The organism is Arthrobacter oryzae, from assembly GCF_037911235.1.
Taxonomy (GTDB): domain Bacteria; phylum Actinomycetota; class Actinomycetes; order Actinomycetales; family Micrococcaceae; genus Arthrobacter; species Arthrobacter oryzae_E.
Genome location: NZ_JBBLYW010000048.1, coordinates 1 through 56,422, shown reverse-complemented (window position 1 = coordinate 56,422; position 56,422 = coordinate 1). Strand labels below are relative to the sequence as shown.

Sequence of the window (56,422 nt, the reverse complement as noted above, 5' to 3'; positions counted from 1 at the left end):
GGAGGGACTGGTCGGGAGGCTGGCGAACTCATAGCCTCCACTCTAGCCACTCCGGCCGCTGCCGGTCATACCCGGAGCGGGCTACTTGAAGCTGGCTCCCACGAGCCCGCGGGTGGCCGCTACGAGCTTCATCGGGTCCTTGGACCCGGTCGGCGGGATGTAGACCGCCATGGATTCAGCGAAGTTAAGCACCATGCCGGAGCTCGTTTCCTTGCCGCCGGCCAGCACTGCTGCGTCGTCGCCGATGGCCAGCTTGTCGCCCTCGGCCTTGGGCGTTCCGTCGAAGGCGAAGTTCAGCCGGCCAAGGACCAGCGCGCCGCCGTCTGCGGTGCGGAACACCACGGTGTCCTCGGGGACCACCTTGTGCGTGAAGCTGAAGTTGCCGTTGACGCCGGTCTTGGCCACATCCGCCTGGTAGGCCAGGGTGTCGGCAATGTACGGCGAGGACTGGCCCTCCACGAGCTTGTCCTTGAACGTCGAATCAGCCTTGGTCAGGCGGTCGCCCAGCCCGGCCAGGGCTTCCTGTCCGCTGTAGAGCAGGCCCGACTTGTCGTCGGCGGCCAGGGTCTCAGTGCCGGCGCGTCCGATGGCCGGGAACGTGGTGCCCGGCTGCAGCGGCGTGGTTTCCACGAGCTTGTAGTTCTCGCGCGGGGATTTCTGCACCAGGGTCAGGAGCTGGGGCACAACATTGCCTTCACCCTGGGTGACGGCAAGCACCGAGCGGGGCCAGGCGCGCTTGCTGGTCACGACGGTGGTCAGCAGCTTGGTGGCGCGGACGGGCATGCGTGCCTCGTAGGCGCCCACCTGGGAGCGGATCTTGTAGTTCTGCGTGCGGACCTCGAGTTCGGTGCGGTCCACGCGGGACTTGAGCTTCGCAGCGTCCTTGGCGGCGTCGCCGGCGTCCACCGTGCTGGACACCTGTTCCAGGATGCGGCGGAACTGGGCATCGAGGAGCACCGGGGAATCGGCAGCGGTGTCTGCCGCGGCAGTTTCGCCGGAGGACGGCGACGGCGCCGGAGTCGTGGTTGCCTGGGCTGCCACGCCGGTTCCTGCCACGAGGGTGGCTGCGAGCGCAGCCATGGCAAGGCCCGTCCGCCCCGCGCCGAAGGCGGCAGGGGAATTGGTGGAGCCGGGGTGCTTTTCGACCGGCGACGGAGCGGCGGGTGCCGGCTTGTCGCCAGGGGCCGGCTTGTCGGCCGGACGTATTGCGCGGGCACGGCGGACAAGCTTGTCTTTCATGGATTCGCCGGTCTCGTCCCCGCCAACTCCGGCAGGCTTGCCGCCCTTTGGCTTGAGTACGAGCAGTGCCAGTCCGGCCAGTATCAGCAGGCCGCCAAGGACCATCAACGGCACAGCCCACGGAGTGGACGTGTCATTGGGGAACGTCATGGAAATGGACGACGGCGCCGGCTTGGTGCCGTCCGAGGCCAGCAGCAGCGACCACTCGCCGTCAGCCGGGGCACTCCACGTGTAGTTCAGTTCACCGCTGGCGTTCTCGGTGGTGACCCACAGATCGGAACCGGCGGGCGATGGTGCGGCTGCTTCACCGTCAGTATGGGTCAGCTGAAGGGCCTTGTTGTCCTCGGATACTCCGGAGACGGTGTTGTGGGCGGTCTTGCCAACCCAGGCGTCAACGTCATCCGGGCGGCCGGCGGCCAGCATGAAGCTGCCTTCGCCCTTGACGTTGATCTTGACCGTACCCCCGTGAAGGGTCCGCAACTTTTCGTCAATAACGGTCAGCGGAGCGGCGGTGCCGTCGGCAGGCGCCGTGGCCGTAACGGTCTCGGCCGGGGCCCAGAAGGTCTTCTGTCCTACGCCGGCCAGCAGTGTCATGAGGCCGAGCAGCACTAGTGCAACTGCAGTCTTGAAACGCAAAGGGATACCTATCATCAGCGGGGGTTTACTTTCAATAGTAACCATTTTGTTACCAATGAGTCAGATCGGGGCTTGGTTCCCAGCCTAGGGCAACTGGCCGCGCCGCAAGGAAAACAGTGCGCTGACGGGCCTGCTGATAGTGTTTGCGATGATCATCACACGGCCCTGCAACAGCGGCGCCACGGACGGAAAAGGGCCCCAGAACGCAGTGACTGAACACACGGATTCGTCCAACCCGGGACAGGAAACAATGCCCGGATCCGGTGCCCCGGAAAATGCGACGGCGGGTGCGCAGCACCCGCGCAAACCGTTCCTGCCGGGCCTGGCCGCTGCGGTGGTGCGCAGGCTGCGGACACCCATTCCCGGCGCGCAGCCCAGGCTCCGCTTCGAAATGCCGCCGGAGTTTGCCGAGGACTCCACCGCGCCTGTTACGGAGACCAGCACCCGCTTTGGGCACCCGGGACCGCGCATGTCGTCCCAGCATCCCTTATATATGGGTTTTATGGGCACCGTGGGCGTCGGCCTGGCCCTCCTCGTCTACTGGATCGGGTCCAACACCACGCAGCTCCTGCTCTGGATTGTGACTGCGCTCTTTATCGCCCTGGGTTTGGATCCTGTGGTGCGCTGGCTGGAGGAACGCAAACTGCCGCGGCCCATCGGCATCCTGGTGTCGGTGACAGTCCTGGTCTCCGCCGTTGCCGGATTCTTTGCCACTTTGATCCCCACCATCGTCCAGCAGGTGACCCAGGTTGTTCAGGAGGCGCCCCGCTGGATCACGGACTTCATCAACTCGGATTTCTTCCGCAGTGTGGACGACCAGTTCGGCGTGCGGGAGCGCATTACGCAGGAGCTGGAAAAATTCGTTAACGATCCGGATGCCATGGGCGGCATCTTCGGAGGGGTGGTCGGTTTCGGTTCCACAGTGGCCAACGGTCTTTTCGGAACCCTCATTGTCCTCGTCCTCAGCCTGTACTTCCTGGCGGCCCTTCCCGCAATGAAAAAGTGGGGCTACAGGCTGGCGCCGCGCTCCCGCCGGCAGCGGGTGGAAGCGCTGTCGGAAGAGATCACCGGCTCCGTCGGCAACTACGTCATCGGCCAGGCCTGCGTGGCCCTGCTTAACGCGACCTTCGCGTTCATCGTGATGTCCATCGCCGGCGTCCCTTTTGCCGTACTGCTGGCGTTCGTGGTGGCCCTTCTGGCGTTCATCCCCCTGGTCGGCGGAATGATCGCGGGCGTCCTCGTAACGCTGATCGCCCTGACCGCCGGCTGGCAGACGGCTGTTGTCTACGCCATCTGCTACTTTGCCTACCTGCAGTTCGAGGCCTACTTCATCTCGCCCCGCATCATGCAGAAGGCAGTGGCCGTGCCCGGCGCCGTGGCCGTGATCTCCGTGATAGCCGGCGGCAGCCTCCTGGGTGTCCTCGGCGCGCTCATCGCCATTCCCACCGCTGCAGCGGTCATGCTGCTTGTCAAGGAAATCTTCATCGTCCGCCAGGACAAGCACTAGCCAAGGACCGAAGCGGCCCGGGGCAAAACGCCCTGCCGGGCCAATGCGTCTAGGGGGCGGCCGCGGCCACGGGTCCGTTCCATTCCTGCGGCAGGCCCCCGGGACCCGCGCCACGTTCCGTGACCTCGTCAACGATCTCGTTCAGCACGCGGGCCGCATACTTCTCCCCCACCCAAAGGTGCTTGGCGCCGTCGACCCCCACAACCTCGGCCTGCGGCACCAGGCTGAAGCGCTCCGCGGCGGCGGCCGGCTGGAGGTAGTCGTCGTGTTCGGGAACCAGCACTTTCAGGGGTTTGCCCGCGGCTGCCCACTCCCGCAGGTGCTCATTCGTGGCCCGGTGCAGCGGGGGTGACAGCAGGACGGCGCCTTCCACCTGGGAGGCCACTGGCTCCGTCGCCCCGTACATCAGTGCAAGTTCCGTTCCGAACGACCAGCCCACCAGCCAGCGGTTGGGCAGGTTCCGGGACGCTGCGAACCGGACTGCTGCCTCGACGTCGAGCCGTTCGCCGATGCCCTCTTCGAACCGGCCGCCGCTGGTGCCGCGGGGAGAACTGGTCCCCCTGGTGTTGAACCTGAGGACGGCCACGCCGGCGAGGGCGGGCAGCCGGTAGGAAGCCTTGCGGTAAACGTGCGAATCCATGAAACCCCCGTGCGTGGGCAGCGGGTGGAGCGTGATCAGCGTGGCGGCGATGTCCCCCGACTCCGGAAGGGCGAGCTCGCCGACGAGGACGTGGCCGTCCTCAGTCTGCAATTCCACATTCTCCCGGCGGGCCGGAAGGACTGTCGAAGCCCGGATGGCAGTTGTTTCGGAAGGCTGGCTGAATACGAACGACGCCGGGTCAAAAGTCATGACTAACAGCTTAGCGATAGCGGTACGTGCGTGACGCCCAGCAGTTGGAGTGCCAGTGGCGCCGCTCCGAAAGGCCCGCGGCCGCGCCAAACAGGTGGTCCTCCGCCCAGACCACCAGGTGCTCCACGCCTGGCAGGACCGCTGTTGAGCAACCCGGGCAAATGTAGGCCTTTTCAGCCCGCTTGGCCGTCATGGTGCGGACCATCCACTCGCCGTCGGGGGCGCTTTCCCGCCGGGCGATCCCGGACCGGGCGCGCTCGAGGTCCAGCTCCGGCACGGGACCGGTGGCGTGCTTGCGGCTGGCCTGTCCCAGTTTTCCGGAGGCGGCACGGCGGGGGCGGTTGGAACGGGGCATGCCTCCATTCTGCCCCAGGCTCTGACCCCGTGCTGTCCCTGCCATGGGCCCAGACGGTAGTGTTGACCGGGTGCGTTTAGTCATAGCCCGTTGTTCTGTTGATTATGTTGGCCGGCTCAAGGCCCATCTCCCCCTTGCCACCAGGCTCCTGCTGGTGAAGGCGGACGGGTCCGTCCTGGTGCACTCCGACGGCGGCTCCTATAAGCCGCTGAACTGGATGAGTCCTCCGGCCAGCCTGCGGGTCTCCACGCCCGACGAGGTGGACCTGGAGCTCGGCGTCACCGAGCAGTGGACCGTACAGTCCGCTAAGACGGACGACCGGCTCATCATCAACATCCACGAGCAGCTGCACGATACGTCCCATGAGCTGGGCCAGGACCCCGGGCTTATCAAGGACGGGGTGGAAGCTGACCTGCAGCGGCTACTGGCCGACCAAATCGAGCGGCTCGGCACCGGGTTCTCCCTCATCCGGCGCGAGTACTTCACCGCCATCGGCCCGGTGGACATCCTGGCCAGGGATGCGGACGGTGCCACGGTAGCCATCGAGCTCAAAAGACGCGGTGATATCGACGGCGTCGAACAGCTGACCCGATATCTGGAACTGCTCAACCGGGACCCGCTGCTGGCGCCCGTCCGCGGCATCTTCGCTGCCCAGCAGATCAAGCCGCAGGCAAAGGTCCTGGCCAATGACCGGGGCATCGACTGCGTCACCCTGGACTACGACGCCATGCGCGGCGTTGACGACAGCGAATCGCGCCTCTTCTAATCGGCGACCGGGCAATTGCCCGGGCACGATGTCATAAGGAAGCGGTTCACATGGGCTTTACGCAAAATTTATCGAATTCCCCCTTTTACCCGTTGACCTGACGGACCCCACATGAAATTCTTATCTAAGTCTTTGTGTAGGTGTTTTTCATGCTCGCAAGACATGTTGCGAGCGCGAAGCTTCGTCAGCTAGTGTCCGGTTCCACCGGGCGGTAAGCCAGGATTCTTCTCGCGGAGTGACCAAGTGCGGCACGAAGTGTGCCGGACTTAAGAAAGTTCCACAATGAGGAGATATACATGGCACAGGGAACCGTCAAGTGGTTCAACGCTGAAAAGGGCTTCGGCTTCATTACCCCGGATGACTCCGACGGTGATGTCTTCGTTCACTACTCGGAGATCCAGACCGGTGGGTTCAAGACCCTCGACGAGAACCAGCGCGTTCAGTTCGAGATCGGCCAGGGCGCCAAGGGCCCCCAGGCCACCGGTGTAACTCTGGTCTAGTCCCTCGTCGGAGCGCCGCCTGGCGGCGTCCTGCGAATCGATGATCCTCGGCATTAGTGCCGGGGATCATTTTTTTGCAGGATATCCATTCATGCGCCAATGCATTGTTGGTTGTCATAAATGTTTTCGAAACCTGAAAACAACGTGCGGATAACACTCATCAGGCGTTACGCAATTAGCGGACCAGCGTCCTGAGCAGCCGAGCGCTCTGGCGGACCGAAAGTCCGGGAAGGTAGGCCCGGCTCAGTGCCCGGCCAATGGCGGGCAGTTGCAGGGGGTCCTGGTAGTAGAGGTACAGCGTGCGGTAATCAGGTTTGAACCGGGATTTGAAGGTGGCCAGCGAGCGGAACCCGTACACCGGCTCCAGTGCCCTCCCCACCACATCAAGGATCGCCGTGAGGGCTTCGGGCTCCTGCCCTGCCTGCTGCTCCGACTCCCCCGGTACGCCGGACGCCGCCGCTTCTGCAGGCTCTTTGGCCAACGGCGAGCCGGACAGCGAAATGACTTCCACCGAACTTCTCAGCTCCAGAACGGCGGAGGCGATCAGGAACTCCATGACCCCGGGGAATCCGTCCTCCCGCCGTCGCATAAAATCAAGAGTCCAGCTGACCACGCGTCCTTCCTCAAATACGGGAAGCCAGCTGGTGACGCCGTGCACCAGACCGTCGGCGTCAACCGCGACGCAGCACAGCACGTCGTCGTCCATCAGTTCGTCCATGCCGCCGAGCGTAAAACCCATTTCCGGAACGCTCTTCTGCGCCGCCCACTCCTCGGAGACCTCAAGGAGCTGGGCACGCAGCACCGCCGGAAACCCGCTGTACCGGCCCCAGACGGCTTCGACTCCGGTCTTGCGCGCGCGGTTCAATGCGGTCCGGACGTTCTGCCATTCCTTGCCTTTGAATTCGAGCTCCCGGACCGCCAACCGGGTCTCCTGGGCGACGGCCACCCTGCTGAAGCCGCGGGAGCGGAGCAGTGGCCACAGCCCGTCGGTGCAGGAATAGAAGCAGGGAACCAGCGCATGCTCAGCGCAGTACCGGATGAATCCGGTGGCTGCCTCCTCCCGCAGCGCGGGGTCACCAAACGGACCGCCCAGTGTCAGGGCCACACTGCCATGCTGCTGGTAGGCGACACCGGCGTCAGCGGCGGGGGTGAACCAGTACTTGTTCGGTTCCCACAGCGTCATCCAGGACAGCGAGTCTCCGCCCCGGCGCACCAGTCGGCGGGCCACGTCCCTCGCATCGGCGCCGGCACCGGCACCGTGGTGACGGCCCAGCAGCACCACCCACACGCCCGCCAGGGCGACGGCCCAAAACAGGATGCCGGAATAGGCAAACAGGAACGCCTCGACCGATTGCCGGTCACGGAAGATCCGGTTGTACAGGCTGGGGATGGGCACCGGCAGGTACTGGCGGGCCAGTTCGGACACGAGCCCGGACAGTCCGCCGTCGCGCTCCATTCCGCCGGCTCCCAGCCAGGCAACGGTGTAGGTCCCGGCAAGTGCAGCCCAGGTTCCTGCAAGAACCCGGGTCAGGCTGCGCCGTGCTCCCGCCGGCGCTTCCACGCGGAACTGCCGCCGGTTGATCCATAGCAGGACCACGAGCAGCAATGGAAGTGCCACGAGCGGGAGCACATGGACGAATCCCGAGCCCATAACGGCGGTGTGCGGCCGCGGCGGATAGTGCGGAATCCGGGCAAACAGCGTGAGGTACACGGCTGACAACGCCGTGACTGCCAGCTGGACTCCGATGGTGATCCGCCAGGCAAGCCGGCGTCCGCGCCTCAGCCCGTCCGCGCAGATCAGCAGGAGCAGCACGGGCACGACGGCCTGGGCAAGGCCCAGCGGTCCGGCGAATCCCGTGCGTCCGAGTTCCAGGCAGTTCACGTCCACGGTGCCGCCGCAGTTTTGCTCCAGCTGGCTGAGGGTTGGCAACGGGTTCAGGACGACGTCCCGCAGCAGCGCCAGCGGACCGGTAGGGCTCCTGACCGCGGCCGTCAGGATGGGACCGACAGCGAAAATCCCTACGATCAGGGCCAGGAGGTTCCGCGTCTCACGACCCGTGGAACGGTGCCGGTGGAGGGTTCCGTGGTCGCTCTGGATCCACCACCCGGCGGCAAGCCCGGCCAAGGCACCCAGGAACCCGACCACCGTCTCCGGATGCCCTACGTACAGGACGAGGAGCAGCGACGCGGACATGATGCCCGCGCGAAGGCGCCGTTGCCACAGGGTGGGCACGAGTCCACTGGCCCCAAGCACTGCGGCCAGGACGGCGGCATACGGCCCGATAAGCCCGGCGTCCACCATGAGGCCCATCCAGCCGTCGCCGGCGTAGCGGGCAAGCTGGGTGAACAGCAGGAACAGCGAGACCGCCGCGAACTGGCCCCCGAAGAAGAACGCTGCCGTCCGCAGCGTGCCCAGCCGGCGCTCGGCAAGTCCCAGCAACAGCAGGATCATGAGGGCGGCGGTGAAGTAGGCAGCGGGATTCGTGGCGAAGAAGAGGGAAGTGAACATGGACCACCAGCGTCCGTCCTTCAACGCGGCCACATGTACAGACGCGACGTCCAGGAGCGCTTCCGGCGGCCCGGACAGGAAGCTGTTGGTGGCCGCGCCCGTGCCAAGAAACAAGCCAAGAACAACAAGGGTAAATGGCACCGCCTTGAAATGCTCCCGGATGCGGCGCAGGGCCCGCAGCATCACGTCAGCCCAGGTGACGCTGCCGTCGCCCACGGACCGGTTCCTGCCAATGTCGCGGAGGGCCTCCCGTTGGTTGGTCACGGCTGAATTCCCCAGCGCGCGGCCCAAAAGTCCAGCGCTGCGGGGAGGCCCCGGGAAGCGGCCTCCCAGGAATGGCCTGTGTTGGCTACCGGCTGCGCCTGGACAGAAAAGCCTGCCTTGCGCGCCGCCGCGGACAGTTCGTCCATGTACGCAAGGAATTCCGGGTCCCTGGAGCCGGCGCCGAAAAATACGGCGTGACCCTCGAACCGCGTTCCCCGCATGATGGCCAAGGGGGTCTGTGGATCAAAAGCTCCCACGTCGCCGCCAAACGCCGCGTCAATCGTCTTCTGCCGCTCCTTTGCCAGCGCCGGCTCCCGCTCGCTCGAAAACGCAAGGACCGAGGCGTAGACATCAGGATGGCGGGTCCCCATCTGCAGGGCGCAGGTGGCCCCAAAAGAAAATCCCCCCGCTGCCCACTGCCGGTGGTCCGGGTCAACGTCAAGTGTCTGCCCGATCCACCGGGGCACATCCACCGCAAGAAATGTGTCGGCCCTGGCAATGCGGCTGTCCATGCAGAGCGTGTTGGCCGACGCGGTGCCGTTCGGATCCACCACCACGACAACCGGAGCGACGCCATCGTGATCCTGTGCGAAGCGGTCCATCCGGCTGCGCAGGGCGCCACCGGTGAGCCAGTCCGAGGGACTGCCTGGCTGACCGGCAAAGAGTACAAGGACAGGAAGCGCGGGGCGGGGTGTGGCCTGATAGGCGGGAGGCAGGTAGATGTAGGCCTCACGGCTGCTGAATCCCGAGGCGGTGCCCGGGATGACAGCCTTCCTCAGTACACCGGCCGCGGGCATACCCTCCGGGGCCCGCCAAGAGGCGAGGGCGGCGGGGGAAGCGTCAGCAGGCTGGCGCTGCAGTCCGGCTTCCAGGGGCTGGATCCTGGCCACGGCCGTGCCCATGACGTCACTGACCGTATGGTTGAGGCCGAAGTAAGCGTTGATCTGGACGGCAGCGAGCAGAAGGACTCCCACCATGGCAGCCGTTGCGGCGGTCCTCCCCCGCCACGCAGGCCGTCCCGCCGGAGGAGATCCCGCCGGAGGAGAACCCGGAGTAGAAGATCGCCGGAGTTTCCACAGCCGGAGCACCCACAGGAAGAGGGCGAAGACCACTGCCACAAACCACGCAAGCACTTCGCGCGGGAGACTCTCGGGCAGGGTTGAAAAGGCGTACAGCAGTAGCCAGTGCACGGCGGCCACCGCGCCTGCGGCCAGCAGGAGGGCAGCGGCGGCGATCAGGAGCCAGCGGCGCCCGCGGGCCCACAGCAGCCAGCCGAAGCCAGCAGCGCCTGCGGCCCAGGCAAACCACAGCACGGGTCCATCGGTGAGATGGACATCAGCGAAGAAATCCACCGGCGTTAACGCCAGGTGCCCACACCGATGACCGGCCCGGCTTCCAGCCACGACGACAGTCCGGTGTACGCGTCGAACTTCATGGCCAGCAGGACTTCCTGGCCTTCGTAGTGGAGTTCCACGATGACGGAGTCGGGCTGGACCTTCACGAGTTCCGCTTCGGTGGGCTGGCGGCGCCCCACAAGTTCCAGCGAGCTGCGCCGGAAAGTGTATTTGGGTCGGACACTGAGCGAGAGCAGCTTGAACCACTCAAGGTCGTTGTCCTGATAACGACAAACCCCCATCTGCCAGCTTTTTCCAGCCGTGCAAATGGAGGCGTCCACTGTGCCCAGGGCACGCCGCAGGTTAAAGCGGCGCACCCCGGACAGGCACAGTGCAAAAATCAGCAACGCAAAGACTGTTGCCAATGCGATGAACGGAAAACCAGGATCGTTCATCAAGGTAGTGCTAGCGGATCCCCGCGGTAGCCGCTTCACCCATTTGGGCGTTGTCAGCAACAATGACCACCCTGTTGTTGTCAACGGAGAAGAATCCGCCGTCGACAACTACGGCAATGCGCTCACCGGAAACCGGCTCAATGGCCAGCTCACCTTCGGCCAGAATCGCCAGCAGGGGCGAGTGGCCGGGCAGGATTCCGATTTCACCATCGCTGGTGCGGGCCTTGACCATCTTGGCCGCTCCGGACCACACGAAGTGATCCGCTGCGACAATCTCAACCTCAAGCTCAGCCATATTACTTGGTCTGTTCCTGGATCTTGGCCCACTGGCGCTCAACGTCATCCAGGCCGCCGACGTTGAAGAACGCCTGCTCTGCAACGTGGTCAAGCTCGCCGTCGCAGATGGCCGTGAAGCCTTCAACCGTGTCCTTGATGGAAACGGTGGAGCCTTCGACGCCGGTGAACTGCTTGGCGGTGTAGGTGTTCTGGGAGAGGAACTGCTGGATGCGGCGTGCACGCGACACGACGATCTTGTCCTCTTCAGACAGTTCGTCAACACCGAGGATGGCGATGATGTCCTGGAGTTCCTTGTTCTTCTGCAGGATCTGCTTCACACGGACAGCCGTGTTGTAGTGGTCCTTGCCGATGTACTGGGGGTCCAGGATTCGGGAAGTCGACGTCAGCGGATCCACAGCCGGGTACAGGCCACGTGAAGCGATTTCACGGGAAAGTTCCGTGGTCGCGTCGAGGTGGGCGAAGGTGGTGGCCGGCGCCGGGTCGGTGTAGTCATCTGCGGGAACGTAGATGGCCTGCATCGAGGTGATCGAGTGGCCCTTGGTGGACGTGATGCGCTCCTGGAGGAGGCCCATCTCGTCAGCAAGGTTCGGCTGGTAACCCACGGCGGACGGCATGCGGCCGAGAAGGGTGGAAACCTCGGAACCTGCCTGCGTGAAGCGGAAGATGTTGTCGATGAAGAGCAGCACGTCCTGGTTCTGCACATCGCGGAAGTACTCCGCCATGGTCAGGGCTGACAGTGCAACGCGCAGACGCGTTCCCGGCGGCTCATCCATCTGGCCGAAAACAAGGGCGGTGTCCTTGAGGACGCCTGCCTCTTCCATTTCTACCCAGAGGTCGTTACCTTCACGGGTACGCTCGCCAACGCCGGCGAACACCGAGGTGCCACCAAAGTTGCGGGCAACACGGGTGATCATTTCCTGGATCAGCACGGTCTTGCCCACACCGGCGCCGCCGAACAGGCCGATCTTTCCACCCTTGATGTACGGGGTAAGGAGGTCGATCACCTTGATGCCGGTTTCCAGCATCTCGGTGGAGCCTTCGAGGGTCGCGAAGGCCGGGGCCTTGCGGTGGATGGCCCAGTGGTCCGAAGCCTGGATCTCGGACTCGTCAACGTCAAGCGGCTTGCCGAGGACGTTGAAGATGTGGCCCTTGACGCCGTCGCCGACAGGTACGGTGATGGGCGAGCCGGTGTCCACAACGTTGGTGCCGCGGACGAGTCCGTCGGTGGCCTGCAGGGAGATGGCGCGAATGAGGTTGTCACCCAGGTGGAGGGCAACCTCGAACGTGATGGTCTTGGTCTCACCGTTGAGAGTAATCTCCGTGGTGAGTGCGTTGTAAATCGAGGGGATTGCGTCAGCCGGGAATTCGACGTCGACAACCGGGCCAATAACACGTGCAATACGGCCGGTAGCACCGGACGTTGCGGCTACGTGTTCGGTAGCGGTGGCAGTCATCTCTCTCACTTCACTCAGTAGATGGCGTGGGGGTTAAGTTTATCTTTTGGTGCAGGTACAGCTGGATCCGAACCGTGCTGGCTAGGACGCGTTCAAGGCGTCGGCACCGGCCACGATTTCGGAAAGCTCCTGCGTAATTTCAGCCTGGCGGGCAGTGTTGCGCAGACGCGTGTACTTCTTGATGAGGTCCGTGGCGTTGTCGCCGGCGGACTTCATCGCCCGCTGACGGGCTGCGAGCTCGGAAGCTGCTGCCTGCAACATGGCGGCGAAAATACGTGATTCGATGTAGCGCGGCAGCAGAGCGTCGAGAACCTGCTCCGTTTCCGGCTCGAATTCGTAGAGCGGCAGGAGGTCCGATTCAGACGCAGCCTGCTCTTCGACAACTTCGAGGGGAAGGAGACGGATGACGGTCGGTTCCTGCGTCACCATGGACTTGAAGCGGGTGTAGACGACGTGGATTTCGTCCACGCCTCCCTCTTCGTAGGCGGTGGCAAAATCCTCGAGCAGCGCTGCGCCGATTTCCTGCGCGGTCGCAAACTCCGGTGAATCCGTGTTGCCGGTCCATACCCGTGCGTAGGGACGGTTCCGGAAGTCGAAATACGCCTGGGCCTTACGGCCGACAACGTACGTCTTGACTTCCTTGCCTTCCTCATGGAGCAGCTCGGTGATGCCTTCCGCCTGCTTGAGCACACTTGCCGAGTAGGAACCTGCCAGGCCACGGTCCGAGGTGATAACCAGGACGGCGGCGCGGCGGATCTGCTCGGGCTCGGTGACCAGCGGGTGGTCGATTTCACTCTGGCTTGCGACAGCAGAAACGGCACGCGTGATCGCGTTTGCGTAAGGCAGTGAAGCCGCTACGCGTGCGCGGGCCTTGCCGATGCGCGAGGTAGCGATCAGTTCCATCGCCTTGAAGATCTTGCGCATCGACGTCGTCGAGCTGATCTTCTGGCGGTAGACCCGAATCTGGGCTCCCATACTTATCCTTTCCTAAGATCCCGGTGGCCGGGACTGCCGGAACCCGCGGGGGTCCCGGCAGTCCCTGCCAGCGAAACTAGCGCTTCTGCTTGACGATTTTTTCCTGGTCGACCTGCGCCTCGTCGATGGGGGCGTATTCCTCGTGCCCCGCACCAACCAGGAGGTTGTCGCCCTCGCCGAAGAAGCCCTTCTTGAAGGCCACGATCGAGGTCTTCAGTGCTTCTGCGGTGTCATCGTCCATGACATTGGTCTGAGCCAGCGTCGTCAGGATGGAGGACTTGTGCTTCAGGTGCTCCAGGAACTCGGTCTCGAAGCGGTTGATGTCCTCAACCGGAACGTCGTCCAGGTGGCCGTTGGTACCGGCCCAGATGGACACAACCTGGTTCTCGACCGGGAACGGCGAGTACTGGCCCTGCTTGAGCAGTTCCATCAGGCGTGCACCACGGGTCAGCTGCTGGCGTGATGCGGCGTCGAGGTCCGACGCGAACATTGCGAATGCCTGCATGTCGCGGTACTGGGCCAATTCCAGCTTCAAGGTACCGGAGACCTTCTTCATTGACTTCACCTGCGCTGCGCCACCCACGCGGGAAACGGAGACACCCACGTCGACGGCGGGACGCTGGTTGGCGTTGAAGAGGTCCGACTGCAGGAAGATCTGGCCATCGGTAATGGAGATCACGTTGGTCGGGATGTAGGCGGAGACGTCGTTTGCCTTGGTCTCGATGAGCGGCAGGCCGGTCATCGAGCCTGCGCCCAGCTCGTCGGAGAGCTTGGCACAACGCTCCAGGAGACGGGAGTGCAAGTAGAAGACGTCGCCCGGGTAGGCTTCGCGTCCCGGCGGGCGGCGGAGGAGCAGTGAAACTGCACGGTAGGCCTCAGCCTGCTTGGAGAGGTCATCAAACACGATGAGGACGTGCTTGCCGCCGTACATCCAGTGCTGGCCGATAGCCGAACCGGCGTAAGGAGCCAGGTACTTGAAGCCTGCGGGGTCGGACGCGGGGGAAGCCACGATGGTGGTGTATTCCAGTGCGCCGTTGTCCTCGAGCGTCTGGCGAACAGCCGCGATGGTGGACGCCTTCTGGCCGATTGCCACGTAGATGCAGCGCACCTGCTTGGTGACATCTCCGGAAGCCCAGTTGGCCTTCTGGTTGATGATGGTGTCGATAGCAATTGCCGACTTGCCGGTCTGGCGGTCGCCAATGATCAGCTGACGCTGGCCGCGGCCGATCGGGATCATGGCGTCGATAGCCTTCAGACCGGTCTGCATCGGCTCGTGAACCGACTTGCGCTGGGTCACGCCGGGCGCCTGGAGTTCCAGGGCACGGGTGGTTTCAGCCTTGATTTCGCCGAGGTCGTCGATCGGCTGGCCCAGCGGGTCAACCACGCGGCCGAGGAAGGCGTCGCCGACCGGCACGGACAGAACCTGACCCGTGCGGTGGACTTCCTGGCCTTCTTCGATTCCGGTGAAGTCACCGAGGATGATGACACCGATTTCGCGGACGTCGAGGTTCTGGGCCAGGCCCAGCGTGCCGTCTTCGAAACGAAGCAACTCGTTCGCCATGACCGAGGGAAGGCCCTCAACACGGGCGATGCCGTCACCTGCGGTGGTCACACGGCCGACCTCTACGCGCTCTGCGTTTCCGGGTTCGTAGGACGCCGCGAACTCGTTCAACGCAATACGGACGTCGTCGGCGTTGATGGTCAATTCGGCCATCTGCAGTCCCTGCTCTCCTGTTTTCGTGATCATCGTTGTCACGATGACCGGGGTTTCTATCAGTTAAGTTGTGCTTGTCCGGTTAGCCGGCAAGCTGACGCTGGAGCTGGCCCAGGCGGGTGAGCAGCGAAGCGTCTACCACTTCATCACCAACCTGGATCCGGATTCCACCGATCAGTGCCGGGTCAACGTTCATGTTGATCTTGAGCTCGCGCCCGTACAGGGCGTTCAGCCCTGCCTGCAGCCGGCTGGTCTGCGACTCCGTCAGCGGACGGGTGACGCTGACCGTTGCGATCCAGCGCTGCTGGCGCTTGGCTGCAAGTTCTGCAAACCGACGCACAAGGTTGGTCGCCTTGAGGCCACGGGGATGCGAAACTGCCTGCCCGATAAGGACTTTCGCTTCCTCGCTTGCATTGGGAACGAGCTTTTCGGCGAGGGCAATCTTGGCAGCCGGGCTCGCCTGCGGCTCGGACAGAGCACGCTGTACCTCATGGCTGGAATCAACGGCGTGGTTGAAGGAGAACAGATCGTTCTCCAGCGTTTCCAGTCCGGTGATTCCTGAGGCAGAGACGGCCGACTTGTTCTCAGCAACGGCAATTACCACCGAAGCGGCAAGAGTCTCGAGTGCATCGCCGATATCCCGAGCCGACGCCCAGCGTGAACCGGCCAGTCCGCTCGCAATTTCCGCAGCATCAGTGGAGACTTTTCCACCGAAGAGCTGCTTGACCAGTGCCGACTTTTCGTCGCCGCTGCGGGACGGGTCAGTCAGGGCACGGCGCAAGCCGGCGGAGCTGTCCACTGTTCCCAGGATTCCGAAGAGTTCCTTTGCCAACTGCAGCGAAGCGAAGGGAAGCTTGGCTTCCAACGCAACCAGCGCCGCGGTCAGCGATTCGCTCGATACACCTGCCATTACTTAGCTGCACCTGCGTTCTGGTTCTCCAGATCTGCCAGGAAACGGTCAACCACACGGGCTGCACGTGCATCATCGCTCAGTGACTCGCCGACGATACGGCTTGCCAGGGTGGTGGCCAGCGTGCCGACTTCGGCGCGCAGGGACACAACGGCCGCCTGGCGCTCGGACTCGATCTGCGCGTGGGCGTGGGCGGTGATGCGGGCAGACTCTGCAGCTGCCTTTTCCTTCAGGTCCGCCAGGATCTGAGCGCCTTCTGCACGGGCTTCCTCGCGGATGCGGTTGGCTTCTGCACGGGCGTCGGTGAGCTGCTGCTTGTACTCTTCGAGTGCAGCAGAAGCCTCTGCCTGGGCCTTTTCGGCCTTGGCAATGCCACCTTCAATAGCCTCGGCACGCTCTGCGAACGTCTTCTCGAACATCGGGACAACGAACTTGACCACGATGTAAAAGAGGACAGCAAAGCCGGCCAGGACTACGCCCATTTCCCAAGGGTTGGGAACGAGCGGATTAGTGCCTTCGGTGGCGGCTGAGATGATCGTCTGATTCATATTTCACCCGTCCTTATCTACTCGGTTCTGGATGTTCGCTAGGTTCTAACGATTAGGAGAGAACGAAAGCGAAGACCAGGCCGAGGATGGCGAGTGCTTCAGTCAGCGCGAGGCCGAGGAATGCGATCGGCTGCAGGACGCGCTGGGCTTCCGGCTGACGTGCCACACCATTGATGTAAGCCGCGAACACGAGACCCACACCGATACCACCGCCGATAGCGGAGAGGCCGTAGCCGATGAGGTTGAGGGAGCCGTTGATGGAGCCTTCCATTTTTCTTCCTTTCAAGATGCCACCCGTGTGGCAGGTTGTTTGGGTTGCTTCATCCCCGCGAAGGGGAAGTATGTGGGTGCCTAGTGGCTGTCCGCGTGCAGTGCGCCTTCAATATAGATGGCAGTCAGCAGCGTGAAAACGTAAGCCTGCAGCGCCATGATCAGCGCTTCCAGCATGTACATGGCGATAGCGCCGACGAGAACCAGTACCGAGGTGCCCTTGAGGAGGATGTTCTCCTGCATGACGAGGTACTCGATGCCCGATCCGGCGATCATCACGATCAGGTGACCGGCCAGCATGGTGGCGAACAGACGGAGGCTGTGCGTGACCGGGCGGACCAGGAAGTTGGAGATGATCTCGATCGGGATGACGATCGGGAGAATGTAGACCGGCACGCCCGTGGGAACGGTGGCCAGCTTGAAGTACTTGAGCCCGTTCTTCTTCACGCCAATGGCGATCCAGGTCAGGTAGACAATGCCCGCCAGCACATAGGCGCCGCCGACGTGCGAGAAGCTCGGAAGCTGGATCAGTGGGATGGCGCCGTAGATGTTGTTCACCAGGATGAAGAAGAAGAGGCTGAACAACAGCGGGACGTACTTCATGAAGTCCTTGCCGCCAATGATGTCCTTGGCGATGCTGTTGCGGACGAAGCCGTAGGCGGCCTCACCTGCGAACTGCAGTTTGCCGGGAACAAGCTGCTGCTTCCGCGCAGCTAGCAGAAAGAATGTAGCGATAATGACGACCGACAGGATTACCAGCAGCATCTGCTTGGAGAATCCGTCTGCCGCACCCCACGGCAGGATTGCCGGCAGGTGCATTTCTTCAATTCCAGGAGGATTGAACTCTCCTGAATCTTGGGCCGGGAGCGCAAGCGCGATCAACGCGTTTCCTCTCTGCAGTGTCCATCATTGGGCGTTGGTAAGGGTCCGGCGATCATCGTGTCCGCCCTTCCCCTTGTGAAATTGTTAGGCATTACTGTTCCTCGTCCTTGGACGGGCCGCTGGCTGCACTGTCTTCACCAGTTGACGTTCTGTTACTGGTGAGGCCGTGCATATGAGAAAGATAGAACCCTCCCGCAGCTCCAAGCAGAGCGCCTGCGAGCACAATCCAGCGGGTTCCCCACAGATAATCCAGACCCCACCCTATCAAACTCCAGACGATGATTCCGCCAATTATGTAGCTGAAGACGGCGATGCCGGCGTTGTATCCGCCGTCCCCTCCGTCGGAAGATACGCCTGCTGAACCTTGGGTGGATTTGGGGATTTCCCCCATGTTTTTTCGCTTCGAATTACGGCTGTTCATCATTGCCGTCTTTCACGGGTCGGGGGTCGTCATAAATACGGAGGCGCGCTTTGCTGAACCCGTAAATCTCCGCTGCCTGCCAAAACACGACGGCGGTAACGGCGCCGATCAGGAACCAGCGGCCGTGGAGCCAGGCAGGTGCGCCGATGACGAAGAGCACCACGGCAAATCCCACGACCTTGACGAAGTAGGTGACGACGAAGACGCCGATGGCACCCGATGGATTGTTCCGTCCGACAAAATGGCCAACCAGGAGGCTGATTCCGAAGAAGGCCATCACCAGGAGTCCGCCGAAAGTGCTGGACAGCACTCCCCCGGAGCCGTTGAGTATGGCGGCCGGTATTCCGGCGAGCACAAGGCCGGCAAGCGCCGCTCCTGCGCTCAGCTTCAAAAGTCCCAGCCACAGTGACTTTGTGGGGCCGGAGACACCAACGGGTCCGTTGCCGGATCTGTGTCCGGGTTCGGCGTTGGAGGTCATCAGATCCCAATCGTCGTGTACTGCGGGCTGGCAAGGGAGGGCGCGGCGAAGAGCTGCACTGAAATTCTACATGAGATAGAAATTATTCGGAAAAGGGTGTCCAAAGGTCACTCCAGTCCTGCCGCTTCCGCTTCGGCCTCTGCTTCCGCTTCCGACCTTGGCCCCGCGCCGGGAGCCTTGTCGCGAAGGTATGGCCATGCGGTGACCACGGCCATGATGGCGGCCGCCGCGACGTCCACGGCCAGTACCGTCTGCCACGGGAAAATCGCGAAAGCGAGACCGCCGAAGGCCAGGACGCAGGTCCATGCGTACATCAGGAGGACGGAGGCCCGGTGGGAATAGCCGATGTCCATGAGTTTGTGGTGCAGGTGTCCGCGGTCGGCTGACCAGGGCGAACGGCCCAGAGCTGTCCTCCGTACGACAGCCAGGCAAAGATCCAGCAGCGGCAGGAACAGCACTGCGAAGGGCAGCAGGATGGGGATGATCGTCGGAATACCGTTGGCGCGGTCATAGAGGCCGGACGTGATCTGGCCGGTTGACACAATGCCCGCGGAGGCCAGGAGCAGGCCGATCAGCATCGCACCGGAATCGCCCATGAAGATCTTTGAAGGAAACCAGTTATGCGGCAGGAAACCGACACAGCTGCCGACCACCACCGCGGTCAGCAGCGTCGCAAGATCTGAATAGTCAAGCAGGACGGCCGACCTGTGCACCCAATAAGCGGTCAGGAAGAACGCTGCCCCGCCGATGATCGCCACGCCGGCGGCAAGCCCGTCAAGCCCGTCGATGAAGTTGAAGGCGTTCATGGTTGTCACGATCAGCCCTGCGGTGAGGACGATGCGGACGATCTCATTTTCAAGCAGGATCGGTTCGGGGACAAACGGGACGATGGTCATCCTGACACCCCAGATCGCCACCACCATGGCTGCCGCGCTCTGGCCAATCAGTTTCACCCACCACCGCAGGTCCAGCAGGTCATCGGCGAGGCCTACGATGACGATCAGCGTGGCGCCGGCGAGCACCCCCCAGGGGGAAGCGTTACCGCGGAAGATGTCCTTGACGAAGAACGACTGGCTCGCAACGATCAGCGCAACCAGGAATCCTGCATAGATACCCAGGCCACCCAGTCTGGAAACCTTGTGGGAGTGGGTATCGCGGCTGCGGATCGGCGAGAAAAGCTTCAGCCTGTTGCCGATCAGCCGTGCGCCCCACGTCGCGGCAAAGGAGACGGCTGCCGCCGTCAGCATCATCAGCAGGTACATGATCACGGGCAAACCACCGTCCCCGCGCCGTCAGCGGAACCCATCCCCGACATTGTGTATCCCTGCGGCCCGATGAGTGCAGGGAGGCAGGGATAGCCAGGGTGCGATTGCTGTGGAACTGACTTTCGATAAATGAAACTTCTCCGTCGCCGTGCGCGCGGCAGGCAGTGCGTAGTGCCTGACAGGGCTGTATTACAGTGGACTCTAGTCAAGATACTAATGCCAACGGCTAGCTGGCTTCGCGTCACACGGCCCATTGCCGGCGGGAAATCCACCGGCGGCCGTGTTGAAAGGAACCAGCAATGTCCCCCTCGGTTGCAGTTGCCGCCGTGACGTTTGACCGTCCCCGTGAGCTCGCCGTTCTGCTGAATGCCATCAACCGGCAGAGCGCTCCGATCAGCTCCATTTGCCTCGTGGACAGCGGCACCGTGCCCGCCAAAGAGGTGGCGGACCAGCACTCCAACTTGGATTACGTCCGGTCCGAAGCGAACCTGGGCGGCGCCGGCGGCTTCTCCCTGGCCATCCTCAAGGCGGTGGCCAGCGGCGCTGACTGGATCTGGATGATGGACGACGACGCCGAACCCGGCGACCCGGAGTGCCTCGCCACGCTGCTCCGCGAGGCCGAGGAACGCGGCATGGATGCCGTGGTCCCCCTCGTTGCCGCGCCGGGCCACCCGGACCGGCTGTCCTTTTTCTTCCGCCTCGACGGCAAGGTCACCCATGACCGCGCGGAAGTGGAGAAACTGGGGTTCCTGCCTGACGACGGCCACTTTTTCAACGGCGCGCTGATTCGTTCGGACGTCTTCTTCAAAGTGGGCCTGCCCGATATGCGGCTGTTCATCCGCGGCGACGAGGTGGACTTCACCATCAGGCTGCGTAAAGCCGGAATCCGTTTTGGCACAGTGACCACCACCGCCATCACGCATCCCCACGCCTTCGCAGAGACCCAGCACGTGTTCGGTGCGCGGTGGCACGTGATTGTGCCTGAAACAGCGTTCAAGCGCTATTACTACTACCGGAACCGCGGGTACCTGATCCGCCGCCACTTCCGGGTGAAGTCACTCGTCGCGGACGTGGGCGGCTACCTGGGCTATTTCCTGCGCCGCGGCGACTTCCGCGGCCTGGCCGATTGGTTCCGGGCGTTTTCCACCGGGCTCCGAGGCAAGGGCTTCGCTCCCCTGAAGGACCAGAAGTTCTAGCTGACGGACGAGTCCACCCGGCGGGCGGGTCCTAGCGGTCGGACCTGAGGCGACGCCGGACCAGGAGCGCCAGGAGAACCCACGGCTCGCCGAAGACGCGGTAGGCAACCCTGCGCGGATGCAGCATGAGCCGCCATGCCCATTCGAGTCCCAGCCGGCCCAGCCAGCGGGGTGCCAGCTTCTGGATTCCGGCGATCTGTTCGATCGCACCGCCCACCGCGCAGTACACGGCCGGGGGAAGTTCGCCAAGCCTCCGGCGGAGCACCATCTCCTGCAGCGGCATGCCCAGTCCGAGGAGCACCATCTGGGGACGCAGCCCGCGCAGCCACGAAACAGCCTGGTCCTCGAGAGCTTCGTTCCAGCCCTCTCCGGGCATTCCGGCCACCTTGGCATTCGGCATGATCCCGGCGAGGCGCGCCACAGCCTTGGCATTGGCTTCCGCGCCGGCGCCGATCACGGCAATCCGTTCCAGGCCTTCGACATTGCCGAGGGCAGGGATCCAGTCGGTGGAGCCCAGCCGGTAGTCCATGACGGGCCCGTCCGCATCTCCCGATCGTCCCCAGAGCCACAGCACGGGGGCGCCGTCGAGCAGCACCACATCGCTGTCGTCGTAGAGGGCCCGGAATTCCGGATCCGAATGGAAGAGGGTCACACTGTGCAGGTTGTGGCCCACCACGGTGCGGGTTCCGCCTTCGGCGACAAAGCGGTTGAGGGTGGCCGTCATCCCGGGAACGGTCAGGGGCGTCGCGTCGACGCCGAGGACAGGGACATGCTGCCGTGTGAGGATCATTCGGCGCCGGGTCCCGTCACTGATTCGGCGTTCTTCGCCGGTTCCGGTGTCTTTGCTGGTTCATCGCCAGGCGCCGGTGCGGCCTCCGGGTCAGCCGCAGGTACGTCAGCCGCAGGCACGGCCGCATTGCCGTCAATGTCCAGGAGCTCCGGGACAACTTCGCGGAGCCGTTCCAGGGCGATGGCACCCTGGCGCACCACACGAAGGGGCAGGGCGGTGGCGTCAACAATGGTGGACGGAAGGGCGTCGCTGTCCGCGTCACCTTCAGGGCGCAGTCCCCCTTCGAGGTAAACCTCCACGGATTCGGCGAGCTGAGCCATGGCCTCGGCGGCGGTGCGGGCTGCCGGCTGGCCGGTGCGGTTCGCGGAAGACACCGCCAACGGTCCGGTCAGCGTCAAAAGGTCCTGTGCGACGTCGTCGGCCGGCATCCGCAGTGCGACGGTGCCCCTGGTCTCGCCGAGGTCCCAGTCCAGCGACGGCTGCGCATGGAAAATCATGGTGAGGCCGCCCGGCCAGAACGCCTCAGCCAGCTTCCGTGCCTCTGCCGGGACGTCCGTTGCCAGTCCGTCCAGCGCATTGAGCCGCGGAATCAGGACGGGCGGCGGCATCTTGCGGCTGCGGCCCTTGGACGCGAGCAGCATGGTGACAGCCTGCGGCGAGAACGCGTCAGCGCCGATTCCATACACCGTGTCGGTCGGGAACACCACGCATTTATGTTGGCGGATGGCCCGCTGGGCGTTCTCCAGCCCTTCGGCCCGCTGGTCAGCTGCCGTGCAGTCGTAGGTTGTGGTCACTGGCCTATTCTTTCATCACTATTGGTCCGTCGGTTCCTTGAGGACCGCGCTGGTGGCACGCTCCTTGCCGTTGAGGTCCAGGTGCGTTGTCACGTCGGACCAGACGCCGGATCTCTTCAGCATGGCGGCAATCCAGGACGCCTGGACTTCGGCGTGTTCCATCACGAAGTAGCCGCCGGGGAACAGCAGCCGGGCGGCTGAGACCGCCGCCGCCGTCGGAAGTTCCATGCCGTCCGCTCCCCCGCCGTAGAGCGCTTCGGGCGGATCGTGCAAGGCCACCTCGGGTTCATTGGGGATTGCCTCCGCGGGAATGTACGGCGGGTTGGAGACGACGACGTCGAACGTTCCGTTGTGTTCCGGCAGCGCGTCCCGCAGGTCCCCGCGGAGCAGTTTCACGCCCAGGGGCGCCAGGTTCCGCGCCGCCCAGGCGTGGGCAAACTCGCTGAACTCCACAGCGTAGACGTCCGCGCCGGGAACCTCCAGGGCAATGGACCCTGCTATGGCACCGGACCCGGTGCCCAGGTCCACCACCTTCGGATGCCCGCTGCCGTTCTGCTTGTCCCGTGCCTTGAGCCAGTCAATGACCAGTTGGACCACGGACTCAGTCTCCGGCCGCGGAATGAAGACCCCCGGACCCACGGCAAGCTGCAGGTAGCGGAAATGGGCCACGCCGGTGATGTGCTGCAGGGGCACCCGCCGGGCACGCTCGGCAACCAGCTCGGCGTAGCCGTCCGGCGCAGGGGCATCCCCCAGCAGCATGGCACGCAGCCGGCCCAGGCCGACGCCCAGAAGGTGGTCCGCCAGCAGCTCCGCGTCCACGCGCGGACTGGGAACGCCGGCGTCGGCCAGGAGTGCCGTGGCTTCGCGGACGGCCTCAGCCAGGCTCAGTCCTGTTCGAAGTGTCATCAAGCGACCAGCCGGGGACTATTCGCCGATGGCGTCCAGGCGGGCCTGTTCGTCCATCTCGATGGCCGACTGGATGACGGGCTCCAGATCGCCGTTCATGACCTGGTCCAGGTTGTAGGCCTTGTAACCGGTTCGGTGGTCCGCGATCCGGTTTTCCGGGTAGTTGTACGTGCGGATGCGCTCGGAGCGGTCCATGGTGCGGATCTGCGACTTCCGCTGGGCCGAATTTTCGGCGTCGATCTGCTCCTGCTGGTGCGCGAGGATGCGGGCCCGGAGCACACGCATACCGGCCTCACGGTTCTGCAGCTGCGACTTCTCATTCTGCATGGCAACCACGATTCCGGTGGGAAGGTGGGTAATGCGGACTGCGGAGTCGGTGGTGTTAACGGACTGTCCGCCGGGGCCGGAGGAGCGGTAGACGTCGATCTTGAGGTCGTTCTGGTTGATCTCGAGTTCTTCGGGCTCGTCCACTTCAGGAAGCACCAGCACCCCGGCGGCCGAGGTGTGGATACGGCCCTGGGATTCCGTCACGGGAACGCGCTGTACGCGGTGCACTCCGCCTTCGAACTTCAGCCGCGCGTAAACGCCTTCGGCCGGATCGTTGGAGTTGCCCTTGACGGCCATCTGGACGTCCTTGTACCCGCCGAGGTCCGATTCGGTGGCTGAAATGAGTTCGGTTTTCCAGCCGCGAGACTCCGCATACCGGCTGTACATCCGCAGCAGGTCCGCGGCGAACAGCGCAGCCTCGTCGCCGCCTTCGCCGCCCTTGACCTCAAGGATCACGTTGCGGGCATCGTCCGGGTCCCGCGGAATGAGCAACCGGCGCAACTTGGCGGACGCAGTCTCCAGCGAAGCCTCCAGCTCGGGCACCTCGGCAGCAAATTCGGGGTCCTCGTCCGCCATTTCCTTGGCAGCCGCCAGGTCATCCCGAAGGCTTTCCCACTTGTGATAGGCCTCCACAATGCCGTTCAACTGAGCAGAACGCCGCCCCAGCTTCCGGGCAAGCTTCTGGTCAGCATAAACAGCAGGATCCCCCAGCTGCGCCTGGATAGCATCATGCTCATCCAACAGGCCCTGTACGGACTCAAACATTTTCAAAACCTCTTTCGACTCTTACAAGTCTAGTTTCAGGAGACTTAACGACGAACCGCCCAAAGTGTGCCAGCCAAAGGCCGGCACACTTTGAGCGGTAAACGTAGCTATTTGTCGTTATCCGACTTCGCACCAAGCGTCGTCTTCTGGACCTGCATGAGGAACTCGACGTTGCTCTGGGTCTCCCGGATCTTGTTGGTCAGCAGCTCAAGGCTCTGCTGCGTTTCGAGTCCGGAGAGGACGCGGCGCAGCTTCCACATGATCTTGACTTCCTCGGGGGAAAGCAGGTTCTCTTCGCGGCGGGTGCCGGACGCGTTGACGTCCACTGCCGGGAAGATGCGCTTGTCCGCGAGCTGGCGGGACAGGCGCAGTTCCATGTTGCCGGTGCCTTTGAACTCTTCGAAGATGACTTCGTCCATCTTGGAACCGGTCTCGACGAGGGCAGTGGCCAGGATGGTGAGCGAGCCGCCGTTTTCGATGTTGCGGGCTGCACCGAAGAAGCGCTTCGGCGGGTACAGCGCTGCGGAGTCGACGCCACCGGACAGGATGCGGCCCGAGGCCGGTGCTGCCAGGTTGTAGGCACGGCCCAGGCGGGTCATGGAGTCGAGGAGCACCACAACGTCCATGCCCATTTCCACCAGCCGCTTGGCGCGTTCGATGGAGAGTTCGGCCACGGTGGTGTGGTCGTCGGCGGGACGGTCGAAGGTGGAGGCGATGACCTCACCCTTGACGGTGCGCTGCATGTCCGTGACTTCTTCAGGACGTTCGTCAACGAGCACCATCATGAGGTGGACCTCAGGATTGTTGGTGGTGATGGCGTTGGCGATGGACTGCAGGATGAGCGTCTTGCCGGCCTTTGGCGGCGAAACGATCAGGCCGCGCTGGCCCTTGCCGATCGGGGCAACCAGGTCGATGACGCGGGGGCCGATCTTCTTGGGGTCCGTCTCGAGGCGCAGGCGCTCGGAGGGGTACAGCGGGACGAGCTTCGCGAACTCGACGCGGTCCTTGAGTTCCTCGGGGGTCTTGCCGTTGACGGAGGTGACGCGGACCAGGGCGTTGAACTTCTGGCGGGCGGACTGCTGGCTGCGGTCTTCGCCTTCGCGCGGTGCACGGATGGCGCCGACTACGGCGTCGCCCTTGCGCAGGTTGTACTTCTTGACCTGGGCGAGGGAAACGTAGACGTCGTTCGGGCCCGGAAGGTAGCCGGAGGTGCGGATGAACGCGTAGTTCTCCAGGACGTCCAGGATGCCGGCGACCGGCAGCAGGACGTCGTCCTCGGTGACCTCGACGTCGTCGACGTCCGGTCCCTGGGCGCGTCCACGACGGCGGTCGTTCCGGTCGCGGAAGCGGTCGTTGCGCGAGTTGTCGCGGGTGTCCGGGCCGCCGGAGCGGTCGTTGCGGTCACGGCGGTTGCGGCGGTTGCGGCGGCTTCCGCCGTCTGCATCGTCGCTGTCGCGGGTGTCGCGGGTGTCTCCGCCGTCGCGGCCGCCACGGGTGCGGGTTGCCTGGCGTTCGTTGCGCTGGCCGGCGTCGGCTGCTTCGCCGCCCTGGTCAGCACCGCGCTGCTCGCCACCGCGCTGTTCAGCACCGCGCTGCTCGCCACCGCGCTGTTCAGCACCGCGCTGTTCTGCACCGCGCTGTTCCGCAGGAGCCTCGGCCTGGGCCTCACCCTGCGCGGCCGGGGCCTGGGCTGCCGCTTCGCCGCGGCGTCGGTTCCGGGTACGGGGCTGGCGGCGCTCTGCAGCTTCGGGTGCAGCACCCTCGGAGACAGGGGCCTGGCCCGCTTCGGGAGCCGGCTGGGCTGCAGGAGCCTCAACGGGGGCAGATTCCGGGGCCTGAGCCTCGGTGGCGGGAGCGGTGACAACGCCGTCGCTGCCCGCGCGGCGGCTGCGGCCGCGCCGGGCACGGGTGCCTTCCTGCGCAGGAGCTTCACCGGAGTCCGGTGTTTCTGCCGCAGGCGCACCTGCAGCGGGAACGGATGCCCGCGACGAGATGGTTTCGCCGGTCTTCTCGGCACCCTTGGCTGGAGCCTTGGTGGCCGAAGTGCCCGCACGATGGGCGGAAATGGCGGTCACCAGATCGCCCTTACGCATGCGGGATCCGCCGGAGATACCCAGCTGGCTGGCGAGGGCCTGCAGCTGGGCGAGCTTAAGGCCTGCAAGGCCGCTGCTCTTGGCGGGTGCTGCCGACAACTCGGCAGCAGAAGATATGTCCACAGCTGGAGACAGCTCAGTGGTTTCGGTCACGAAGGATCCTTCCCCCTCGACGGCGTCCAGACTGGGAGCTGGACGCGATGATTTGATCTGGGCTGCAGTTCAGATCTGCAGCCGGATTTCGGCCTTGCCGGATGGAATTCGGCCAGCAGGGCCGGATACTGATACGCCTCGAACATTCCAAGAAGAGACCGGAATGGCGGACTGACGGTTCAGGGGTGCAGAGCGATTCTGCAGATTCCTGCGACAGACCAAGCAGGCGGCACCGGAGACTGTTGCGCAGTTGAAGTCAAAGCAGCAAACGAACAGACAGGCACCATGGCCAACATCGGGTCCTTTTGACTGCGGTTCAGGTTCTTTTGACGAACTGCCTGCTTTTGACTAACTGCCTGCGGGATTACCGCCGGTGCACTCCCACTTTAGCACCTTCAACGTCCACCGCGAGCTTCATCACGCGCCATCCCACCTCCGGCGTGTTGGCCCGGGTATAGGCCCCGATGAAGTTCACCACGGAGGCGGCCTGTTCTTCCCCGTTGGCGAGCACCAGGACGGTGGGGCCGGCCCCGGAAACAACGGCCGCGTGGCCGGCGTAGCGCAGTGCACGGATCAGGTCCGCGCTGGGGCGCATGGCCTCCGCGCGGTAGCTCTGGTGCAGGTAGTCTTCCGTCCCGGCTAGGAGGAATTCCGGCTTGCTGGTGAGTGCGTGGATCAGCAGCGCAGCGCGGCCCGAGTTCATGGCGGCCGCATGGTGTCCCACCGACGCCGGCAGGAGCGCGCGGGCCGCCTCGGTGGACAGCTCGTAATCAGGCACCGCGACGACGGGAATCACCGAATCCGCCACGGTGGCGCAGGTGCTGCTGTACTGGTCACTGTCCTGCCATGACAGCGCCAGCCCGCCGAATATTGCCGGTGCGACGTTGTCCGGATGGCCTTCCATTTCGCTGGTGAGCTGCAGGATCCAGTCCTTGCCGCGGCGGGAGGACTCCGGAACGAGCGCATTCGCCGCCGTGACCGCAGCCACCACAGCTGACGCCGAGGAACCCAGGCCGCGGCCGTGGGGGTTGACGTTGTCGGCGGTGATCCTGAGGCCCTCGTGCCGGAAGCCCAGCCGGTGCAGTGCCTCGGTGATGGCCCTGACCACCAGGTGGCTTGCATCGCGCGGGAGCGTTTCCGCACCTTCGCCGCTAAGTTCGAACTCCAGTTCCCCACTGCCCAGGGTTTCCACGGTCAGGGTGTCGTGGAGCGACAGGGCCAGTCCCAGGCTGTCATAGCCCGGGCCGAGGTTCGCGCTGGTGGCGGGCACGCGGACGGTCACCAGCTGCCCGGCCGGGACCGCCGGTGCGCCTTCGGCAGACTCGGCCGGGACGGTGAGGGTGGTTTCCAAGGCTATTTTTCTTCCAGGCCAAGCTCGGCGGCCACGGTGACCACATCGTTGGACACCTTGACGGGCTGGACATCACTGCCGTCCTCGGTGCGCAACGCCCACTGCGGGTCCTTCAGGCCGTGGCCGGTGACGGTGATCACGATGGTCTTGCCTGCGGGAACCTCACCCGCCGCATGCTTCTTGATGAGTCCGGCAACGCCGGCGGCGGAACCGGGCTCGACGAAGACGCCTTCCTTGGCGGACAGCCAGCGGTGCGCTGCCAGGATCTCGTCGTCGGTGACGGAGTCGATGAAACCGCCGGACTCGTCGCGGGCGGCAATGGCGCCGTCCCAGGACGCCGGGTTCCCTATCCGGATGGCCGTGGCGATGGTGTCCGGCTCGGTGATGGGGTGGCCCGCCACGAAGGGGGCGGCGCCGGCGGCCTGGAAGCCCCACATCTGCGGGGTCCTGGTGGACACAGGAGGGAGCGTCCCGGCGGTATCGGATTCGAAGGGCGCGGAGTATTCCTTGTAGCCCTTCCAGTACGCGGTGATGTTGCCGGCGTTGCCCACCGGGAGGACATGGATGTCCGGGGCGTCACCGAGTGCGTCCACCACTTCGAAGGCCCCGGTCTTCTGACCCTGGATCCGGGCAGGGTTGACCGAGTTCACCAGGAACACCGGGTAGGACTCCCCCAGCTTGCGGGCGATGTCCAGGCAGTTGTCGAAGTTGCCGTCCACCTGCAGCAAGGTGGCACCATGGGCAATCGCCTGGCTGAGCTTGCCCATGGAGATCTTGCCCTCAGGGACAAGCACGGCGCATTTGAGGCCCGCTGCCGTAGCGTAGGCGGCCGCGGAGGCGGAGGTGTTGCCGGTGGAGGCGCACACCACGGCCTCGGCCCCGGAGGCTACTGCGGCGGTCATGGCCATGGTCATGCCACGGTCCTTGAACGAGCCTGTGGGGTTCATGCCTTCCACCTTGAGGTACACGGTGGAGCCGGTCAGCTCGGAGAGCTTCTGCGCATGGACAAGCGGCGTGCCGCCCTCACCGAGGGTAATGACCTTGGTGCTTTCCGTTACGGGCAAACGATCAGCGTATTCGCGGATGACACCGCGCCATTGGTGAGCCACTTAGACTCCTTCTACCCGCAGTACGGATGTAACGGAATTGATGACGTCGAGGCCCTTCACGGCCTGGACGGTTGCTGCCAGTGCAGCTTCGGTTGCGCGGTGGGTGACGATCCGCAGTTCAGCCGATTCCACCTTGGAGTCGGCATCACGGTGGATGGTCTGGCGCATGATCTCGATGGACACGCCGTGCTCCGCGAACAGTTGGGCGATCTTTGCCAGCACACCCGGCTGGTCGGCAACGTCCAGCCCGATGTAGTAGCTCGTGTTGACGGCATCGATGGGCAGCGCGGGGACCTGGCCGATGGTGGTCTCGGTCTGGGCCGGCCCGCCCAGGACAATACGGCGGGCGGCGGAGACGAGGTCTCCGAGGACGGCCGACGCCGTCGGGGTGCCGCCGGCCCCCTGGCCGTAGAACATCAGCTCACCGGCGTTCTCGGCTTCGATGAAGACGGCGTTGAAGGCACCGTGGACGGCGGCCAGCGGGTGTTCGCGGGGCAGCAGCGTGGGGTGCACGCGGACGGAGACGCCCTCGCTTCCGTCTGCGGCGGTCAGTTTCTCGGCGATGGCCAGGAGCTTGATGACAAATCCGGCGTCCTTGGCCGCTGCGATGTCCGCCGCACTGACTCCCGTGATGCCTTCGCAGTGGACGTTCTCGAGGTCGAAGCGGGTGTGGAAGGACAGCGAGGCCAGGATGGCTGCCTTGGCCGCGGCGTCAAGGCCTCCGACGTCGGCCGTGGGATCCGCCTCGGCGTAGCCAAGGCGCTGCGCCTCGGCCAGGGCATCCTCGAACTGCGCGCCGGTGGTGTCCATCTGGTCAAGGATGAAGTTGGTGGTGCCGTTCACGATGCCCAGCACCCGGGTGATGTGGTCGCCGGAGAGGCTGTCGCGGATGGGGCGCAGGATAGGGATGGCGCCGGCTACGGCCGCTTCGTAGGACAGCTGGACGCCGGCCTTGTCCGCCGCCTCATAGAGCGTGGGGCCGTCCTGGGCCAGGAGGGCCTTGTTCCCGGTGACAACGCAGGCGCCGTTCTCGATGGCGGCAAGGATCAGGGAGCGGGCGGGTTCGATGCCGCCCATGAGTTCGATGACGAGGTCGGCGTCCTTGACCAGGGTGTCTGCGTCCGTGGTGAAAAGTTCACGCGGCAGCTCAACGTCACGCGGAGCATCAATGGTGCGCACGGCGATGCCGGCAAGCTCCAGGCGGGCTCCGGTGCGGGCGGCCAGCGCGTCGGCGTCATCAATCAGAATCCGCGCCACCTGGGCCCCTACGTTGCCACAGCCCAGCAGGGCCACCTTCAGGGTTCGCAATTCAGTCATTCAGACTCCCATGTCGCGGTTCAGCAGATCTTGTTCGGTTTCCCCGCGGACAATCAGCCGGGCTGATCCGTCGCGCACAGCGACAACGCCCGGCCGGGCCAGATAGTTGTAGTTGCTGGAGAGGGCCCAGCAGTAGGCGCCGGTCCCCGGTACAGCGAGCAGATCACCGGCTGCCACGTCCTCGGGCAGATATACATCTCTAACAACTATGTCGCCGCTCTCGCAATGTTTGCCCACTACGCGGGACAATTGCGGCGCAGCGCCGGAGGTCCGCGACGCCACAACCGCCGAATAATCCGCGTCGTAGAGCACCGGGCGGGCGTTGTCGCTCATGCCGCCGTCCACCGACACATAGCGGCGCGGGTACGTAACGTTTTCAGCGCCTGATTCGCCGGTTTCACCGGTTTCCCCGTCAGCGGCGGCGGGCGCGTCAACGCGGACGGTCTTGAGCGTTCCCACTTCGTAGAGCGTGAACGTGGTGCTGCCCACGATGGCGCGTCCCGGCTCGATCGAGATCCGGGGAGCCGTGATGCCCAGTTCGGCGCACGTGGAACGCACGACGGCGGCCATCGCCTTCGCGATTTCGGCAGGAGGGCGCGGGGTGTCCACCGGCGTGTAGGCGATGCCGTATCCGCCGCCGAGGTCCAGTTCAGGCAGGACGATGGAGTACTTCTCCTGCATTGCCGCGAGGAAATGCAGGAGCTTCACGGCCGCCAGCGCGAAGCCGTCCGGTTCGAAGATCTGCGAGCCGATATGGCAGTGCAGGCCCAGGAGCTCGATGCTGTGATAGCTCGTGGCGGCGGCCACGGCCTCCTCGGCAGCGGACAGGCCGGCCTGGTCCGTTGTATCCCCGGCCATGGACAGGCCGAACTTCTGGTCCTCATGGGCCGTCGCGATGAATTCGTGCGTGTGCGCATGCACTCCGGGGGTGAGCCGCAGCATCACCTTGGCTGTTTCGCCGCGGGCCGATGCAATCTTGGCGACGCGCTCCAGCTCCGCAAGGCTGTCCACCACGATCCGGCCCAGCTTCATGTCCAGGGCACGGTGGATCTCGGCGTCGGATTTGTTGTTGCCGTGCAGGGCGACGTCAGCTCCGGGGATGCCTGCGCGGTTCGCGACGGCGAGTTCCCCGCCGGACGCTGTGTCCAGCCGCAGCCCTTCTTCCTCCACCCATCGGACGACGGCGGTGCACAGGAACGACTTCCCGGCGTAGTACACGTCCACTCCCCCGCAGATGTCGGCGAAGGCATCGTTGAAGGCGTCGCTGAACGCACGGGCACGGGCCCTGAAGTCGTTCTCGCTCATCACGAACAGCGGGGTGCCGAACTGCCGCTGGAGCTCACTGACGGGAATGCCGTCGATGGCGAGTTCACCGGCGTCGTTCCGGGCAACCCCGGCGGCCCACATGGGCTCCTGGAGCGCATTGAGGTCTGCCGGGACGGCAAGCCATTCCGGGGCCAGCGGGGATGCGTAATCCGAGGAGTTCTCGGGCTGTCCTGACATGGGGTCACATCCGTTCCGGCGCCGAAACGCCAAGCAGGTCCAGTCCGTTGGCCAGCACCTGGCTGGTGGCGTCGTTGAGCCACAGCCGCGTGCGGTTGACGTCGGTGACGGGCTCGTCACCCTGCGGCGCCATGCGGCAGGCGTCATACCAGCGGTGGTAGGCGCCGGCGATGAGCTCCAGGTGGCGGGCCACCCGGTGCGGTTCACGCAGTTCGGCGGCCTTGGCCACGATGGACGGGTAGCTGCCCAGGTAGGACAGCAGTTCGTTCTCGGTGGGGTGGTCCAGGAGTGCCGCGTCAAACACGTCTTTCCCGTCAATGGTGCGCTCGACTCCGGCCGCCACGGCGTTGCGGGCAGCGCCGCGGGAGCGGGCATGGGCGTACTGGACGTAGAACACCGGGTTCTCGTTGCTGTGCTTTTTCAGCAGCTCGGGATCCAGGGTGAGCGGCGAGTCCGCCGGGAAGCGCGCCAGCGAGTAGCGCACGGCGTCCTTGCCCAGCCAGGAGATGAGGTCCTTGAGCTCGATGATGTTGCCTGCGCGCTTGGACAGCTTGGCACCGTTCACGGACACGAGCTGGCCGATCAGCACCTCGATGTTGGCCTCGGGATCGTCTCCGGCGGCAGCGGCGATCGCCTTCAGCCGGTTGATGTAGCCGTGGTGGTCCGCTCCCAGCAGGTAGATTTTCTGGTCGTAGCCGCGGTCCTTCTTGGACAGGTAGTACGCCGCGTCGGCTGCAAAATACGTCGGTTCGCCGTTCGCGCGGATCATCACGCGGTCCTTGTCGTCACCGAAGTCCGTGGTGCGCAGCCAGACGGCGCCGCCGTCGTCGAACACGTGGCCCTGCTCGCGGAGGCGGGCGACGGCACTTTCGATGGCGCCGGCGTCGTGCAGTTCCTGCTCCGAGAAGTAGACGTCAAACGCAACGCCGAAGTCTGCGAGGGTGTCCTTGATGTCCTTCATCTGCGCCTTGTATGCCGCGCCGCGGATGACCGGCAGCGCCGCGACGTCGGTCAGTTCCCGGATGTCCGGGTGTTCGGTCAGGACGTGGTGGCCCAAATCGGAAATGTACTGGCCCGGGTAGCCGCCCTCCGGCACACCGCGGCCGTGCAGCCGGGACAGCACGGAATGGGCAAAGACGTTCATCTGGGATCCGGCGTCGTTGATGTAGTACTCGGCGGTGACCTTCGCGCCGGAGGCACGGAGCACCCGGGCGATGGAGTCACCAAGGGCGGCCCACCTGGTGTGGCCGATGTGCAGCGGCCCGGTGGGGTTGGCGGAGACGAATTCCATGTTGACCACGTGGCCGGCGAGCGCCGAGTTGGTGCCGTACTCCGGACCCGCTTCCACGATGGCCCTGGCGAGTGCGCCCGCGGCCGCGGCGTCGACCGTGATGTTCAGGAAGCCCGGACCTGCGATGTCCACGGCCGAAACGCCCTGGATGCCCTTGAGCCGTGCGCTGAGGATGGTTGCGAAGTCCCGGGGATTGACGCCGGCCTGCTTGGACAGCTGGAGGGCAATGTTCGTGGCCCAGTCTCCGTGGTCCCGGTTCTTGGGCCGCTCCACGCGCACCTCGTCCGGCACGGCTGATGCGGAAAGAGTGATTTCACCGGCGGCGACGGCGTCTTTCAGGCAGGCGGATATGGCGAGGGAGAGTTCTTCGGGAGTCACGTATCTAGCCTACCGGTGGCCCGCAAAAGCCGCGGAATCGGGGCAACGCGATGACCCCGTGAAGTCGCGCCGTGAAGCGCACAGGAGTACATGGGCTTGGTCACAGGCTGAACCATTACGCTGATTCCAACGTTGTCCATCCTGTAAGTGCCTGCATCTACCCGCCACCACACGAAACGAGCCCCCTGCATGAGCTTTCCGGTACGCAAGAGCCTCTTCGTCGGCATCGCCGGCATATCCCTGATCGGAACCCTGGCCGGCTGCGCGCCGTCCGCCCAGGCACCTGCGGCCTCCACCGGTTCGGCAAGCAGCACCCCCGCGGCCGGCACGGGCGACTCGTCGTCGGCCGCGTCCGGCTACAAGGACGGCACCTACAGTGCCGACGGAAACTATGTTTCCCCCAACGGCACGGAAACCGTGGGCGTTGAGCTGACCTTGTCCGGCGGGACCGTGTCCGGTGTGAACATCACCCAGCATCCGTCCAACCCCAACACCCGGAAGTTCCAGGGCGAGTTCGCCGGCGGAATCGCAGCGCAGATTGTGGGAAAGAAGCTGGATGAACTGACCGTGTCCAAGGTTGCCGGGTCCTCGCTCACCAGCGGCGGCTTCAACCAGGCCGTGGAGAAGATCAAGTCCGAGGCCCAGTAAGCCCGTCGCCGCGTCAGAGGGAGATCACGTGCCGCACCCGGGCTGGGCAGCGTTCAGTTTCGACGGAATCGGAACCAGCTGGGAAGTTTCTACGCCCGGCCCCTTGGAGGTCGGCCAGCGCCGCCGGCTGCTGGCGGTAGTGGAGGAGTACGACGCCGCGTGGTCACGTTTCAGGACTGATTCGACCGTGGCGCGGGCGGCGAGGCAGCCCGGCCGTTTCATCATGCCGGATGGTGCGGGCGCGCTGGGCCGCCTGTACAGAAGCCTCTACCGGCTGACGGACGGCGCCATGACGCCCCTGGTCGGCGGCAGCCTGGAACAGCTGGGCTACGACCCCGCCTACTCGCTGCGGCCCCGCGGCATCCCGCTGCCCGCCCCGCGGTGGGACGACGTGCTGGACTGGCAGGACGCCGTGTTGACCACCACCGCTCCCGTGGTGCTGGACGTCGGCGCGGCCGGCAAGGGGCAACTGGCAGACCTGCTCGCAGCGGAACTCCGGGCGCAGGGCGTCGGCGAGCACTTCATCGACGCCAGCGGCGACCTCCTCAATTCCGGACCCGCCGCGGTGACCGTGGGCCTGGAACATCCGTACGATCCCGGCCGGGCCATCGGCACCATCAGTCTGGGTACGGGCGCACTGTGCGCGTCCGCTGCCAACCGCCGGGCGTGGGGCGACGGGCTCCACCATGTCCTGGACGGCACCACGGGAAAGCCCGTCAGCACCGTGGTTGCGACGTGGGCGCTGGCGGGTGATGCCATGACAGCCGACGCCCTCGCCACGGCGCTGTTCTTCGTTTCCGGCAAGGCGCTTCAGCAGGATTTTGAGTTCTCCTGGCTTACGGTCTTCTCGGACGGAAGTGCCGCCTATTCAGCAGGTTTCGAAGGAGTGCTGTTCGAATGAATTCCATGATCCGGCGGATGGACACGTCCTTGAACCGCTTCACCATGTACCGCCTGGTGTTGTGGGTGCTTGCGGCTCTGGCCGCCTACAGCCTGCTGCTCAACGTCCTGGGCTGGCTGACGTTCGGCATCCCCGAAATGCTCACCCATCTGGCGCTGTGCCTGGGACTGACCTACGCCTCGAACCGCGGACTGGCGGCGCTGTTCCGCGTCAGGCCGCATTCGGAATCTTCACTGATCACCGGGCTGTTGCTGTATTTCCTGTTCTGGCCCAGTTTCAAAGCACTGGATGTTGCCGGCGTGGCCCTCGCCTGCGTCCTCGCCTCGGCCTCAAAGTACGCCCTGGCCTGGCGGGGCCGGCACATCTTCAATCCGGCCGCCGCGGGGGCCTTCGTGGCAGGGCTGACCGGGCTGAACATCGCCACGTGGTGGGCGGCCACTCCCCCGATGCTCTTCCTCATTGTCCCCGGCATCCTGCTGGTGCTGTACCGCACCCGGAAGATGCTGATGGGTACCGTGTTCACGGCGGTTTCCGTATCCATCGTGGCCACTGAACTCCTCCGCGCGGGGATGTCACCGGGCCAGGCACTCTGGCAGCCGCTCGCGCAGCGCCCCGTGCTTTTCTTCGTGGGGTTCATGCTGACCGAACCGCTGACCCTGCCGCCCCGGCGCTGGCAGCAGCTGGCGCTCGCCGCCGTCGTCGGCGTTGTCTTTGCCGTCCCCTACAACCTGGGTTTCGTGGCGAACTCGCCCGAACTGGCGCTGCTTGCGGGGAACTTGCTTGCCTTCCTGGCCGGGCAGCGCGGCGGCGTCCGCCTGAACTTCCAGGAATCGCGGCCCCTGACGCCGACGACGACGGAATTCAGGTTCCGGCCCGAACGCGCGCTCCGGTTCGCGCCGGGACAGTACATGGAACTGCACCTGCCCCATGCCAGGTCGGACGGCAGGGGCCGGCGCCGGGTCTTCAGCCTGACCAGCGCCCCCGACGCCCCGGAGGTGACCATCGGAGTGGGTACAGCCGAGCCGGTGTCCGCCGCCAAACGCGCCCTGCTGGCGCTGCGGCCCGGGGACCTGGTGACGGCTACCGCGGTGGGCGGCGACTTCATCCTGCCCCGCGGGCAGGACGGGCCGGTCCTGCTGGTCGCGGCGGGAATCGGCATCACGCCCTACCTCGCCCAGCTGGCCGCAGGTGCGGCGAGGAACCGCGACGTCGTCCTCCTGTACCTGGCCAAGTCAGCGGCGGAACTCGCGTACGCGGAGGCGCTGGAACAGTCCGGCGCACGGGTTCTTGCCCGGCTCTCCGACGGCTCCGCGCCGCCGTCGTTCATGGAAGACGCCGGCAAGGTCTCCCGCCCGCCCGAGCGGCTCGACGGCGCGGCGCTCAAGGAACTTGTTCCGGACATCGCCGTCCGCGAAGTGTTCATCTCCGGCTCGCCCGCCAGCGTCCGCACCCTGCGGGCAGCCGCCCGCGCTGCCGGTGCCCGGCGCATCCGCACCGACTCGTTTGCAGGGTACTGACCGCTGTTTCCGACCCGATTTTCCTTTGGAGGCCACCTTCCTGCTAAGCTCTAGGACGTCCCGCCGGCAACGGCAGGAACCCTGAATGCCCTCGTAGCTCAGGGGATAGAGCGTCTGCCTCCGGAGCAGAAGGTCGTAGGTTCGAATCCTATCGAGGGCACAGACAAACCCCGCCAGCCCAGCTGGCGGGGTTTCCTGCTTAAAGCGTGTCCGCCCGCAATGTCGGCACCCCCTCGTAGGCTGATTCCATCGCCGACGAGTAAAGGGGACCTTCATGTACTGCTCCATCATCCCGCCCTACCTGCTGCGGCGCCTTGCGGCACAGCATGAACCCCGCCTGTACGCGGTGGCCCGGGCGGCAAAGGAGGCGCTGCTCCATGTCAGGTCCATCCAGGCGACCCGCGCGCTTCCGCTGCCGCACGTCCCGTCCGGACTCCGGCAGCTCCAGCCCGGTCCGCCGAACCGCACGGTGTACGACGCCAGGACCTCCGAGTCGTTGCCCGGCCAGGTGGTCCGCAAGGAGGGGGAACCCGTCACGGGCGATTCGTCCGCGGACGAGGCCTACGACGGCCTGGGCCACACCCACCGCCTGTACGCCGAGGCTTTCGGCCGGAACTCGATCGACGGCCAGGGGCTCCCCCTTGATGCCACCGTGCACTTCGGCAAGCTCTATGACAACGCTTTCTGGGACGGACACCAGATGGTGTTCGGCGACGGCGACGGCGAAATCTTCCAGCGGTTCACCCGGTCCCTCAGCGTCATCGGCCACGAACTGGCCCACGGCGTGACACAGCACTCGGCCGGACTCGTCTACCGGAACCAGGCCGGCGCCATCAACGAATCCCTGTCCGACGTGTTCGGCGCCCTCGTGGAACAGTACGTTGCGCGGCAGCCTGCTTCGGAGGCCAGCTGGCTGATCGGCGAGGGCCTGTTCACGGAGCAGGTGCAGGGCGCCGCCCTGAGGTCGCTGAAGGCCCCCGGCACAGCCTACGACGACGACGTGCTGGGCAAGGATCCGCAACCGGACTCCATGGACTCCTATGTACGGACCAGTGCGGACAACGGCGGGGTGCACATCAACTCCGGCATCCCCAACCGCGCGTTCTACCTCGTGGCGTCTACGCTTGGCGGCAACGCGTGGGAAACCCCGGGCCGGATCTGGTACGACACGCTCACCGGCGGTTCCCTGCCTGCCAACGCCACGTTCACCAAGTTCGCCAAGGCCACTGCCGCGTCGGCTTCGGAGCTTTACGGCACCGGTTCCCCGGAGCATGACGCCGTCCGGAAGGCGTGGGAAACTGTGAAGGTAAAGCTGTAACTGGATCGCCGCCGGAGCGGTCAGCCGGCGGCCAGGCAGTACCGGAAGCACAGGAACCAGGCCATGAAGATCACTGTCCAGCGCAGCGGCGGGATTGCTGCGCTCAAGCGGGTCTGGAGCGTTCAGGCCACCACCCCCACGGACAAGAGCCGCTGGGAGCCGCTCGTTGAGGCCTGCCCCTGGGATGCCGTCCCGCGCTCCGCGGAGGCAGGCGGGCAGCCGGACAGGTTCACGTATTCCATCAAGGCCGGCCAGCGCCGCGCCACCCTTCCGGAGCAGGCCGTCACCGGCCCGTGGCGGGTCCTGGTCGACAACACCCGGGCAGCGGCCGAAGCCGCACGGAACAGCGAGCGCCGCCCGGGTTAGACCGCGGGTTCCAGATGGCCGCGGAACGCCCGCCGGTAGGACTGCGGGCTTGTGGCAAGCACTTTGCCGAAATGGTGCCGGAGCAGCACGGAATGGCCGAACCCTGACTCGCGGGCAATCTCGTCAATGTTCAGCTCCGTGGATTCGAGGAGTTCCTGCGCGCGCAGCACACGCTGGGAGTTAAGCCATGCGGCGGGAGTGGCCCCCGTTTCGGACCGGAAGCGGCGTGCGAACGTCCGCGGCGACATGTGCACCCGCGCCGCAAGCTCGTTGACAGTGTGCTCGTGTTCCAGGTTGCGGACCATCCACTGCAGCAGCTCCTCCATGGGCTGTGAGCCGCAGGCAGGAATGGGTCGGTCGATGAACTGGGCCTGCCCGCCGTCGCGATGGGGCGGGACCACCATGTCGCGGGCAATGCTGGCCGCCACCCCTGCTCCGAGTTCCACCCTCACCAGGTGAAGGCAGGCATCGATGCCTGCCGCGGTGCCTGCGCTGCTGATGATGCGGCCGTCCTGGACGTAGAGGACGTTCTCGTCCACCAGCGCAGCCGGGTAGCGGCTGGCCAGTTCCGGGGAGTAGTGCCAGTGCGTGGTGCAGCGCCGGCCGTCGAGCAGGCCGGCACGCGCGAGGGCGAAGGCGCCCGAACAAATGGACATCACCCAGGCGCCGCGGGCATGGGCGGCGCGCAGTGCGTCCAATACTTCCTCCGGGACATCCTGGTCATGGCCGTAGGGAGCCATGATCACCAGGTCAGCATCGGCGGCCGCTTCCAGCCCCCGCTCGACGTGCAGGGACAGCCCGCTCTTGAGCCGGACATCGCCCGGTTCCGGCGTGCAGACGCGGAAATCGAAAGCCGGCACACCGGTCCCCCGGGCCGACCTGTCGATGCCGAACACCTCGAAGGCGGTCCCGAACTCGAAGATGGAGAAGCCGGGAACAACGATCACAGCCACTGATTTGAGCATGTATCCATTGTGGCAGAAATTATAGCTTTTTGGGCATTTCTGCCACTGTTTTGTCACCCGGCGAGGGAGAAACATAGAGGCATGGAAACCATCGGAGTTGTACTCATCGTCCTGTTGATCGTCATCCTGTCGGCCACGGTCGCCGCACTCCTCAAGGACGGACGGGGCCACACGCCTCCCGAACGCTCGGAGCGCGAATGGTCCGCGCTGGACCTGCCCAGCATCAGCTACACCCTGCGGAACTACTGAGCAAACACCAAAGGACCCGGCTCAACGCATGAGCCGGGTCCTTTCTTCGAAGGGCACGCAGCAGCCGGGAACGCAGCGGGCGGGCCCGCCGCAGTAGACTGTCTCCAGCCATGACTTTTCATATTTCCTACCCCGCCGAGCTGCCGGTCTCCGAGCGCCGCGAGGACCTGATGGCCGCCATCGCGGCCAATCAGGTGACCATCATTGCCGGTGAGACCGGTTCGGGCAAAACCACCCAGATTCCCAAGATGTGCCTGGAACTGGGACTGGGCGACAACGGACTGATCGGCCACACCCAGCCGCGCCGGCTTGCTGCCCGGACCGTGGCCGAGCGCATCGCGGAGGAACTCGGCGTCGAGATCGGCCAGGAAGTGGGCTTCCAGGTCCGCTTCACGGGCGAGGTCAGCCGGTCCACCAAGGTCAAGCTCATGACCGACGGCATCCTGCTGGCGGAGATCCAGCGCGACAAGCTGCTGCGCAAGTACAACGCCATCATCATCGACGAGGCCCACGAGCGCAGCCTCAACATCGACTTCATCCTGGGATACCTCAAGCGGATCCTGCCGCAGCGCCCCGACCTGAAGATCATCATCACTTCCGCCACCATCGATCCCGAACGGTTCGCCAAGCACTTCGGCACCGAGGAAGAGCCCTCCCCCATCATCGAGGTGTCCGGGCGGACGTTCCCGGTGGAAATCCGGTACCGGCCGCTGTCCCAGCCGGCGGGCGGGGCCAGCGCCGCAGGTGATAATGCAGACGATGATGAAGCCGTGGCGGCCTCCGACGACGAACTCGAGGAGGACCGCGACCCGCTCGACGCCGTCTGCGACGCCGTCGACGAACTGGCCCTCGAGGCACCGGGCGACATCCTCATCTTTTTCTCCGGCGAGCGCGAAATCCGCGACGCCGCCGAGGCGCTTAATGCGCGGATCCAGTCCAACCGGCGGCTGGCCGGCACCGAAGTGCTCCCGCTCTTCGCCCGGCTGAGCCTGCAGGAACAGCACAAGGTGTTCCATCCCGGCAGCAAACGGCGGATCGTACTGGCAACGAACGTCGCCGAAACGTCGCTGACCGTTCCCGGCATCAAGTACGTCGTGGACACGGGCACCGCACGCATTTCGCGGTACTCGCACCGGACCAAAGTGCAGCGCCTGCCGATCGAGCGCGTGTCCCAGGCCTCGGCGAACCAGCGCTCCGGACGGTGCGGCCGCGTGTCCGACGGCATCGCCATCCGGCTGTATTCGGAAGAGGACTACGAGTCCAGGCCGCAGTTCACCGATCCCGAGATCCTGCGCACCAACCTGGCGGCCGTCATCCTGCAGATGACGGCCATGGGTGTGGCCCGCGGGCCCAAGGACGTGGAGAACTTCCCGTTCGTGGAGCCGCCGGATTCACGCGCCATCAACGACGGCGTCACCCTCCTGCGCGAGCTCGGCGCCCTCAGCACCCCGCATGCAACCACCGCCGGCGCTCCTGCCGGCAGGAACGGCGGCGGGCTGACCGCCGTCGGACAGAAGCTTGCCCAGCTGCCGGTGGATCCTCGGCTCGGCCGGATGATCGTGGAAGCCGGGAACCGCGGCTGCGTCCGCGAGGTCATGATCCTGGCGGCTGCGCTGACTATCCAGGACCCGCGCGAGCGCCCAACGGACAAGCAGCAGCTCGCCGCGGAAAAGCATGCCCGCTTCCGGGACGAGAACTCGGATTTCACCGGCTTCCTGAACCTGTGGAACTACCTCCAGGAAAAACAGCAGGAACTCTCGGGTACGCAGTTCCGGCGCCTGTGCCGGACCGAGTTCATCAACTACCTCCGGGTCCGCGAATGGCAGGACCTCTTCGCCCAGCTCCGCCAGCTGGCCCGGCCGCTGGGCATCAGCCTGGACAACAAGCGCCTCGCCGACCCCGTGGGCAAGCACGACGGCATCCACATCAGCCTGCTCTCCGGATTGCTGAGCCACATCGGCATCCTCGACGAGCGCAAGCGTGAATACGCGGGCGCCCGCGGCAGCCGCTTTGCGATCTTCCCCGGCTCGGCCCTTTTCAAGAAGTCCCCCACCTTCGTGATGGCCGCGGAACTTGTGGAGACCAGCCGGCTCTGGGCCCGCGTGGCCGCGAAGTTCGATCCGCTCTGGGCCGAGCAGGTGGCTCCGGACCTGGTCAAGCGCAGCTACAGCGAACCGCACTGGTCCAAGAAGATGGGCTCGGTGATGGCCCACGAGAAGGTCACCCTGTACGGGGTGCCCATCATTCCCGGCCGCCGGATCAACTACGGCAAGGTGGAACCCGAGCTGTGCCGCGAACTGTTCATCAGGCACGCGCTCGTCGAGGGCGACTGGCAGACACACCACAAGTTCTTCCACCGCAACCGTGCACTGCTCCACGAGGTCGAGGAGCTCGAGGCCCGGATGCGTCGCCGGGACATCCTGGTGGACGACGAGACGCTCTTCGAGTTCTACGACGCCCGCATCGGCAAGGACGTGGTGTCCGAGCGGCACTTCGACAAGTGGTGGAAGGAAGCGCGCCAGCAGGACCCCGCGCTGCTCGACTTCGACCAGTCCCTGCTGATCAGCGAGGACGCCGCGGCCCTGGACGAATCGGCGTACCCCAAGACGCTGCTGCACAAGGGCTTCGAGCTGCCGCTGAGCTACGAGTTCCACCCGGTCGCGCCCGGCTCGCCGCCGAATCCGTCCGACGGCGTCACCGCCGAGGTCCCGGTGCTCTTCCTGAACCAGCTCGACGACGCCGCCTTCCGCTGGCTCATTCCGGGCCAGCGGGTGGAGCTGGTGACGGCCCTGATCAAGTCGCTGCCCAAGCAGATCCGCAAGAACTTCGTGCCGGCCCCGGACGTTGCACGGCAGGCCGTCGCAGCCCTCGAGGCGGACTTCGATCCGGCCGCCGACGACCTCGAATCCTCGCTGGAACTGGTCCTCCGCCGGATCCGCGGGCAGGTCATTCCCCCGGGATCATGGAACTGGGATGCGGTTCCTCCGCACCTCCGGGTGAGTTTCCGCGTTGTTGATTCCAAGGGCAAGACTTTGGATGAGGGCAAGGATCTGGCTGCACTGCAGGAACGGCTTGCCCCGGCCACCCGGCGGGCAATCGCCGAGTCCCTGGGCGCCACCCCGGTGACGACTGCCCCCAAGGGCCAGAAGGGCGGGCAGCCCGCCACTGCGCCCGGGAAGGCGGGCGCTGCCGGCCCTTCCCAGGATGGTGGCGCCACACCCGGGTTCGCGGAGAAGACGGGACTGACGGACTGGACCGTCGGCACCGTGCAGCGCCAGGTCCAGGGCATGGTGAAAGGACATACCGTCACCGGCTACCCCGCCCTGGTCGATGAAGGAACCTCCGTCGCCCTTCGACTGTTCCAGACACGCTCAGAGCAGGAACAGGCCATGCGCGGCGGCGTCATCCGCCTGCTGGCATTGAAGGTGCCCGCGCCGGACCGCTACGTCCTGGAACACTTGAACAACACCGAGAAGCTCACGTTCAGCCAGAACCCGCACGGCTCGGTGTCGGCCCTGATCGCGGACTGCGCGCTGGCCGCGATCGACAAGCTCACGCCGGCCGAACTGCCGTGGGACGAGACATCCTTCAAAGCCCTGTACGAGCAGGTCCGGGCCGAACTGATCGACACGGTGTTCACGGTCACCGCCGTCGTGGAACGCATTCTGGCCAGCACCCGCCGGATCGAAAAGCAGCTCAAGGGCACCACCAGCCTGGCCCTGATCAGCGCCCTGAACGATGTGAAGAGCCAGCTCGAACAACTCGTCTTCCCGGGTTTTGTAGCACGCACGGGCTACGCCCAGCTCAGCCAGTTGCCGCGCTACCTGGCCGCGATCGAGAAGCGGCTCGAGAAGCTTCCCGGCAACGTCCAGCGGGATGCCCTGCATATGGCCGCGGTCCAGGCCCTGGAGGACGATTACGACGATGCCGTCTCGGCCCTGCTGCCCGGCCGCCGCGCGGGAGCTGAGTTAACGCAGGTGCGCTGGATGCTCGAAGAGCTCCGGGTGAGCTTCTTCGCCGTTGAGCTCGGGACAGCCTATTCGGTCTCCGAGAAGCGGATCAGGGCGGTGCTTAACAAGGCTTTGGCCCCGGCGTAGCGCCGGGGCGGGAACCACTCAGGCGGCGGGAACGTGGTCGCCGTGCCCGGCCCGGCGGAGCCCTTCGCGGAGTTTTTCGGCGTTGGCGTCCAGCCGTGCGGGATCCGGGTGGTGGTCCACTGAACCGAAGTCGTAGTCGGCCATGGAGTTGGACGGCCACACGTGAACGTGGAGGTGGTTGACTTCGTAGCCGGCCACGATGAGCCCGGCCCGGGCGGCGTCAAAAACGTCGACCTGGACCGCGCCGATCTTCTGGGCGACCTCCATCACCCGGGCGAGCAGCGCGGGCGGGGCGTCGGTCCAGCGGTCCACTTCTTCAGTGGGAACCACCAGCGCGTGGCCGTCGGCAAGCGGGCCCATGGTCAGGAACGCCACCACGTCCTCGTCGCGCCAGACGAACCGTCCGGGGATCTCGCCGTTGATGATCTTGGTGAAAACGGTGCTCATGCGTCTGCCTTTTCCGATGGGGTCCCGAGGGTACTGGTGTCCAGGACAAAACGATACTTGACGTCACCGGCGACCATGCGGTCATAGGCCTCGTTCAGCTGCCCGGCGGCCACCACCTCGATGTCGGAGACCACGCCGTGTTCGGCGCAGAAGTCCAGCATGTCCTGGGTTTCGGCGATTCCGCCGATCAGGGATCCGGCGTAGGCGATCCGGCGCCGGATCAGTGCCCCCGGGTTGACCGGCGGCATTCCGGCTGAGGGCAGGCCCAGCTGGAAGAGTGCCCCGTCACGGCGGAGGGTCCGGAAGTACGGGTTGAGGTCGTGCGGTGCCGCCACGGTGTCGATGATGACGTCGATGCTCCGGCTGGCAGCTGCCATGGCGGCTTCGTCGCGCGAGAGGATGACGCCGTCGGCGCCGAGTTCCCGTGCCGCGGCGACCTTGGATTCCGAGGTGGTGAACACCTTCACCTCGGCCCCCATGGCTTTGGCGAGCTTCACGGCCATGTGGCCCAGTCCGCCGAGGCCCACCACGCCCACAACGTCCCCGGCTTCGACGCCGAAGTGCCGCAGCGGTGAATACGTGGTGATGCCGGCGCAGAGGAGCGGCGCGGCGGCTGCGGGATCGAGGTTTTCGGGTACCCGCAGCACGTAGCGGCGGTCCACTACCACGGACGTGGCGTAGCCGCCCTGGGTGACGGCGTCACCGTTGCGGGCGTCCACGGCTCCGTACGTGCCGGTCATGCCGTTTTCGCAGTACTGCTCCAGGCCGTCCAGGCAGCTGTCGCACTCGCGGCAGGAGTCCACGATGCAGCCCACGCCCACGAGGTCACCCGGGGCGAAGTCGTCGACGGCGGCACCGACGCGGCTGACGCGGCCCACGATTTCGTGGCCGGGCACCAGCGGATATGTCGGTGCGCCCCACTCGCCGCGCGTTGCGTGCACGTCCGAATGGCAGAGGCCGCAGAACTCAATGGCGATCTCGACGTCGTCGTCCTTGGGGGCACGGCGGGCGACGGTCAGCGGAACCAGGCCGCTGTCTGCGGCTGTGGCCCCGTAAGCTGCGGCGAGCCGCGGCGCAGTCGAGGGTGCAGGCTGCGCTGTGCCTTGCTGCGTTGGGCCTTGCTGCGCTGTGCCTTGTTGCGTTGGGCCTTGCGGCGTGCCGGGGAGCGGCTTGGCGAGGGGCGGCGGTACGGGGCGTCCGGGAGTCATGCTCCGACGCTACCCCCGCCGGCATCCGGTGATCCAATCGGCGCTGTTCCCGTCGGAGCAGGGCTACGGGGCCGCTCCCGTGGCCACCTCGTTGGCGGGGTCATTGGACCACTGGGAAAAAGAACCGGGATACAGTGCGGCCGGAAAACCGGCAATTTCGAGGGCAGCGATTTCGTGCGCCGCTGTGACGCCCGAGCCGCAGTAGACGGCCGTGGGCACGTCCGGCCGCACGCCCAGGGCGATGAAGCGTTCCCGCAGTTCCTCCGGCGGCAGGAACCGCCCGTCGGCTCCGATGTTCCCGACCGTGGGTGCGCTGACGGCGCCCGGAATGTGTCCTGCCCGCGGATCCACCGGTTCGATCTCGCCGCGGTAGCGTTCCCCTGCCCTGGCGTCCAGCAGGACCCCGCGCTCCGCCCACTGCGCAGCCTGGGCTGCGTCAATGACGGGCATCGCGCCGTCCGTCAGCGTGACGTCGCCAAGTGACGCCTGCTCGAGCCCGCCTTCCATGGCGTATCCGGCCGCACGCCAGGCGGACAGGCCGCCGTCGAGCAGGAAGACGGTGGAAAAACCGGCGTTGCGCAGCATCCACCACAGCCTGGCGGCGGCGGTGCCGCCGGTGTCGTCATAGGCAACCACGACGTCGTTGTCCCGGATTCCCCAGCACCGCGCCGATTCCTGGAACTGCTCCAATGGCGGCAAGGGATGCCTGCCCGCGTCCGGATCCGCGGGGCCGGCCAGGCGCGTGGGCAGATCCACGTAAACAGCGCCGGGTATATGCGCCTCAAGGTAGTGCTCGCGGCCGCGGGGATCGCCCAGCGCCCAGCGCACATCCAGCAGAACGGTGCGCTTGCCGGAGGTCATCCGGTGATTCAGCGCGGACACGTCCATCAGGGGGTTCATCAAATCTCCTTTGGTTCGGATGACGGCCGACAGCCCCGCGCAGGAACACGGACGGACAGCCGGTTCCAACTGTAGCGCCGGCGGCTTCGTGTCCCGGGTAGGCTGAATCGGTGAACAGAGTGGGTATGCGTGCGGGCAGCCAGGACCGCGCCTGGGCAGATGAAGCCGTCCGAAGGATCAACGCCGAAAACAACAGGTCCGCGGACACGCACCTCTACTCCGTCCCGATCCCGGAGCACTGGGGCGTCCAGCTGTACCTGAAGGACGAATCCACGCACCGCTCCGGCAGCCTGAAACACCGGCTGGCGCGATCGCTGTTCCTGTTCGGCCTGGTCAACGGCTGGATACGGGAAGATACCACCATCGTGGAGGCGTCCAGCGGAAGCACAGCCGTCTCCGAGGCCTACTTCGCCCAGCTCCTCGGCCTGCCGTTCATCGCCGTGATGACCCGCACAACAAGCCCGGAGAAGATCGCCCTGATCGAGCAGTTCGGCGGGTCCTGCCTGCTGGTGGACCACGCGTCGGAGGTGTACTCCGCCGCAGAGGAAGTCGCGCGGACCACGCGGGGGCACTACATGGACCAGTTCACCTACGCCGAGCGGGCCACGGACTGGCGCGGGAACAACAACATCGCCGAGTCCATCTTCCAGCAGCTGGCCCTCGAAGAGCACCCGGTCCCCCGGTGGATTGTGGTGGGCGCGGGCACCGGCGGCACCAGCGCCACCATCGGCAGGTACCTGCGCTACCACCGCCATGACACGCAGCTCGCCGTCGTGGATCCGGAGAACTCCGCTTTCTACCCCGGCTGGAGGGACGGTGTGGCCGGCTTCAGCACCGGGATGCCGTCACGCATCGAAGGCATCGGCCGGCCGCGGATGGAGCCCAGCTTCGTCCCCGCCGTTATCGACCACATGATCCAGGTGCCCGATGCGGCGTCGGTGGCCGCCATGCGGCACCTTCGCAGCCTGGCCGGGTTGCACGCCGGCCCGTCCACCGGAACCAACCTCTGGGGTGTGTGGCAGCTGATCGCCGGAATGGTCGCGGAGGGCCAGCGGGGCAGCGTGGTATCGCTGATGTGCGACGCCGGGGACCGTTACGCCGGCAGCTATTACGACGAGCAGTGGCTGCGGGCCCGCGGGCTGGATCCGAGTCCGCATGAGGCCGCCATCCGGGATTTCTTCGAAACCGGCACCCGGCCGGCCTAGACGTCCACCGAATCTCCGCTGGAGAGGTGTGCGTACTCCGTGCCGTACTTGGCTCCCAGCCGCTTCACGTGGCCTTCGATGAGGCCAAGTCCGGTTTCGTTGAGCAGGGCGTCGTGGATGGGGAACGCCTTGGGTGCGCGGACACCGATGACGAAGTCCACCACCTCGCCCACTTTGTTCCAGGGCGCGTGCACCGGGACCAGGAGCGTCCGGACCCCGATGCCGTCGGGAATCACAAACGAATCACCGGGGTGGTACACGTTGGAGTCAATCAGGTACCCGATGTTGGCCACGACGGGGATCTGCGGGTGGATCAGCGCGTGCTGACCCCCGAAAGCCTGGACCTCGAACCCGGCGGCCGTGAACGCCGAGCCCGGCTCGACCTCCCGGACCCGGGAGCCGGCAAACGGCGCCTCGGAACGCAGTGTTGCCGCCACTCCGGCCGGGGCAAAGACCAGGAGAGATTCATTGCCCCGCAACGCTGACACCACAGCCGGTACATCAATGTGGTCGCCGTGTTCGTGGGTCACCAGCACCGCCCCTGCTGCGTTGAGGGCCTGTCCGGTTTCGGAGAAAGTGCCGGGATCTATCACCAGCGCCTGGCCGTCTTTCTCGAGGCGGACACAGGCGTGGGTGTATTTCGTCAGCTTCATGGGGCCAGCCTAGGGCGGGCTGCGCGGCAGTGTCCACGAGTCGGTGCACGAGTCGGTTCACGAACCCGTCTCCCAACTCCCGGCTGGTAATCTTGGACATTGCCAACACCCCTCAGGGAAGCGAGTCAATCCATGGCCCACGGCGCCAAAGCCGACGACACAAAGCTATCCGCACCGGCTTCCGCCGGCGGCAGGGAGCAACGTGTCACCAAGCAGCGACTGGCGGTGAGCGCTGCCTTGGACGATCTGGACGACTTCGTCAGCACGCAGGAGCTTTACCGGATGTTGCAGAACCAGGGCACCTCCGTGTCACTGGCCACTGCCTACCGGATCCTGCAGTCGCTCGCCGACGACGGGCTGGTGGATGTCCTGCGCAACGGCGAGGGCGAGGCCGTCTACCGGAGGTGCGCCGTCACCGGCCATCACCACCACCTCCTGTGCCGCAATTGCGGCAAGGCCGTGGAAGTGGAAGCTCCCGCCGTCGAGACCTGGGCTGCGCGGACTGCGGCAGAACAGGGCTACACGGAAGTGGCGCACACCGTGGAGATCTACGGCCTGTGCCCGGACTGCACCGCGCGCAAGGCGGCAGCAGGCTAGGAAGCGGCGGCCGGGAGGACGCGCCCGTTGAGGCCCCGCCCGGCGCGTATCCCGCCGACGATCCGGCACACAACGTAGATCAGGAATGACAACGTGGTCACGTAGGGGCTGATCGGGATCCGACCGCCCAGGGCAAGCATGATGCCGCCTACTGTCGCGGTCACGGCAAAGGCCACGCTGAGAATCACTACAAGCCGCGGCGAAGAGGTCACGCGAAGTGCCGCGGCGGCCGGGGTAATCAGCAGTGCCAGCACCAGGAGCGCGCCCACCACCTGGATGGACAGCGCCACGCTGATTCCCAGCAGCACCATGAACCCGATGCCCAGCGTCCGCACCGGCACGCCCCGCGCTTCCGCCACTTCCGGATCCACGCTGGCAAATGTGAGCGGACGCCAGATGGCCACCAGCGCAATCATCACCACCAGGGCGGCTGTGGCCAGCACCTGCAGCTGAACTGTATCCACGGAGACGATCTGGCCCGTCAGGAGGCCGAACTTGTTGGAGGCCCGCCCTTCGTAAAGGGACAGGAAAAGGATGCCCAGGCCGAGCCCGAACGGCATGATCACGCCAATGATGGAGTTCTTGTCCCGGGCACGGACCCCCATCACTCCCAGGAGCAGCGCCGCGAGCACCGAACCGATGAGGGATCCGAAAACGATGTCCGCTCCGATCAGCAGGGCAAAAGCAGCGCCCGCGAAGGAAAGCTCGGAGATTCCGTGGACCGCGAACGCGAGGTCCCGTTTCATGACGAAGGTACCCATGAGCCCGCCGAGAAGGCCGAGCAGCGCCCCCGCCCAGATGGAATTCTGGACCAGGGCCAGGAGCTCACCGTAGTTGTCGAAATTGAAGATGGCACCCAGGATGCTGTCGAAGTCCACTTAGCCCAGCTCCCCTGCCACTGAATGCGCGTCCTCGTGGTGGTGCGTGGCGCCCTCCGGCAGCCCCACCACGATCAGCCGCCCGTTGGCACGGATCACTTCGACCCGGCTCCCGTATAGCCCGGAAAGTACCTCGGTGGTCATCACATCGGCGGGCCGGCCCACCCGGAACCGTCCGCCCGCAAGGTAGAGGACGCGGTCCACATAATCGATGATCGGATTAATCTCGTGCGTGACGAAGACAACAGCGCTGTCCTGGGTGCGGCATTGCTCGTTGATCAGTGCGCTGACGGCCTGCTGGTGCTGAAGGTCCAGGGACAGCAGGGGTTCGTCGCACAGCAGGACCTGCGGATCGGAGGCCAGTGACTGGGCGACCCTCAGCCTCTGCTGTTCACCGCCGGAGAGCTGGCCCACAGGAACGTTGGCGTAATCGGAGGCGCCCACGAGGTCCAGCAGCTCATCGATCCTGCGGTTGGCCTTGCCACCGCCCAGCCGCAGACCCCAGCGGTGGCCGTCGACGCCGAGTCCCACCAGATCCCGGGCACGCAGCGGGGTGTCAGCCCCGAAGGATTTCTGCTGCGGAATGTAGCCGATCAGGTTACTGCCCCGCTCCACCGGGTGGTCCCCCAGCGTCGCCGTCCCGGAATGGAGTTCCTGCAGTCCCAGCAGAACTTTCAGGAATGTGGTCTTGCCGCTGCCGTTCGGGCCCAGGACAGCAAAGAACTCGCCGGGGTTGATATCGAGGTCCAGGTCCTCCCACAGTGTCCGCTGGCCGAACTTCAGGGTGGCCCCGCGGAGGCTCACTACCGGTTTCAACGTTCTTTATCCTCGATTCATACGGGGCGAAGCGCCCCAACCATCTTAGGACCGCCGGCTACTTTTCCAAGGCCTGCCTGATGCTGTCCACGTTGCCGCCCATCCACTCTGCGTAGGTTTTTCCTTCAGGAAGGGTTTCACTGAAGTCCAGCACCGGAACGCCGCCGGCCTCGGCTGCTTTCCTGAGGGCCAGAGTCTGAGGACCCTCCGTTTGCGTGTTGTACGCCAGGAACTTGATGTCCTTCGAACCGGCCAGTTCCGTGGCTTCCTTGAGGACGGCGGGCGGCACATCCGAGTCCTCCTCGATAGCCGCCGTGTAATCCGCAGGAGTCTTGTTCACCAGGCCGGCGGCCTCGAGCAGGTACAGCGGCACCGGTTCGGTAACGGCGACGGGCGCCTTGGCCGCCGTAGCGGCAAGCCCGGCAACCTGGCCGTTCAGCCCGGCAATCTCCTCCTTGAACGAGTCGGCATTGGCTTGGAAAGTTGCTGCGGACGCCGGCTCCAGCGCGGCGAGCTTGGCCTCGACAGCATCGGCAAGTTTGATCATGGCGTCCAGGCTGTACCAGACGTGCTCGTTGAATTCGCCGTCGTGGGAGTGGCCGTGCTCATCGGCCTCGGCCGTGGATGCGGCGGCCGGCTCCTCTTCGGGGGCCAGCCCGGAAACTTCGACGGCGCTGATGATGTTGTCGTGGCCCACGTTGCTGTCGTCTGCCAGCTTGTGCAGGAAGTCGTCGTAGCCGCCGCCGTTTGCAACTACCAGCCGGGCCTTGGAAACGGCCAGTTTGTCCTGGGTGGTGGCCTCGTAGGAATGCGGGTCCTGGCTGGCCTTGGTGATGAGTGCTTTGACGTTCACTTTGTCGCCGCCTATTTCCCGGACGATGTCACCGTAGACGTTCGTGGAGGTGACCACCTCGATGGTGCCGGTCCCGGCCTGCTGGCCTCCCGCCGTCGTGCTGCAGGCAGACAGCAGCAGGCTGAGGCCGGCAAGGGCGGTGACGGGGAAGACAGCGGAACGGCGCACGGAAGGACCTCGGATCTGGATATGGGGACGCGCTTGATGAGAATCAGGAGCATTAGCAACAAGAAGAGTGTAGCCCTAAATGGGAATGATTCCTATTTAGGGCTACAGCGCCTATTCGCCGTCCGGCTGGCCGAGCCTGCGGATGCCCTTCGCCTGGGTGGCGTCCCGGATCTCGCCCACGAGCTGCTCGATGACGTCTTCCAGGAACAGCACTCCCCTGGTGTGGCCGTCGGGCCCGATGACACGCGCCAGGTGCGATCCCGTGCGCTGCATGACGGACATGGCCTTTTCAATCTCGTCATCCATGGACAGGTTTGCCAGCGACCTGACCCGGCTCTCGGCAATCGGGTGCTCGTACCCGGCTTCCGGGATGGACAGCACGTCCTTAATGTGGAGGTAGCCGGAGAGCATGCCGTCCTCGTCCATCATCGGGAACCGGGAGAACCCGGTCCGGCTGACAGCTTTTTCGAACTCCACCGGAGTGGTGGGCGTCTTCATCATGACCAGTTTGTTGAGCGGCACCATGATGTTGGAAGCCGTGTACTCGGAGAATTCCAGCGCACCGGTGATCAGGCCGGCGTCGTCATCCACCAGCCCGTGCCGGGTGGATTCCTGCACGATCGACTGGACCTCCTCCAGGGTGAACGAGGAGTTGACCTCGTCCTTGGGCTCGATCCGCAGCAGGCGCAGGATGTGGTTTGCGGACCAGTTGAGGGCAACGATCACCGGGTTCACGAGCCGCGCAATGAACATCAGCGGCGGCGCCAGCAACAGGGCCGCCTTGTCCGCGACAGACACCGAAATGTTCTTGGGCACCATCTCGCCGAAGGTCACGTGCAGGAAGGTCACCACCAGGAGCGCCACAGTAAACGCCACGATGTCGGCGAGTTCCATCGGCATGCCGACAGCTTCCAGCGGTACGGCCATCAGGTGGTGGATGGCCGGTTCGGCCACCTGCAGGATCAGCAGGGAGCAGACCGTGATGCCCAACTGGGCGCACGCCAGCATGAGGGACACGTTTTCCATGGCCCGCAGCGTGGTTTGCGCCCGCATGGACCCTGCCTCCGCCAGCGGCTCGATCTGGCTGCGCCGGGCGGACATCACCGCGAACTCCGCCGCCACGAAGAAGGCATTGCCGATTAGGAGGATGACCAGCCAGAGGATTCCTACCCAGTCGCTCATGCCGTGCCTCCCTGGCCGGCCACGTGCTCTTCGCCCCGGACGGGAGACGGCTTGAAGCAGATCCGGTCGATCCGGCGCCCGTCCATGCGGGTCACGCTCAACGTGCCCCCGCCGACGTCCACTTTGTCTCCCACGGCGGCGATCCGGCCGAGCTGGCTCATGACGTAGCCGCCTACTGTCTCGTATGCGGACTCATCAGGCACCGTGAGTCCGGGAATCTGCTCGGACAGCTCGTCCGGGCGCAGGAGGCCGGGGAAGTACCAGTCCCCCGAGGCGCTCTGGAGAAGTCCGGGCCGCACCTTGTCGTGTTCGTCCGCGACTTCCCCGACGATTTCCTCCACGAGGTCCTCCAGGGTGGCAATGCCTGCCGTGCCGCCGTATTCGTCCAAAACAACGGCCAGCTGCAAGTTCCCTTCGCGCAGTTCAGCCAGCAGGGCATCCAGGTGGATGGTTTCGGGGACCCTGAGGACATCCGTCATGATGGCGCCCGCCTCGAGATTGGGCCGCCGGTCCGAGGGGACGGCGATAGCCTTCTTCACATGGACCAGGCCGCGGATATCGTCGGCGGACTCGCCGATCACCGGGAAGCGTGAATATCCGGTCCGCCGGGCGGCCTCGACGATGTCGGAGACCGGCTGCTCGGCATTGATGGTCTCCACCCGGATCCTGGGAGTCATCACGTCGGCGGCCGTCCGCCCGGAGAACTTGAGCGTGCGGGCGATGAAGTTGGCCGTGCCGGGGTCCAGTGTTCCCATAGCGGCGGAGCGCCGGACCAGGGATGCCAGTTCGGCCGGGGTCCGCGCACCCGAGATCTCTTCCTTGGCTTCGAGCCCAAAGACGTTCAGCACCTTGTTGGAGAAGCCGTTCAGCACGATGATGGCCGGCTTGAAAATGGCGGTGAAAACCAGCTGAGGGCGGGCCACTGCCTTGCCGATCGGCAAGGACAGCGCAATGGCCATGTTTTTGGGGACCAGCTCGCCGATCAGCATGGACAGCAAGGTGGCGATGGTCATCGCCATCACCAGGGAAACCGACGCCGCTGCCGCTTCCGGAACACCGGCGGCGGTCAGCGGCCCTTCCAGCAGCTTGCCCACGGACGGCTCCATGACGTAACCGGTCAGCAGGGTGGTCAGGGTGATGCCGAGCTGGCAGCTGGACAGCTGGGTGGACAGCGATTTGAGGCACTTGAGCAGGGGGACGGCCGCGGCGTCGCCGCTGTCGACGGCCCGCTGGACCGTGGCCTGGTCGAGGGCGACAAGGGAAAATTCAACGGCGACGAAAAAGCCCGTGCCAAGGATGAGCAGAATGCCTGCTCCAAGCAATAACCATTCCATCAGCGTCCGGCCTCCGGCCGTCCGGGGAAGGGAATCCTTGACCCGCGGGCTATGGGCGCTGCGGAAGCATCCGCTCGTAAGTCCGGTAGACAGAAAGGGGTGTTGCCTGGAAAACCGCCCGGCGGAGGATGGTCGGCCGGTGCCGACCCTGTTTCCTGGAAGGCTGCGGCGTGAACTGCTGCAGAGTGATGGGCGCGTGAACGGGGTTTGCCGGCTCTGTGGGTGGACTGCGGGGAGCTGGTGTTCGTGCTCCGCTGACAGCCCCCAGGCCGGCACCTAGATTTACTGTCCATAAGAATGTCAGTCTACAGGAGCGGCTGCAGCGTCCAGGAGCGGCCCGGAGCTGCCGAACGGCCTTCTGCGGGCGTCCGTCACCAGCTCTGCGGCACGGGCCGGCCTTCCTCATAGCCGGCCGCTGACTGGATTCCGGCCACGGCACGCTCGCGGAATTCAGCCAGGTCCGCCGCACCGGCATAGCTCATCGAACTGCGGAGACCCGCCGTGATCATGTCCACCAGATCCTCGACGCCCGGCCGCGCGGGGTCAAGATACATCCGTGATGTGGAGATGCCCTCTTCGAAGAGCGCCTTGCGGTCTTTTTCAAACGCGCCCTCGCGCTGGTTCCGGTTTTGCACGGCCCTGGCCGAGGCCATGCCGAAGCTCTCCTTATAAAGGCGGCCGTTGGCGTCCGCCTGCAGGTCCCCCGGGCTTTCGTGCGTCCCGGCGAACCAGGAGCCGATCATGACCTGGCTGGCCCCTGCCGCCAGTGCCAGGGCCACGTCCCGCGGATACCGCACGCCGCCGTCAGCCCAGATCCGTCCTCCGGCGGCACGAGCCGCAGCGGCACACTCCAGCACGGCGGAGAGTTGCGGGCGGCCCACTGCGGTCATCATGCGCGTGGTGCACATGGCCCCCGGACCGACGCCCACCTTGACGATGTTCGCCCCGGCCTGGATCAGTTCCCGGGTGGCATCCGCCGTCACGACGTTGCCGGCCACGAGGGGAACGTCGTGATCCAGGCTCCGGACCGCCGCCAGTGCGTCGAACATCTTCTGCTGATGCCCGTGGGCGGTGTCGATGACCAGGACATCGACGCCGGCAGCCAGCAGTTCCGCTGCCCGGCCCGCGACATCGCCGTTAATTCCGACGGCGGCAGCCACCTTGAGCTTCCCCGCCGCATCGAGCAGGGGCCGGTAGATAGTGGATCGAAGGGCGCCTCTGCGGGTCAGGACCCCCGCCAGGGAGCCGCCGACGTGTACGGGGGCGAAATCCGTACCTGCAGCGTCCATGGCCTCGAAGGCCTTCCGCAGCGAAGCGTCGCGGGTGCCGGAGTCTGCGCCGGCCGCAGGCCCTGCGCCGAACGCTGACGCGTCGAGTACAAGGGCCTGCCGCATGACCGACGCGAGAGACGCAAAACGGTCCTGCCCCTCACAGTCCGCCGCCCGGACGACACCGACCACCTTGCCGGCGTCGTCCACTACCGCAACCGCCCCGTGCGGCCGTTTGCCCATCAGGTGAAGGGCGTCGATGACGGTTTCCGAGGCCAGCAGGCTTACCGGGGTTTCAAGAACGGTATGGCGCGACTTGATCCAGGCGGTGACATCCCGGAGCACGTCAAGCGGAACGTCCTGCGGCAGGACCGCCAGCCCGCCGCGGCGGGCCATGGTCTCGGCCATGCGCTTTCCGGTCACTGCCGTCATGTTGGCCACCACCAGCGGGATGGACGCCCCAGTGCCGTCGTCTGCGGAGAGGTCAACGTCCAGCCGCGACGTAACATCCGAACGCGAGGGCACCAGGAAGGCGTCCGAGTAGGTCAGGTCGGTGGACGGTTCACTCAGAAAACGCACGGCTGCTCCTCGTCGAAAATGGGGTACTCAATGCGAGTCTAGGCGAGAGCGCAGCCCCCGGGCGGGAGTGCGCCCGGACAGCGCCCAGGGCCCGTCTGAGGTCGGCTCCGGGGGCGCCTCCGAGGGCCGATTCACGCAATAGTTTCGCCGCTACATGATTTGGGTCACCCTTATTGGCAGTTAACCGAGAATCGTCACTAGACTGGCAAAGGTCTGGGTTCACAGGACGCAGAGAACTGGTTCGATTGTTGTGCTGAGGCACCGAAGGCGACCAGAGGGAAATCAAACTCATGGAAGAGGCGTATTTCAAGTGCCAGAGCAGCCTAGCCACCGTCTACCAGAGGAATTTGGCGGAAACGAGTGGCTCGTTGACGAACTGTACGAGCGTTACCAGCAGGACAAGAACACGGTAGATGCCAAGTGGTGGCCCCTGTTCGAATCCTTCGACGCCGGTGACAGCTCGTCTTCCAACGGGACCTCGGGTGCAGCGGCGCCCGCTGACCCCGCAACCCGCGAACTTCCAGTTGTAGCTCCCGCTCCGGCCGCACCGGCATCGTCGCCGGCAGCGCCTGCCAAACCTGCAGCGGCCGCTCCTGCCCAGCCCGCTCCCGCCCAGCCGCAGGCAGCGCCGGCTGCAGCTCCGGCGAAGAAAGCACCTGCCACTGTTGCCC

53 protein-coding genes and 1 tRNA gene (1 of these 54 cut by a window edge) are annotated in these 56,422 nt (G+C 65.3%); 15 read left to right on the top strand and 39 right to left on the bottom strand.

What is annotated here, in order from left to right; all coding sequences use genetic code 11:
• Both WMN78_RS13620 and WMN78_RS13615 read right to left on the bottom strand, forming a co-directional pair.
• Nucleotides 1–32 carry the start of a tetratricopeptide repeat protein gene (locus WMN78_RS13620; RefSeq protein ID WP_340534255.1) on the bottom strand. It extends 1,003 nt beyond the left edge of the window, so 32 of the gene's 1,035 nt are visible here — the first part of the coding sequence; its start codon is at nt 30–32; its stop codon lies off the left edge, out of view.
• A gap of 49 nt (nt 33–81) precedes the next feature.
• Nucleotides 82–1,890 (bottom strand): hypothetical protein, encoded by a 1,809-nt coding sequence (locus WMN78_RS13615; protein ID WP_340534253.1) that lies wholly within the window; start codon nt 1,888–1,890, stop codon nt 82–84.
• Between the two features lie 193 nt (nt 1,891–2,083).
• On the opposite strand from WMN78_RS13615, the gene WMN78_RS13610 reads away from it, so the two are divergent.
• The gene (locus WMN78_RS13610; RefSeq protein WP_340534252.1) at nt 2,084–3,382 is read left to right on the top strand and encodes an AI-2E family transporter; all 1,299 of its coding nucleotides are present in this window, start codon (nt 2,084–2,086) and stop codon (nt 3,380–3,382) included.
• A gap of 49 nt (nt 3,383–3,431) precedes the next feature.
• On the opposite strand, the gene WMN78_RS13605 is transcribed toward WMN78_RS13610, so the two are convergent.
• The gene (locus WMN78_RS13605) at nt 3,432–4,232 is read right to left on the bottom strand and encodes an alpha/beta hydrolase (protein ID WP_340534251.1); all 801 of its coding nucleotides are present in this window, start codon (nt 4,230–4,232) and stop codon (nt 3,432–3,434) included.
• Nucleotides 4,233–4,242: 10 nt separating this feature from the next.
• Nucleotides 4,243–4,587, bottom strand: a complete 345-nt coding sequence (locus tag WMN78_RS13600) for an ATP/GTP-binding protein (RefSeq protein ID WP_340534250.1) — start codon at nt 4,585–4,587, stop codon at nt 4,243–4,245.
• 70 nt (nt 4,588–4,657) lie between these two features.
• Between WMN78_RS13600 and nucS the strand changes: the two genes are divergently transcribed.
• On the top strand, nt 4,658–5,353 hold the full coding sequence (gene nucS, locus WMN78_RS13595; protein WP_011692440.1) for an endonuclease NucS: 696 nt from the start codon (nt 4,658–4,660) through the stop codon (nt 5,351–5,353).
• A 296-nt stretch (nt 5,354–5,649) separates the two neighbouring features.
• Nucleotides 5,650–5,853, top strand: a complete 204-nt coding sequence (locus WMN78_RS13590; RefSeq protein WP_011692441.1) for a cold-shock protein — start codon at nt 5,650–5,652, stop codon at nt 5,851–5,853.
• Nucleotides 5,854–6,028: 175 nt separating this feature from the next.
• Here WMN78_RS13590 and WMN78_RS13585 read toward each other — a convergent pair whose 3' ends face one another.
• The 14 genes from WMN78_RS13585 to WMN78_RS13520 form a co-directional block, all read right to left on the bottom strand.
• Complete coding sequence (locus WMN78_RS13585) at nt 6,029–8,545, bottom strand: DUF2156 domain-containing protein (protein WP_340534293.1); 2,517 nt, start codon at nt 8,543–8,545, stop codon at nt 6,029–6,031.
• 77 nt (nt 8,546–8,622) lie between these two features.
• The gene (locus WMN78_RS13580; protein WP_340534239.1) at nt 8,623–9,978 is read right to left on the bottom strand and encodes an alpha/beta hydrolase; all 1,356 of its coding nucleotides are present in this window, start codon (nt 9,976–9,978) and stop codon (nt 8,623–8,625) included.
• A 5-nt stretch (nt 9,979–9,983) separates the two neighbouring features.
• A complete protein-coding gene (locus WMN78_RS13575; protein ID WP_028270090.1) occupies nt 9,984–10,415 on the bottom strand; it encodes a DUF2550 domain-containing protein in 432 nt (143 codons plus the stop codon).
• Nucleotides 10,416–10,425: 10 nt separating this feature from the next.
• Nucleotides 10,426–10,710, bottom strand: coding sequence for a F0F1 ATP synthase subunit epsilon (locus tag WMN78_RS13570; protein ID WP_011692445.1), 285 nt, complete (start codon nt 10,708–10,710; stop codon nt 10,426–10,428).
• 1 nt (nt 10,711) lies between these two features.
• Nucleotides 10,712–12,166, bottom strand: coding sequence for a F0F1 ATP synthase subunit beta (atpD, locus tag WMN78_RS13565; RefSeq protein ID WP_011692446.1), 1,455 nt, complete (start codon nt 12,164–12,166; stop codon nt 10,712–10,714).
• A gap of 81 nt (nt 12,167–12,247) precedes the next feature.
• Nucleotides 12,248–13,141, bottom strand: a complete 894-nt coding sequence (locus tag WMN78_RS13560) for a F0F1 ATP synthase subunit gamma (RefSeq protein ID WP_340534237.1) — start codon at nt 13,139–13,141, stop codon at nt 12,248–12,250.
• Between the two features lie 76 nt (nt 13,142–13,217).
• Complete coding sequence (gene atpA, locus WMN78_RS13555) at nt 13,218–14,855, bottom strand: F0F1 ATP synthase subunit alpha (RefSeq protein ID WP_340534292.1); 1,638 nt, start codon at nt 14,853–14,855, stop codon at nt 13,218–13,220.
• 82 nt (nt 14,856–14,937) lie between these two features.
• Nucleotides 14,938–15,765, bottom strand: coding sequence for a F0F1 ATP synthase subunit delta (locus tag WMN78_RS13550; protein ID WP_340534236.1), 828 nt, complete (start codon nt 15,763–15,765; stop codon nt 14,938–14,940).
• Nucleotides 15,765–16,313, bottom strand: a complete 549-nt coding sequence (locus WMN78_RS13545) for a F0F1 ATP synthase subunit B (RefSeq protein ID WP_011692450.1) — start codon at nt 16,311–16,313, stop codon at nt 15,765–15,767. Before WMN78_RS13545 ends, WMN78_RS13550 begins: the two co-directional genes overlap by 1 nt.
• Before the next feature lie 52 nt (nt 16,314–16,365).
• Nucleotides 16,366–16,584, bottom strand: coding sequence for an ATP synthase F0 subunit C (atpE, locus tag WMN78_RS13540; protein ID WP_011692451.1), 219 nt, complete (start codon nt 16,582–16,584; stop codon nt 16,366–16,368).
• Nucleotides 16,585–16,664: 80 nt separating this feature from the next.
• Nucleotides 16,665–17,465 (bottom strand): F0F1 ATP synthase subunit A, encoded by an 801-nt coding sequence (atpB, locus tag WMN78_RS13535; RefSeq protein WP_340534232.1) that lies wholly within the window; start codon nt 17,463–17,465, stop codon nt 16,665–16,667.
• A gap of 91 nt (nt 17,466–17,556) precedes the next feature.
• Nucleotides 17,557–17,856 (bottom strand): hypothetical protein, encoded by a 300-nt coding sequence (locus WMN78_RS13530; RefSeq protein ID WP_340534231.1) that lies wholly within the window; start codon nt 17,854–17,856, stop codon nt 17,557–17,559.
• 16 nt (nt 17,857–17,872) lie between these two features.
• Nucleotides 17,873–18,364: a hypothetical protein gene (locus tag WMN78_RS13525; RefSeq protein ID WP_340534230.1), complete on the bottom strand. Its 492-nt coding sequence runs from the start codon at nt 18,362–18,364 to the stop codon at nt 17,873–17,875.
• A gap of 107 nt (nt 18,365–18,471) precedes the next feature.
• Complete coding sequence (locus tag WMN78_RS13520; RefSeq protein ID WP_340534229.1) at nt 18,472–19,632, bottom strand: MraY family glycosyltransferase; 1,161 nt, start codon at nt 19,630–19,632, stop codon at nt 18,472–18,474.
• Nucleotides 19,633–19,928: 296 nt separating this feature from the next.
• On the opposite strand from WMN78_RS13520, the gene WMN78_RS13515 reads away from it, so the two are divergent.
• Nucleotides 19,929–20,825, top strand: coding sequence for a glycosyltransferase (locus tag WMN78_RS13515; protein WP_340534228.1), 897 nt, complete (start codon nt 19,929–19,931; stop codon nt 20,823–20,825).
• A 31-nt stretch (nt 20,826–20,856) separates the two neighbouring features.
• On the opposite strand, the gene WMN78_RS13510 is transcribed toward WMN78_RS13515, so the two are convergent.
• From WMN78_RS13510 to argS, 10 genes are all read right to left on the bottom strand, one after another.
• Nucleotides 20,857–21,615, bottom strand: a complete 759-nt coding sequence (locus WMN78_RS13510) for a WecB/TagA/CpsF family glycosyltransferase (RefSeq protein ID WP_340534227.1) — start codon at nt 21,613–21,615, stop codon at nt 20,857–20,859.
• Nucleotides 21,612–22,409: an L-threonylcarbamoyladenylate synthase gene (locus tag WMN78_RS13505; RefSeq protein ID WP_340534225.1), complete on the bottom strand. Its 798-nt coding sequence runs from the start codon at nt 22,407–22,409 to the stop codon at nt 21,612–21,614. The genes WMN78_RS13510 and WMN78_RS13505 overlap by 4 nt, the downstream gene beginning before the upstream one ends.
• 18 nt (nt 22,410–22,427) lie before the next feature.
• The gene (gene prmC / locus WMN78_RS13500; RefSeq protein WP_340534224.1) at nt 22,428–23,315 is read right to left on the bottom strand and encodes a peptide chain release factor N(5)-glutamine methyltransferase; all 888 of its coding nucleotides are present in this window, start codon (nt 23,313–23,315) and stop codon (nt 22,428–22,430) included.
• An 18-nt stretch (nt 23,316–23,333) separates the two neighbouring features.
• Complete coding sequence (gene prfA, locus WMN78_RS13495) at nt 23,334–24,407, bottom strand: peptide chain release factor 1 (protein WP_340534223.1); 1,074 nt, start codon at nt 24,405–24,407, stop codon at nt 23,334–23,336.
• 107 nt (nt 24,408–24,514) lie between these two features.
• The gene (rho, locus tag WMN78_RS13490; protein ID WP_340534222.1) at nt 24,515–26,653 is read right to left on the bottom strand and encodes a transcription termination factor Rho; all 2,139 of its coding nucleotides are present in this window, start codon (nt 26,651–26,653) and stop codon (nt 24,515–24,517) included.
• Nucleotides 26,654–27,017: 364 nt separating this feature from the next.
• Complete coding sequence (gene thrB / locus WMN78_RS13485; RefSeq protein WP_340534221.1) at nt 27,018–28,004, bottom strand: homoserine kinase; 987 nt, start codon at nt 28,002–28,004, stop codon at nt 27,018–27,020.
• A 2-nt stretch (nt 28,005–28,006) separates the two neighbouring features.
• On the bottom strand, nt 28,007–29,113 hold the full coding sequence (thrC, locus tag WMN78_RS13480; RefSeq protein ID WP_340534220.1) for a threonine synthase: 1,107 nt from the start codon (nt 29,111–29,113) through the stop codon (nt 28,007–28,009).
• Nucleotides 29,114–30,430 carry a homoserine dehydrogenase gene (locus tag WMN78_RS13475; RefSeq protein ID WP_340534219.1) on the bottom strand — a complete coding sequence of 439 codons (1,317 nt, stop codon included), beginning with the start codon at nt 30,428–30,430 and terminating at the stop codon, nt 29,114–29,116.
• Nucleotides 30,431–31,933 carry a diaminopimelate decarboxylase gene (gene lysA, locus WMN78_RS13470; protein WP_340534217.1) on the bottom strand — a complete coding sequence of 501 codons (1,503 nt, stop codon included), beginning with the start codon at nt 31,931–31,933 and terminating at the stop codon, nt 30,431–30,433.
• A 4-nt stretch (nt 31,934–31,937) separates the two neighbouring features.
• A complete protein-coding gene (gene argS / locus WMN78_RS13465; RefSeq protein WP_340534216.1) occupies nt 31,938–33,602 on the bottom strand; it encodes an arginine--tRNA ligase in 1,665 nt (554 codons plus the stop codon).
• 189 nt (nt 33,603–33,791) lie between these two features.
• Between argS and WMN78_RS13460 the strand changes: the two genes are divergently transcribed.
• The 6 genes from WMN78_RS13460 to WMN78_RS13435 all read left to right on the top strand — a co-directional run bounded on the left by WMN78_RS13460 (nt 33,792) and on the right by WMN78_RS13435 (nt 38,352).
• Nucleotides 33,792–34,250 carry an FMN-binding protein gene (locus WMN78_RS13460; protein ID WP_340534215.1) on the top strand — a complete coding sequence of 153 codons (459 nt, stop codon included), beginning with the start codon at nt 33,792–33,794 and terminating at the stop codon, nt 34,248–34,250.
• A 28-nt stretch (nt 34,251–34,278) separates the two neighbouring features.
• Complete coding sequence (locus WMN78_RS13455) at nt 34,279–35,151, top strand: FAD:protein FMN transferase (protein WP_340534214.1); 873 nt, start codon at nt 34,279–34,281, stop codon at nt 35,149–35,151.
• 5 nt (nt 35,152–35,156) lie between these two features.
• The gene (locus tag WMN78_RS13450) at nt 35,157–36,668 is read left to right on the top strand and encodes an oxidoreductase (RefSeq protein WP_340534291.1); all 1,512 of its coding nucleotides are present in this window, start codon (nt 35,157–35,159) and stop codon (nt 36,666–36,668) included.
• Nucleotides 36,669–36,755: 87 nt separating this feature from the next.
• Nucleotides 36,756–36,828: transfer RNA gene (locus WMN78_RS13445), tRNA-Arg, on the top strand.
• Between the two features lie 114 nt (nt 36,829–36,942).
• Nucleotides 36,943–37,986 (top strand): M4 family metallopeptidase, encoded by a 1,044-nt coding sequence (locus WMN78_RS13440; protein ID WP_340534213.1) that lies wholly within the window; start codon nt 36,943–36,945, stop codon nt 37,984–37,986.
• A 63-nt stretch (nt 37,987–38,049) separates the two neighbouring features.
• Nucleotides 38,050–38,352, top strand: coding sequence for a protealysin inhibitor emfourin (locus WMN78_RS13435; protein ID WP_340534212.1), 303 nt, complete (start codon nt 38,050–38,052; stop codon nt 38,350–38,352).
• Here WMN78_RS13435 and WMN78_RS13430 read toward each other — a convergent pair.
• The gene (locus WMN78_RS13430) at nt 38,349–39,317 is read right to left on the bottom strand and encodes a GlxA family transcriptional regulator (protein ID WP_340534211.1); all 969 of its coding nucleotides are present in this window, start codon (nt 39,315–39,317) and stop codon (nt 38,349–38,351) included. The genes WMN78_RS13435 and WMN78_RS13430 overlap by 4 nt on opposite strands.
• Nucleotides 39,318–39,398: 81 nt before the next feature.
• Here WMN78_RS13430 and WMN78_RS13425 point away from each other — a divergent pair, with 81 nt between their 5' ends.
• Nucleotides 39,399–39,566, top strand: coding sequence for a hypothetical protein (locus WMN78_RS13425; protein WP_340534210.1), 168 nt, complete (start codon nt 39,399–39,401; stop codon nt 39,564–39,566).
• A gap of 110 nt (nt 39,567–39,676) precedes the next feature.
• Nucleotides 39,677–43,663, top strand: coding sequence for an ATP-dependent RNA helicase HrpA (gene hrpA / locus WMN78_RS13420; protein WP_340534209.1), 3,987 nt, complete (start codon nt 39,677–39,679; stop codon nt 43,661–43,663).
• An 18-nt stretch (nt 43,664–43,681) separates the two neighbouring features.
• On the opposite strand, the gene WMN78_RS13415 is transcribed toward hrpA, so the two are convergent.
• From WMN78_RS13415 to WMN78_RS13405, 3 genes are all read right to left on the bottom strand, one after another.
• On the bottom strand, nt 43,682–44,110 hold the full coding sequence (locus tag WMN78_RS13415) for an HIT family protein (protein ID WP_340534208.1): 429 nt from the start codon (nt 44,108–44,110) through the stop codon (nt 43,682–43,684).
• Nucleotides 44,107–45,318 carry an NAD(P)-dependent alcohol dehydrogenase gene (locus WMN78_RS13410; protein ID WP_340534207.1) on the bottom strand — a complete coding sequence of 404 codons (1,212 nt, stop codon included), beginning with the start codon at nt 45,316–45,318 and terminating at the stop codon, nt 44,107–44,109. The genes WMN78_RS13415 and WMN78_RS13410 overlap by 4 nt, the downstream gene beginning before the upstream one ends.
• 63 nt (nt 45,319–45,381) lie before the next feature.
• Nucleotides 45,382–46,218 (bottom strand): sulfurtransferase, encoded by an 837-nt coding sequence (locus WMN78_RS13405; protein WP_340534206.1) that lies wholly within the window; start codon nt 46,216–46,218, stop codon nt 45,382–45,384.
• Between the two features lie 125 nt (nt 46,219–46,343).
• On the opposite strand from WMN78_RS13405, the gene WMN78_RS13400 reads away from it, so the two are divergent.
• Entirely contained in the window at nt 46,344–47,423 is a 1,080-nt protein-coding gene (locus WMN78_RS13400) for a PLP-dependent cysteine synthase family protein (RefSeq protein WP_340534290.1), read from the top strand.
• Here the strand turns inward: WMN78_RS13400 and WMN78_RS13395 are convergent.
• Entirely contained in the window at nt 47,420–48,076 is a 657-nt protein-coding gene (locus tag WMN78_RS13395; RefSeq protein ID WP_340534205.1) for an MBL fold metallo-hydrolase, read from the bottom strand. The two genes, WMN78_RS13400 and WMN78_RS13395, sit on opposite strands and share 4 nt — an antisense overlap.
• 132 nt (nt 48,077–48,208) lie before the next feature.
• On the opposite strand from WMN78_RS13395, the gene WMN78_RS13390 reads away from it, so the two are divergent.
• On the top strand, nt 48,209–48,673 hold the full coding sequence (locus WMN78_RS13390) for a Fur family transcriptional regulator (RefSeq protein WP_340534289.1): 465 nt from the start codon (nt 48,209–48,211) through the stop codon (nt 48,671–48,673).
• Here WMN78_RS13390 and WMN78_RS13385 read toward each other — a convergent pair.
• From WMN78_RS13385 to WMN78_RS13360, 6 genes are all read right to left on the bottom strand, one after another.
• Nucleotides 48,670–49,551, bottom strand: a complete 882-nt coding sequence (locus tag WMN78_RS13385; protein ID WP_340534204.1) for a metal ABC transporter permease — start codon at nt 49,549–49,551, stop codon at nt 48,670–48,672. The genes WMN78_RS13390 and WMN78_RS13385 overlap by 4 nt on opposite strands.
• Nucleotides 49,552–50,367 (bottom strand): metal ABC transporter ATP-binding protein, encoded by an 816-nt coding sequence (locus tag WMN78_RS13380; protein ID WP_340534203.1) that lies wholly within the window; start codon nt 50,365–50,367, stop codon nt 49,552–49,554.
• Nucleotides 50,368–50,425: 58 nt separating this feature from the next.
• Nucleotides 50,426–51,388 carry a metal ABC transporter solute-binding protein, Zn/Mn family gene (locus WMN78_RS13375; protein ID WP_340534202.1) on the bottom strand — a complete coding sequence of 321 codons (963 nt, stop codon included), beginning with the start codon at nt 51,386–51,388 and terminating at the stop codon, nt 50,426–50,428.
• Nucleotides 51,389–51,499: 111 nt separating this feature from the next.
• Nucleotides 51,500–52,570, bottom strand: a complete 1,071-nt coding sequence (locus WMN78_RS13370; protein ID WP_340534201.1) for a hemolysin family protein — start codon at nt 52,568–52,570, stop codon at nt 51,500–51,502.
• Nucleotides 52,567–53,904, bottom strand: a complete 1,338-nt coding sequence (locus WMN78_RS13365) for a hemolysin family protein (RefSeq protein WP_340534200.1) — start codon at nt 53,902–53,904, stop codon at nt 52,567–52,569. The genes WMN78_RS13370 and WMN78_RS13365 overlap by 4 nt, the downstream gene beginning before the upstream one ends.
• 371 nt (nt 53,905–54,275) lie before the next feature.
• Nucleotides 54,276–55,751 carry a GuaB1 family IMP dehydrogenase-related protein gene (locus WMN78_RS13360; protein ID WP_340534199.1) on the bottom strand — a complete coding sequence of 492 codons (1,476 nt, stop codon included), beginning with the start codon at nt 55,749–55,751 and terminating at the stop codon, nt 54,276–54,278.
• A gap of 310 nt (nt 55,752–56,061) precedes the next feature.
• On the opposite strand from WMN78_RS13360, the gene WMN78_RS13355 reads away from it, so the two are divergent.
• Nucleotides 56,062–56,422 (top strand): 2-oxoglutarate dehydrogenase E1 subunit family protein (locus WMN78_RS13355; RefSeq protein ID WP_340534198.1); only part of this gene is annotated, 361 nt, incomplete at its 3' end.

What these genes read in the sequence shown, in the direction of transcription:
- WMN78_RS13615 (WP_340534253.1), bottom strand. Translation starts at nt 1,890, where the DNA reads ATGATAGGTATCCCTTTGCGTTTCAAGACTGCAGTTGCACTAGTGCTG.
- WMN78_RS13605 (WP_340534251.1), bottom strand. Translation starts at nt 4,232, where the DNA reads ATGACTTTTGACCCGGCGTCGTTCGTATTCAGCCAGCCTTCCGAAACA.
- WMN78_RS13600 (WP_340534250.1), bottom strand. Translation starts at nt 4,587, where the DNA reads ATGCCCCGTTCCAACCGCCCCCGCCGTGCCGCCTCCGGAAAACTGGGA.
- WMN78_RS13590 (WP_011692441.1), top strand. Translation starts at nt 5,650, where the DNA reads ATGGCACAGGGAACCGTCAAGTGGTTCAACGCTGAAAAGGGCTTCGGC.
- WMN78_RS13585 (WP_340534293.1), bottom strand. Translation starts at nt 8,545, where the DNA reads ATGCTGCGGGCCCTGCGCCGCATCCGGGAGCATTTCAAGGCGGTGCCA.
- WMN78_RS13575 (WP_028270090.1), bottom strand. Translation starts at nt 10,415, where the DNA reads ATGAACGATCCTGGTTTTCCGTTCATCGCATTGGCAACAGTCTTTGCG.
- WMN78_RS13570 (WP_011692445.1), bottom strand. Translation starts at nt 10,710, where the DNA reads ATGGCTGAGCTTGAGGTTGAGATTGTCGCAGCGGATCACTTCGTGTGG.
- atpD (WP_011692446.1), bottom strand. Translation starts at nt 12,166, where the DNA reads ATGACTGCCACCGCTACCGAACACGTAGCCGCAACGTCCGGTGCTACC.
- WMN78_RS13560 (WP_340534237.1), bottom strand. Translation starts at nt 13,141, where the DNA reads ATGGGAGCCCAGATTCGGGTCTACCGCCAGAAGATCAGCTCGACGACG.
- atpA (WP_340534292.1), bottom strand. Translation starts at nt 14,855, where the DNA reads ATGGCCGAATTGACCATCAACGCCGACGACGTCCGTATTGCGTTGAAC.
- WMN78_RS13550 (WP_340534236.1), bottom strand. Translation starts at nt 15,765, where the DNA reads ATGGCAGGTGTATCGAGCGAATCGCTGACCGCGGCGCTGGTTGCGTTG.
- WMN78_RS13545 (WP_011692450.1), bottom strand. Translation starts at nt 16,313, where the DNA reads ATGAATCAGACGATCATCTCAGCCGCCACCGAAGGCACTAATCCGCTC.
- atpE (WP_011692451.1), bottom strand. Translation starts at nt 16,584, where the DNA reads ATGGAAGGCTCCATCAACGGCTCCCTCAACCTCATCGGCTACGGCCTC.
- WMN78_RS13530 (WP_340534231.1), bottom strand. Translation starts at nt 17,856, where the DNA reads ATGGGGGAAATCCCCAAATCCACCCAAGGTTCAGCAGGCGTATCTTCC.
- WMN78_RS13525 (WP_340534230.1), bottom strand. Translation starts at nt 18,364, where the DNA reads ATGACCTCCAACGCCGAACCCGGACACAGATCCGGCAACGGACCCGTT.
- WMN78_RS13515 (WP_340534228.1), top strand. Translation starts at nt 19,929, where the DNA reads ATGTCCCCCTCGGTTGCAGTTGCCGCCGTGACGTTTGACCGTCCCCGT.
- WMN78_RS13510 (WP_340534227.1), bottom strand. Translation starts at nt 21,615, where the DNA reads ATGATCCTCACACGGCAGCATGTCCCTGTCCTCGGCGTCGACGCGACG.
- prmC (WP_340534224.1), bottom strand. Translation starts at nt 23,315, where the DNA reads ATGACACTTCGAACAGGACTGAGCCTGGCTGAGGCCGTCCGCGAAGCC.
- prfA (WP_340534223.1), bottom strand. Translation starts at nt 24,407, where the DNA reads ATGTTTGAGTCCGTACAGGGCCTGTTGGATGAGCATGATGCTATCCAG.
- WMN78_RS13475 (WP_340534219.1), bottom strand. Translation starts at nt 30,430, where the DNA reads ATGACTGAATTGCGAACCCTGAAGGTGGCCCTGCTGGGCTGTGGCAAC.
- lysA (WP_340534217.1), bottom strand. Translation starts at nt 31,933, where the DNA reads ATGTCAGGACAGCCCGAGAACTCCTCGGATTACGCATCCCCGCTGGCC.
- WMN78_RS13460 (WP_340534215.1), top strand. Translation starts at nt 33,792, where the DNA reads ATGAGCTTTCCGGTACGCAAGAGCCTCTTCGTCGGCATCGCCGGCATA.
- WMN78_RS13450 (WP_340534291.1), top strand. Translation starts at nt 35,157, where the DNA reads ATGATCCGGCGGATGGACACGTCCTTGAACCGCTTCACCATGTACCGC.
- WMN78_RS13440 (WP_340534213.1), top strand. Translation starts at nt 36,943, where the DNA reads ATGTACTGCTCCATCATCCCGCCCTACCTGCTGCGGCGCCTTGCGGCA.
- WMN78_RS13435 (WP_340534212.1), top strand. Translation starts at nt 38,050, where the DNA reads ATGAAGATCACTGTCCAGCGCAGCGGCGGGATTGCTGCGCTCAAGCGG.
- WMN78_RS13430 (WP_340534211.1), bottom strand. Translation starts at nt 39,317, where the DNA reads ATGCTCAAATCAGTGGCTGTGATCGTTGTTCCCGGCTTCTCCATCTTC.
- WMN78_RS13425 (WP_340534210.1), top strand. Translation starts at nt 39,399, where the DNA reads ATGGAAACCATCGGAGTTGTACTCATCGTCCTGTTGATCGTCATCCTG.
- hrpA (WP_340534209.1), top strand. Translation starts at nt 39,677, where the DNA reads ATGACTTTTCATATTTCCTACCCCGCCGAGCTGCCGGTCTCCGAGCGC.
- WMN78_RS13415 (WP_340534208.1), bottom strand. Translation starts at nt 44,110, where the DNA reads ATGAGCACCGTTTTCACCAAGATCATCAACGGCGAGATCCCCGGACGG.
- WMN78_RS13410 (WP_340534207.1), bottom strand. Translation starts at nt 45,318, where the DNA reads ATGACTCCCGGACGCCCCGTACCGCCGCCCCTCGCCAAGCCGCTCCCC.
- WMN78_RS13405 (WP_340534206.1), bottom strand. Translation starts at nt 46,218, where the DNA reads ATGAACCCCCTGATGGACGTGTCCGCGCTGAATCACCGGATGACCTCC.
- WMN78_RS13400 (WP_340534290.1), top strand. Translation starts at nt 46,344, where the DNA reads ATGCGTGCGGGCAGCCAGGACCGCGCCTGGGCAGATGAAGCCGTCCGA.
- WMN78_RS13395 (WP_340534205.1), bottom strand. Translation starts at nt 48,076, where the DNA reads ATGAAGCTGACGAAATACACCCACGCCTGTGTCCGCCTCGAGAAAGAC.
- WMN78_RS13390 (WP_340534289.1), top strand. Translation starts at nt 48,209, where the DNA reads ATGGCCCACGGCGCCAAAGCCGACGACACAAAGCTATCCGCACCGGCT.
- WMN78_RS13370 (WP_340534201.1), bottom strand. Translation starts at nt 52,570, where the DNA reads ATGAGCGACTGGGTAGGAATCCTCTGGCTGGTCATCCTCCTAATCGGC.
- WMN78_RS13365 (WP_340534200.1), bottom strand. Translation starts at nt 53,904, where the DNA reads ATGGAATGGTTATTGCTTGGAGCAGGCATTCTGCTCATCCTTGGCACG.